This is a genomic window from Pedobacter sp. AK013 (genome assembly GCF_014205835.1).
GTDB lineage: Bacteria > Bacteroidota > Bacteroidia > Sphingobacteriales > Sphingobacteriaceae > Pedobacter.
The window spans coordinates 1-57,671 of the sequence record NZ_JACHCQ010000007.1 but is presented as its reverse complement, the minus strand read 5'-3'; the positions used below and the strand labels follow the sequence as shown (position 1 = coordinate 57,671).

44 protein-coding genes and 1 tRNA gene are annotated in these 57,671 nt (G+C 38.2%); 32 read left to right on the top strand and 13 right to left on the bottom strand.

Annotation, left to right across the window (positions count from 1 at the left end):
• Positions 1-341: 341 nt before the first annotated feature.
• Entirely contained in the window at positions 342-536 is a 195-nt protein-coding gene (locus HDC90_RS06810) for a hypothetical protein (RefSeq protein ID WP_167292886.1), read from the bottom strand.
• Positions 537-624: 88 nt separating this feature from the next.
• Positions 625-1,209: an RNA polymerase sigma factor gene (locus tag HDC90_RS06805; RefSeq protein WP_184465176.1), complete on the bottom strand. Its 585-nt coding sequence runs from the start codon at positions 1,207-1,209 to the stop codon at positions 625-627.
• A 260-nt stretch (positions 1,210-1,469) separates the two neighbouring features.
• Here HDC90_RS06805 and uvrA point away from each other — a divergent pair, with 260 nt between their 5' ends.
• From uvrA to HDC90_RS06780, 5 genes are all read left to right on the top strand, one after another.
• Complete coding sequence (uvrA, locus tag HDC90_RS06800) at positions 1,470-4,283, top strand: excinuclease ABC subunit UvrA (RefSeq protein ID WP_184465174.1); 2,814 nt, start codon at positions 1,470-1,472, stop codon at positions 4,281-4,283.
• 8 nt (positions 4,284-4,291) lie between these two features.
• Positions 4,292-4,945, top strand: coding sequence for a LysE family transporter (locus HDC90_RS06795; RefSeq protein WP_184465172.1), 654 nt, complete (start codon positions 4,292-4,294; stop codon positions 4,943-4,945).
• A 234-nt stretch (positions 4,946-5,179) separates the two neighbouring features.
• The gene (locus HDC90_RS06790; protein WP_184465170.1) at positions 5,180-6,022 is read left to right on the top strand and encodes a metallophosphoesterase; all 843 of its coding nucleotides are present in this window, start codon (positions 5,180-5,182) and stop codon (positions 6,020-6,022) included.
• A 13-nt stretch (positions 6,023-6,035) separates the two neighbouring features.
• The gene (locus HDC90_RS06785) at positions 6,036-6,875 is read left to right on the top strand and encodes a hypothetical protein (RefSeq protein ID WP_184465168.1); all 840 of its coding nucleotides are present in this window, start codon (positions 6,036-6,038) and stop codon (positions 6,873-6,875) included.
• 22 nt (positions 6,876-6,897) lie between these two features.
• The gene (locus HDC90_RS06780; protein WP_184465166.1) at positions 6,898-9,339 is read left to right on the top strand and encodes a bifunctional YncE family protein/alkaline phosphatase family protein; all 2,442 of its coding nucleotides are present in this window, start codon (positions 6,898-6,900) and stop codon (positions 9,337-9,339) included.
• Between the two features lie 314 nt (positions 9,340-9,653).
• Here the strand turns inward: HDC90_RS06780 and msrA are convergent, their stop codons facing one another.
• Complete coding sequence (msrA, locus tag HDC90_RS06775) at positions 9,654-10,142, bottom strand: peptide-methionine (S)-S-oxide reductase MsrA (protein ID WP_184465164.1); 489 nt, start codon at positions 10,140-10,142, stop codon at positions 9,654-9,656.
• Positions 10,143-10,551: 409 nt separating this feature from the next.
• Positions 10,552-11,199 (bottom strand): XRE family transcriptional regulator, encoded by a 648-nt coding sequence (locus HDC90_RS06770; RefSeq protein WP_184465162.1) that lies wholly within the window; start codon positions 11,197-11,199, stop codon positions 10,552-10,554.
• Positions 11,200-11,298: 99 nt separating this feature from the next.
• On the opposite strand from HDC90_RS06770, the gene HDC90_RS06765 reads away from it, so the two are divergent.
• Both HDC90_RS06765 and HDC90_RS06760 read left to right on the top strand, forming a co-directional pair.
• Positions 11,299-12,465: a hypothetical protein gene (locus HDC90_RS06765; RefSeq protein WP_184465160.1), complete on the top strand. Its 1,167-nt coding sequence runs from the start codon at positions 11,299-11,301 to the stop codon at positions 12,463-12,465.
• Entirely contained in the window at positions 12,440-13,300 is an 861-nt protein-coding gene (locus HDC90_RS06760) for a HEPN domain-containing protein (protein WP_184465159.1), read from the top strand. The genes HDC90_RS06765 and HDC90_RS06760 overlap by 26 nt, the downstream gene beginning before the upstream one ends.
• Positions 13,301-13,856: 556 nt before the next feature.
• Here HDC90_RS06760 and HDC90_RS06755 read toward each other — a convergent pair.
• Positions 13,857-17,891, bottom strand: coding sequence for a two-component regulator propeller domain-containing protein (locus tag HDC90_RS06755; RefSeq protein WP_184465309.1), 4,035 nt, complete (start codon positions 17,889-17,891; stop codon positions 13,857-13,859).
• A 356-nt stretch (positions 17,892-18,247) separates the two neighbouring features.
• Between HDC90_RS06755 and HDC90_RS06750 the strand changes: the two genes are divergently transcribed.
• From HDC90_RS06750 to HDC90_RS06715, 8 genes are all read left to right on the top strand, one after another.
• Complete coding sequence (locus tag HDC90_RS06750) at positions 18,248-21,565, top strand: TonB-dependent receptor (RefSeq protein ID WP_184465157.1); 3,318 nt, start codon at positions 18,248-18,250, stop codon at positions 21,563-21,565.
• Between the two features lie 10 nt (positions 21,566-21,575).
• A complete protein-coding gene (locus tag HDC90_RS06745; RefSeq protein WP_184465155.1) occupies positions 21,576-23,336 on the top strand; it encodes a RagB/SusD family nutrient uptake outer membrane protein in 1,761 nt (586 codons plus the stop codon).
• 198 nt (positions 23,337-23,534) lie between these two features.
• Complete coding sequence (locus HDC90_RS06740; protein WP_184465153.1) at positions 23,535-25,829, top strand: glycoside hydrolase family 95-like protein; 2,295 nt, start codon at positions 23,535-23,537, stop codon at positions 25,827-25,829.
• A gap of 2 nt (positions 25,830-25,831) precedes the next feature.
• Positions 25,832-27,949, top strand: coding sequence for a polysaccharide lyase 8 family protein (locus HDC90_RS06735; RefSeq protein ID WP_184465151.1), 2,118 nt, complete (start codon positions 25,832-25,834; stop codon positions 27,947-27,949).
• A gap of 20 nt (positions 27,950-27,969) precedes the next feature.
• The gene (locus HDC90_RS06730) at positions 27,970-29,154 is read left to right on the top strand and encodes a glycoside hydrolase family 88 protein (protein ID WP_221451805.1); all 1,185 of its coding nucleotides are present in this window, start codon (positions 27,970-27,972) and stop codon (positions 29,152-29,154) included.
• A gap of 401 nt (positions 29,155-29,555) precedes the next feature.
• A complete protein-coding gene (locus HDC90_RS06725) occupies positions 29,556-30,779 on the top strand; it encodes a DUF2264 domain-containing protein (protein WP_184465150.1) in 1,224 nt (407 codons plus the stop codon).
• A gap of 86 nt (positions 30,780-30,865) precedes the next feature.
• A complete protein-coding gene (kduI, locus tag HDC90_RS06720; RefSeq protein WP_184465147.1) occupies positions 30,866-31,705 on the top strand; it encodes a 5-dehydro-4-deoxy-D-glucuronate isomerase in 840 nt (279 codons plus the stop codon).
• 83 nt (positions 31,706-31,788) lie between these two features.
• Positions 31,789-32,553 carry an SDR family NAD(P)-dependent oxidoreductase gene (locus HDC90_RS06715; RefSeq protein WP_184465145.1) on the top strand — a complete coding sequence of 255 codons (765 nt, stop codon included), beginning with the start codon at positions 31,789-31,791 and terminating at the stop codon, positions 32,551-32,553.
• An 87-nt stretch (positions 32,554-32,640) separates the two neighbouring features.
• On the opposite strand, the gene HDC90_RS06710 is transcribed toward HDC90_RS06715, so the two are convergent.
• The 3 genes from HDC90_RS06710 to HDC90_RS06700 form a co-directional block, all read right to left on the bottom strand.
• Positions 32,641-33,267 carry a carbonic anhydrase gene (locus tag HDC90_RS06710; RefSeq protein ID WP_184465143.1) on the bottom strand — a complete coding sequence of 209 codons (627 nt, stop codon included), beginning with the start codon at positions 33,265-33,267 and terminating at the stop codon, positions 32,641-32,643.
• A 487-nt stretch (positions 33,268-33,754) separates the two neighbouring features.
• Positions 33,755-34,366 carry a hypothetical protein gene (locus HDC90_RS06705; RefSeq protein WP_184465141.1) on the bottom strand — a complete coding sequence of 204 codons (612 nt, stop codon included), beginning with the start codon at positions 34,364-34,366 and terminating at the stop codon, positions 33,755-33,757.
• Positions 34,367-34,695: 329 nt separating this feature from the next.
• Entirely contained in the window at positions 34,696-35,337 is a 642-nt protein-coding gene (locus HDC90_RS06700; RefSeq protein ID WP_184465138.1) for a Crp/Fnr family transcriptional regulator, read from the bottom strand.
• A 78-nt stretch (positions 35,338-35,415) separates the two neighbouring features.
• Here HDC90_RS06700 and HDC90_RS06695 point away from each other — a divergent pair, with 78 nt between their 5' ends.
• The 5 genes from HDC90_RS06695 (at position 35,416) to HDC90_RS06675 (ending at position 38,626) form a co-directional block, all read left to right on the top strand.
• Complete coding sequence (locus tag HDC90_RS06695; RefSeq protein WP_184465136.1) at positions 35,416-36,111, top strand: HAD family hydrolase; 696 nt, start codon at positions 35,416-35,418, stop codon at positions 36,109-36,111.
• Positions 36,108-36,752, top strand: a complete 645-nt coding sequence (locus tag HDC90_RS06690) for a chloramphenicol acetyltransferase (RefSeq protein WP_184465134.1) — start codon at positions 36,108-36,110, stop codon at positions 36,750-36,752. The genes HDC90_RS06695 and HDC90_RS06690 overlap by 4 nt, the downstream gene beginning before the upstream one ends.
• A 71-nt stretch (positions 36,753-36,823) precedes the next feature.
• Complete coding sequence (locus tag HDC90_RS06685) at positions 36,824-37,030, top strand: hypothetical protein (protein ID WP_184465132.1); 207 nt, start codon at positions 36,824-36,826, stop codon at positions 37,028-37,030.
• A 119-nt stretch (positions 37,031-37,149) separates the two neighbouring features.
• Positions 37,150-37,223: transfer RNA gene (locus HDC90_RS06680), tRNA-Ala, on the top strand.
• Positions 37,224-37,429: 206 nt separating this feature from the next.
• Positions 37,430-38,626, top strand: a complete 1,197-nt coding sequence (locus HDC90_RS06675) for a site-specific integrase (RefSeq protein WP_184465130.1) — start codon at positions 37,430-37,432, stop codon at positions 38,624-38,626.
• Here the strand turns inward: HDC90_RS06675 and HDC90_RS06670 are convergent.
• Positions 38,623-38,973 carry a hypothetical protein gene (locus HDC90_RS06670; RefSeq protein ID WP_184465128.1) on the bottom strand — a complete coding sequence of 117 codons (351 nt, stop codon included), beginning with the start codon at positions 38,971-38,973 and terminating at the stop codon, positions 38,623-38,625. The two genes, HDC90_RS06675 and HDC90_RS06670, sit on opposite strands and share 4 nt — an antisense overlap.
• 678 nt (positions 38,974-39,651) lie before the next feature.
• Here HDC90_RS06670 and tcmP point away from each other — a divergent pair.
• Both tcmP and HDC90_RS06660 read left to right on the top strand, forming a co-directional pair.
• Positions 39,652-40,776, top strand: a complete 1,125-nt coding sequence (gene tcmP / locus HDC90_RS06665; RefSeq protein WP_184465126.1) for a three-Cys-motif partner protein TcmP — start codon at positions 39,652-39,654, stop codon at positions 40,774-40,776.
• Positions 40,777-41,508, top strand: a complete 732-nt coding sequence (locus HDC90_RS06660; protein WP_184465124.1) for a DUF5131 family protein — start codon at positions 40,777-40,779, stop codon at positions 41,506-41,508. It begins immediately after the preceding gene.
• Between the two features lie 6 nt (positions 41,509-41,514).
• Here HDC90_RS06660 and HDC90_RS06655 read toward each other — a convergent pair whose 3' ends face one another.
• Entirely contained in the window at positions 41,515-42,870 is a 1,356-nt protein-coding gene (locus HDC90_RS06655) for a helix-turn-helix domain-containing protein (protein ID WP_184465122.1), read from the bottom strand.
• 213 nt (positions 42,871-43,083) lie between these two features.
• Between HDC90_RS06655 and HDC90_RS06650 the strand changes: the two genes are divergently transcribed.
• From HDC90_RS06650 to mobC, 4 genes are all read left to right on the top strand, one after another.
• The gene (locus tag HDC90_RS06650; protein ID WP_184465120.1) at positions 43,084-43,248 is read left to right on the top strand and encodes a hypothetical protein; all 165 of its coding nucleotides are present in this window, start codon (positions 43,084-43,086) and stop codon (positions 43,246-43,248) included.
• A gap of 143 nt (positions 43,249-43,391) precedes the next feature.
• Entirely contained in the window at positions 43,392-43,829 is a 438-nt protein-coding gene (locus HDC90_RS06645) for a mobilization protein (protein WP_184465118.1), read from the top strand.
• Positions 43,784-45,031 (top strand): relaxase/mobilization nuclease domain-containing protein, encoded by a 1,248-nt coding sequence (locus HDC90_RS06640; protein ID WP_184465115.1) that lies wholly within the window; start codon positions 43,784-43,786, stop codon positions 45,029-45,031. Before HDC90_RS06645 ends, HDC90_RS06640 begins: the two co-directional genes overlap by 46 nt.
• Before the next feature lie 3 nt (positions 45,032-45,034).
• Complete coding sequence (mobC, locus tag HDC90_RS06635; protein ID WP_184465113.1) at positions 45,035-47,122, top strand: conjugal transfer protein MobC; 2,088 nt, start codon at positions 45,035-45,037, stop codon at positions 47,120-47,122.
• A 209-nt stretch (positions 47,123-47,331) separates the two neighbouring features.
• Here mobC and HDC90_RS06630 read toward each other — a convergent pair whose 3' ends face one another.
• Both HDC90_RS06630 and HDC90_RS06625 read right to left on the bottom strand, forming a co-directional pair.
• Positions 47,332-48,582, bottom strand: a complete 1,251-nt coding sequence (locus tag HDC90_RS06630; protein WP_184465111.1) for a hypothetical protein — start codon at positions 48,580-48,582, stop codon at positions 47,332-47,334.
• Positions 48,569-49,591: a nucleoid-associated protein gene (locus HDC90_RS06625; protein WP_184465108.1), complete on the bottom strand. Its 1,023-nt coding sequence runs from the start codon at positions 49,589-49,591 to the stop codon at positions 48,569-48,571. The genes HDC90_RS06630 and HDC90_RS06625 overlap by 14 nt, the downstream gene beginning before the upstream one ends.
• Before the next feature lie 712 nt (positions 49,592-50,303).
• Between HDC90_RS06625 and HDC90_RS06620 the strand changes: the two genes are divergently transcribed.
• From HDC90_RS06620 to HDC90_RS06595, 6 genes are all read left to right on the top strand, one after another.
• Positions 50,304-52,529, top strand: a complete 2,226-nt coding sequence (locus HDC90_RS06620) for a S41 family peptidase (RefSeq protein WP_184465106.1) — start codon at positions 50,304-50,306, stop codon at positions 52,527-52,529.
• Between the two features lie 110 nt (positions 52,530-52,639).
• Positions 52,640-53,599, top strand: coding sequence for a DKNYY domain-containing protein (locus HDC90_RS06615; RefSeq protein WP_184465104.1), 960 nt, complete (start codon positions 52,640-52,642; stop codon positions 53,597-53,599).
• Positions 53,600-53,693: 94 nt separating this feature from the next.
• Positions 53,694-54,494 (top strand): lipid II flippase Amj family protein, encoded by an 801-nt coding sequence (locus tag HDC90_RS06610; protein ID WP_184465102.1) that lies wholly within the window; start codon positions 53,694-53,696, stop codon positions 54,492-54,494.
• Positions 54,495-54,665: 171 nt separating this feature from the next.
• A complete protein-coding gene (locus HDC90_RS06605) occupies positions 54,666-55,688 on the top strand; it encodes a hypothetical protein (protein ID WP_184465100.1) in 1,023 nt (340 codons plus the stop codon).
• A gap of 65 nt (positions 55,689-55,753) precedes the next feature.
• On the top strand, positions 55,754-56,470 hold the full coding sequence (locus HDC90_RS06600) for a hypothetical protein (RefSeq protein WP_184465098.1): 717 nt from the start codon (positions 55,754-55,756) through the stop codon (positions 56,468-56,470).
• A gap of 138 nt (positions 56,471-56,608) precedes the next feature.
• Complete coding sequence (locus HDC90_RS06595) at positions 56,609-57,175, top strand: GNAT family N-acetyltransferase (RefSeq protein WP_184465096.1); 567 nt, start codon at positions 56,609-56,611, stop codon at positions 57,173-57,175.
• A gap of 111 nt (positions 57,176-57,286) precedes the next feature.
• Here HDC90_RS06595 and HDC90_RS06590 read toward each other — a convergent pair whose 3' ends face one another.
• Complete coding sequence (locus tag HDC90_RS06590) at positions 57,287-57,520, bottom strand: hypothetical protein (protein ID WP_184465094.1); 234 nt, start codon at positions 57,518-57,520, stop codon at positions 57,287-57,289.
• Between the last annotated feature and the right edge of the window lie 151 nt (positions 57,521-57,671).

Here is a 57,671-nt window from a genome sequence, read left to right as displayed (position 1 = left end):
AAGTGAAAGCGGGGCTGCACACTGCCAAGGACCACAGATCGCTCATTTCCTGATCACCAAAATCCGATTGTTTATGTGTTATAGGCCAGCCGAAAGAGACTGCTTAGTGGTTCCTCCCCGCGATGACGAAATACAATTAAACACTATAAAAGAAAATGAAAAATTATTTCATTTACTTTTAATTATTTGATTCAGGTAGATCGTAAAATGGTTGATAGTTTAGGTGTTAAGTGAAGCAAGATCCCCAAAGTCTCTAGATACTCCATTTCACCGCTTTCATTTTCTAAAAAAAAAGCTTGTCCCACCCTGTGGAACAAGCTTTTTGGCTCATGTAAGATTTACTACTTTGTTCGGCTGTAAGCTAAAATCTTGTTGATGGTTTCATCTTGAGGATTTTTAGCCAGTCTATCTAACTTACCTTTTATTTGATCATAAAATAAGTCGATTTCTGCGTCCGATTCAATATCAGTTTTAGGCTGAAACATGTTGGGTGTAGATAAATTTACATTGTTTTTTGATGTAGAGGTTTTCGTCATAAGCAACTAAATGTGATAAGTTTTATTAACTTAACGGTAGTTCAGATGCTTTATTTCAAACCCTAAAAAAAAATATGTAACATTTCTGCTACCCTTTGTAGGTCATCTCTTTTGTTTTAAGCATTTTACGCAAATTACTGAGGGCATAACGCATACGGCCCAATGCTGTATTAATGCTTACATCAGTTAAATCTGCTATTTCTTTGAAGCTTAAATCGGCGTAATGACGCATGAGGAGCACTTCTTTCTGCTCATCGGGCAATAAATGAATCATTGCTTTTAAATCTTTATGGGTTTGATCGCGAAGCATTTTATCTTCTGCGCTCTCATCATAAAAGTGTAGCATATTGAATACATCCATACCATCAGAGCTGGTAATGATGGGTGTTCTCTTTTCTTTTCTGAAATAATCGATAACCAGGTTATGCGCAATACGCATTACCCAAGGCAAAAATTTGCCTTCTTCGTTATATCTTCCTGATCGCAGGGTATTAATTACTTTTATAAAAGCATCCTGAAAAATATCCTCCGCCAGATATTGGTCTTTCACCAATAAGTAGATAGAGGTATAAATTTTACTTTTATGTCTTCTTAAAAGTTCCTGCAATCCATTCTCGTTCCCGGTAATATATACCTTTACCAGGTCCTGATCATTATATGATTGTAAATTCATAGGTTTACCTACACTAAATCCCGTACTATTTGCTAAAAATTAATTTGTAGATGTTTAATTTCTATAGCTGCTCTCCTATGTTTTTTGATATGTGTTAGTTTGGTTTTGAGGTTGTTAATGTTCAAAGAAAGTTATTTTTTTATCAAAAAACAAAAAATAAAATGTTAAAAAATAAATTAACCGTCTCAGTACCCTATTTTTGTATGTTCTTAAAACCCTAGCAACATTGTAGGGTTATATATTTATATTCGTTACTATACATGAGCAAAAAAGAGGCCGAAAAAGATCCACATAAAAATATTATCATAAAAGGTGCCCGTGTGCACAACCTAAAAAACATCGATGTTGCCATTCCAAAAAATAAACTTGTGGTGGTAACAGGTATGTCTGGTTCGGGGAAATCTTCACTTGCATTTGATACTTTATATGCAGAAGGGCAACGCCGATATGTAGAAAGTTTATCTTCGTACGCCCGTCAGTTTATGGGCAGGATGAATAAACCCGATGTTGATTATATTAAAGGTATTGCTCCGGCAATTGCCATCGAACAAAAGGTTATTACTTCCAACCCACGTTCTACCGTTGGTACCTCGACTGAAATTTACGATTATCTGAAACTGCTTTTCTCGCGTATAGGGAAAACCATTTCGCCAGTTTCGGGCAAAGAAGTGAGAAAGGATTCGGTAAGCTCGGTGGTAGATTATGTAAATGCCATGCCTGAGGATACAACGGTAACGATTTTTTGCCCGTTATATCCGCATAACAACCGTACGATTAAAGAAGAACTGGCTATTTTATTACAGAAAGGATTTTTACGCGTTCTGATCAATGATAAAATAGAAAAGATAGAAGCTGTTTTAGACGATGCTGATTTTAAAGATGCAGCACTTACAGATGATAAGACCGTTCAGATCCTGATTGATCGTATTGTAACCAACCAGGAAGAAGAAACATTAAGTAGACTGGCCGATTCTGCACAGACTGCTTTTTTTGAAGGTAAGGGCGACTGTTATGTAGAGGCTCAGGGTAAAACGAAACATTTTAGCGACCGTTTTGAACTGGATGGAATAAAATTCGAAACACCTACACCAAATTTTTTCTCTTTTAACAATCCTTATGGCGCCTGTAAACGCTGCGAAGGTTATGGAAACGTAATCGGTATTGATGAAGATCTGGTTATTCCTGATAAGAGCAAAAGTATTTACGATAATGCTATTGCCCCTTGGCGCGGCGAAAAAATGAATGTATGGTTGCAGAATTTTATTAAAGCTGCCCCGAAATTCGAATTCCCGATCCACAGGCCTTATAGCGCCTTAACAGAAACGGAACAGCAGTTACTTTGGACCGGAAATAAATACTTTGCCGGTTTAGATGCTTTTTTTAAAGAGCTGGAAGAGCAGACCTATAAAATACAGTACCGGGTAATGCTATCGCGCTACCGGGGCAAAACTACTTGTCCTGATTGTAAAGGTTCGCGTTTACGTAAAGATGCCTCTTATGTAAAGATTGCTGAAAAATCGATTATTGATGTGGTGCTGATGCCTTTGGCCAAAGCCCTGGTTTTCTTTAAAGAGCTGAAATTAAATACCAACGATGCCAAAATTGCCAAACGTTTGCTGGCTGAGATTGATAACCGTTTTCTATATTTAAACAATGTAGGTTTAGGTTACCTTACCTTAAACCGTTTATCGAATACTTTATCGGGGGGAGAATCGCAAAGGATTAACCTCGCAACTTCTTTGGGAAGTAGTTTGGTGGGCTCTATTTATGTTTTGGATGAGCCAAGTATCGGATTACACCCGCGCGATACGAACAAGCTGATTGAAGTGTTGATTTCGCTCCGTAATGTAGGCAATACCGTTTTGGTGGTAGAGCACGAAGAGGAAATGATGCGTGCAGCCGATTACATTATCGATATTGGTCCGGAGGCCGGTACCCATGGTGGTAATTTGGTTTTTAGTGGTCATTACGAGGAGATTTTAAAAGATAAAAATAGTTTAACAGGCAGGTACCTATCTGGAATAGAAAAAATTGTCATTCCGGAGAAACGACGGAAATGGAAAGACCATATTCTGATTAAAGGAGCTAGGGAAAACAACCTGCAAAATATAGATGTTAAATTTCCGCTAGGGGTATTTACCGCAGTAAGTGGAGTTTCGGGCTCTGGAAAAACCAGTTTGGTTAAAAAGATTTTATATCCGGCTTTACAAAAAGCAATAGGAAACTATGCCGGCGAACAAACTGGTGCTTATGATGGCATTTTTGGCAACTACGATCTGGTAAGTGCTGTAGAAATGGTTGATCAGAACCCGATTGGCCGTTCGAGCCGCTCTAATCCGGTTACCTATGTTAAAGCCTGGGATGATATCCGGGTGCTGTTTTCGGGTCTGGCATCAGCAAAAGCTGCGGGCTTAAAACCAGCTGCTTTCTCTTTCAATGTAGAGGGTGGCCGTTGCGATGTTTGCCAGGGTGAGGGTGAAGTAAAGATCGAAATGCAGTTTATGGCCGATATTTACCTGCCTTGCGAAGCCTGTAATGGTAAACGTTTTAAACAACAGGTTTTAGATGTAACTTACAAGGAGAAAAACGTATCTGAAATTTTGGATATGACCATTGAAGAGGCGGTTGAGTTTTTTAAGGATGAGCAGAAGATACTCCATAAATTAAATCCATTGGTTGATGTTGGTTTGGGCTATGTACATTTAGGCCAATCTTCTAATACCTTATCGGGCGGCGAGGCGCAACGTATTAAATTAGCTTCGTTTTTAATTAAAGGTAATAATGCCAATAAAACGCTGTTTATCTTCGATGAGCCAACTACCGGCCTGCATTTTCATGATATTAAAAAGCTCTTGAAAGCATTAAATACACTTATTGAACAGGGCAATACCATTTTGGTGATTGAACACAATATGGATATGATTAAATGTGCCGATTGGGTGATCGATATTGGTCCTGAAGGTGGTGATGGTGGCGGTAATGTAGTGTTTGAAGGTATACCCGAAGAGCTGGTTAAAGTAGAAAATTCGTACACCGGAAAATATTTGGCTGCGCATTTAAATTTAAATCCATAATTTCGGCAATGCTTTTTCTAACGTTTTTCATCGGCATCATTCTCAATGCCATGGGCTATATTCCCCCGGGTAATATTAACCTTACCGTTGCACAGCTCGCTATTAATAAAGGCATGCGGCAGGTTTGGTATTTTATTTTATCTTTCTCCTGCGTAGAAGTGTTTTTTACTTTCGGTATGATGCGTTTTGCTCGCTGGGCCATGAGTGATATTAATCCGAATGAGGCCGTAAGTGAAGTTCGCTTAAGCACTTTGGTGGATTGTTTTATGATTGTGATGTTTTTGGTGATGGGAACCATTACCTGGAAAAACCGCAAAAAAGTGCCTAAAACCAGTAATGCAAAAGAGGATAAACGTAGCGGAAGTGTTTTGTATGGATTAATTTTAGGGGTGTTAAACCCGGTTCAGATTCCTTTCTGGTTGTTTTTTGGTAACTATGTTATTTTACACCAATGGATTGAAACGGATTATTTATCGCTGGTGATTTTTAGTTTAGGCTCTGGAGTAGGATCTTCTCTGGCACTTTATCTGTATGCACATTTTGCCACTTATATTCAGGAAAAATTTGCCTTGAGCAGCCTGATTATCAATAAATCAATTGCGATATTTTTATTTGCACTAGCGGCTTATCTGGTCGTAAAACAGGCTATTGTTATTCTTTAACCTTATCCAAGGTCTGTACCTTCACAGGCCTTTTATTTCGATCTGTGACAACGCAGATCAATAAATATCATCAGCGGAATTTGCGTGATCAGCGGGAAACGCGCTAGGCCATCTCTCTGTTATAAAATTGATACATAGATATGCTTCAGTTAACCTAATCATAACATTAAATTTATGTTTAAGAAGCCTGATCAAGCTAATATTGGGCTTTGATACAAAACATATCTTATCCTTATGTCTAACAGACGGTTTTTTCTGAAAAATAGTTTGGCTGCTGCTGTAGTGGCCAGTATTTCTCCGGTTCTTTCTTCATTTGCTGAAGAACACACTGCACTTGCCAGATCGGGCAAAGCACCTAAATTGCGTTTCGCCATTGCTTCCGATGGACATTATGGGCAACCCGGAACGGAGTATAAGCTTCACCACGACAATATTGTAAAATGGCTTAACCAGGCACATGATCAAAATCCGTTGAATTTTGTAATTATCAATGGCGATCTGGTACATGACAGACCTGAATTACTGAAAGAAGTAAAAAAAGATTATTACGACCGTTTAAAAGTTCCTTTTTATGCAGTGCCCGGCAACCACGACCATGCAGATACCCCGCTCTGGAAATCGGTTTTCGGCTATGAGGATAATTTTTCTTTCGAAAAAAATGGAGTAGGTTTTGTTTTGGCCAACACTTCGGATACCAAAGGCGCCTATCTGTGCCCGAACAACGATTTTTTAAAGCAGGAACTAGATAAGTTCAAAGATTTAAAAACGGTGTTTGTAGTATTGCATATCCCCCCTCATTTTTGGGTGCCCGAAAGCCCTTTTGTAGAATGTCCGGATACGATTAAGCTGCTACATCGCTATCCAAATGTAAAAGCAGTATTCCATGGGCACGACCACAGTCTTGATGCTGTTTTTTATACAGATAAACTCCCTCATTTTTTCGATGCGCACATAGGTGGAAACTGGGGCACAGCTTATAAAGGCTACCGGATAGTAGAGGTAGATGAAAATGATAAGATCCAAACTTACCAGGTAAATGCAAGTGGATCGCCATTGTTAAATGAAACGAAATTTTAATGATAGTTTAGAAATGAAAAAGACATTTTTGATGCTCGTTTTTGCTGGTGCCGTTTTAAACTGTGCAGCACAGAAAATAAGTGAGATCACATCTGAAATCAAAACGGGAACTGATGCTGCTCAGCCCTTTATGTTTTCGCTGAACACCTTAACCGCAGAAAATCCCCGTTGGAATATTCATTATTCAGGAAGTTATGGTGAAAGAACCAATGGGCAATTCGGTTATGATGGCTTAGGACAACAGTTTGGTGTTAAAGGATATTTAGGTAGCAGATTAACCTTGTATGCCACAGCAGCAATTGGTTTTGCAAATTCAGGTGGTGTAACCTCTGCGCAACAGGCTGAAGTGATCAGGGATTTAGTGGGCGGTAAAGGCATAACTGGTTTTAGGTTAGGCGCAGGTTTAGGTTTAAGCAGAGATTGGTCGAGTGTTGGTTCGGCGATTAGCCGTATTACCGCTTCATTTGATCAGACTAACTGGAGAATGGCGGGTAACCTTCGTTTCGAAAAAGCTTTTAATAAAACCAGGGATAAGCTCGATTTTATTAGCAGTTTTGGTTATCAGCATCGTGTTACTAACGTTTTATATCTTGGCTTCGAGGCCTTAGGACAAGATTTAGAAGGCTTTTGGGAAAAGGATGAAGCAGAAGGTGGCGCAAAGGTAATGATCGGGCCATCAATCAATCTGGAACCAAACCATTCGAAACTTTCGTTCTCTATTTCCGGAGGGCCGGTGTTTTACGCTACGCGGAGCCAGGTTACTTCTCCTGCAGCGATACGCGAAATCGGTTCTGTCGCCTCAGGTAATGGCTATACTATCAGGGCTCTTGTTAATTTTAATCTTCACCGCTAAAGCTGCTCTTTGATTTAAGAAAATGAAAAAATCATACCTATTTATATTATTCGGCTTCCTGTTCATCCAAAAAGGATTTGCACAATGGCCTGGCAAAAACGAAAGCACCCAGCAAATTTTATTGCCCAATGGTTGGAAATTAAGTCCGGCGGGGCATTCCCTGCAATTGGGCGATCTGCCTTTAAATATGCAGTTAAGTGTTTCGGGCAAGTACCTTGCTATAACCAATAACGGTCAGAGTACACAGTCGCTGCAGCTTATCGATCCTAGAACCGAACGGATTATAGACGAAAAGGTGCTAGCCAAATCGTGGTACGGAATTGCTTTTAGTAAAGATGAAAAACACCTTTATGCATCAGGTGGTAACGACAACTGGATTTTAGATTTTAATATCCAGAATGATAAGTTTGTAAAAAGCGACACCATTAAACTTGGTCCGGTTTGGCCAAAAGGAAAAATAAGTCCGGCAGGGATTGTGGTCAATAAAAATAACAGTAAATTATATACTGTAACTAAAGAAGACAGCAGTTTGTATATTATTAATCCGGTTGAAAGGCAGATCATTAAAAAAATACAGCTTCCTGCCATTGCCTACAGCTGTGTTTTATCTGCAGATGAAAGCAAACTTTATATTTCGCTCTGGGGTGGTAAATCTATAGCTGTTGTTGATCTGGCGTCAGAAAGCCTTTTGCAGCGCATTCCAGTTGGCGATCATCCAAATGAGCTTCTGCTTAATAAAAAAGGAAATATTTTATTTGTAGCCAATGCCAACGATAATACGGTTTCGGTAATCAATACTGTAAACAATAAGGTAATCGAAACCATTGCCACCACGCTTTATGCCACGCAGTTAACAGGTTCTACCACCAATGGACTGGCATTAAGTGCCAACGAGAAAACTTTGTACATTGCCAATGCCGATAACAATTGTTTGGCTGTTTTTGATGTAAGTAAACCAGGGGTAAGCCAGAGTCAGGGTTTTATTCCGGTAGGCTGGTACCCAACAAGTGTTAAGGTAGTTGGCAATAAAATTTTGGTTACCAATGGCAAAGGCAATACTTCTATGGCCAACCCAAAGGGGCCACAACCCATCTCGAAGGTAGATAACAGTGGTTACCAAATGGGAAGTACAGCCAACAGCAGGCTACAATATATTGCAGGCTTGTTTAAAGGCACTTTATCCTTTATTGATGTACCAAAACCTGAGCAGTTAAAATTATATACCAAACAGGTTTATGCCAATACACCTTTTACGGATAAGCGGGCAATAACTGCCGATGGTGAAGCTGGAAATCCTATTCCACGCAAACAGAACGAAAAATCGCCCATTAAACATGTTTTTTATATTATTAAAGAAAACAGAACCTACGATCAGGTGCTTGGCGATATACCAAAAGGAAACGGCGATTCTACATTAACATTGTTTGGCAGGAAAATTACACCTAACCAGCATGCTTTTGCTGAAAATTATGTACTGCTCGATAATTTCTATGTTGATGCAGAGGTAAGTGCCGATGGGCACAACTGGAGCATGGCCGCTTATGCTACAGATGTAGTGGAGAAAACCTGGCCAACCAGCTATGGCGCACGTGGCGGAAGCACCACCTTTGAGGGGGGGCGCCCGGTTACTTATCCCAAAAATGGTTTTATATGGGATTATTGCCAGCGGGCAGGCGTAAGCTACCGCAGTTATGGCGAATTTGGAGATTATGGCAAGGCCAATATAAAATCGTTGCAGGGCCATATGTGCGCTGCATCACCAGGGTTTGATCTAGACATTAAAGACCAGGTAAGGGTTGATGCCTGGCAGCACGATTTCGATTCGTTATTAGTTGCGGGGGGTGTGCCCCAATTTAATACTTTAAGAATATCTAACGATCATACCAGTGGGCAAAAAAAAGGTAAATACTCGCCACAGGCTGCAGTTGCCGATAACGACTTGGCTGTTGGTCGTATTCTGGAGCATTTGTCGCACAGCCCAATCTGGAAAGAATCTGTTGTTTTTATTTTGGAAGACGATGCACAGAATGGCCCCGATCATGTTGATGCACACCGTTCGCCAGCTTATGTAATTGGCCCTTATGTAAAGCGGAATACAGCTGTTCATACCATGTATTCTACTTCGGGTTTTTTAAGAACAATGGAACTCATTTTAGGCCTGCCACCAATGAGCCAGTATGATGCTGCCGCTAAGCCTTTATACGAATGTTTTACGGCTACACCAGATTTTACACCTTACAATGTAATTCAGCCGCTTATTGATTTAGATACCAGGAATGTGGCTGTTAACGAAAGCAGCAAACGTTCTGAGCTCTTTAATTTTGCCAAAGAAGATTCTGCACCGGATTTAGACCTGAACGAAGTGATATGGAAATCGGTTAAAGGTGAGCAATCGGTAATGCCAGCGCCTAAGCGGAGTGCTTTTGTGATTCTCGAGAAGAAGAAAAAAGACGATGATGATTAGTTGGTTATTATTACCCTACAATGAAGAGGATGTATTGATATAAGAACTGTCATCCTGGGCCTGTCGAAGGACTTGCAATAATGCTGTCTAAGGCGTTTCGACAGGCTCAACGTGACAAAATCTGTTCCATGGTCTGTGTCCTCACAGACCATTTTGTTTTTATACATTACATCGAGGATTTCTCCACAATTGAAATGAAGATGAATCTATATCGTCATTTCCTGAAGTGCAACGAAATGGATAAATCTTTTCTAAGAATCCAGGTGGTCTGTGCGGACGCGGATCAGGGGGATTAGTCGAAATAACGATCTTATTTATAATTTCCAGTCTGGTCTTTCAAAGTGGCAGGTATAACCGTAGGGGTTTTTCTGCAAATAATCCTGGTGTTCTTCCTCAGCGTTCCAAAAATCGGTTTTGGGCACAACCTCGGTTACAATTTTGCCTGGCCATTTACCAGAAGCATCTAGTTCGGCAATTAATGTTTCAGCGGTTTCTTTCTGATTTTCACCGTTATAAAAAATAGCCGATCGGTAAGATGTACCTACGTCATTTCCCTGCCTGTTGCGTGTGCTTGGATCGTGGATCTGGAAAAAATATTCCAATAATTTACGGTAGGTTAAAATAGTCGGATCAAAGATAACTTCAATGGCTTCGGCATGTGTGCCATGGTTCCGGTAGGTGGCATTGGGAACATCGCCACCAGTGTATCCAACAACTGTTGAGATCACGCCAGGGTAATGACGGAGCAGTTCTTCTACTCCCCAAAAGCAGCCGCCTGCAAGAATGGCTTTTTCAGTATTCATATATCTTTCCTCTTTTTTTGATTATATAAAGATACGGTGAAGATGTGTAAAGGGAAAGTAAAGAAGGGGGATTAGTTTTCAGTTGGCAGTTTCCAGTTGGCAGTTTCCAAAGCAAATAAATCAGAAAATAATCACTCTAAGTTAGATCCTGAAACAAGTTCAGGAGGACGTATGGGCTGAAATAACATCAATAATTAAATCTGCGCTTAAATCTGTGTGCTCTGCGGGGAAAATTCTTTAATATTTTCTCCCGCTGATTTAAGATGATGAACGCGGAATCTAGTTTGCAGTAGGTCGTTTTCAGTTGGCAGTTTGCGACTAACAATTTAGCAATCCTACAATTAAAAAACCAGTAAACATTTTGCATATACAGTTGACTGGTTTAAACAATTAACCAATTAACCCATCTTTAAATAATATTCCTGGTAATTTTTCCTTTAATAATATAAAGTGCCTGGATGCTTTTTTTACGGATGACGGTATCACCTTTAAAATTTGGATTTGAAGAACGGAGGATGAGTTTGCTATTATCAGCATGTTGAAAAATTAATTTTATAGTACGTAAACTGTTACTGTCTTCGTCTGTCATCACCACATAAGCTTCTCCCCACTGTAAAATTTCGTAATTGGTAATTTCTTTTATCGCAATGATTTCGCCTGCGGCATATTTGGGGTACATGCTATCGCCATAAACCGGTAAGTAGGCCGTGCAATCGTTAAAAGGGAGGTAATTTACCAGGTATTCTGCCCGTTGCTCTTCTACGATGAGCTCTTTCGCATCAGATAAACTCATATCGAAGTAAGGTACGCCCTCCTTGCTTTCGCCAACGGCTGGTTTCTTTTTGAAAAACGGTTCGCCGGTTCCATCTTCAAGCCAGGTTAAATTGACGTCGAATTTCATCTCTAGCTTATCTTTAATAGCGTTAGATACATTAACCCTTTCTCTTAAAATATCTGATAAAGAACCCTGTTGAATATTCAATGCAGCAGCAAAATCCTTTTGAGTCTTAAAATGCAGTAACTCCATTAATCTTTTTAAGCGCTGATTTTCATTCATAAGTAAATTTGTTAATAAGTTTTATGTATAAAATATAGTTTAACTTATTTTATTTTGCTAAATTCGTTAGCTAATATAATCATTTAAAAAATATACGCTATGGAAGAAAACCTGAATTTTAAAAAAGAAACGATGGCATTTATTGGTGCGATTGAAAGCTTTTTTTCAACAAATGGTGTAAGCTATCATTTAAATTTTTTAAAAAACTGGTTAAACCCACCACAGAACGAATTCGATTTTTCGCCACAAAAGCACCCGGCACAGCTGTTGGTTTTTTACGAAAAATTGGTGCCGCTTTTCGATTATTCGGATTTAATTTTTAACCAAACCGAAGCAGATACAGCATTTGTAAAAGCAATTGCAGTTGACGAATGTAGTGTGGAGCGCGAAACGGTGTTACTTGATTACTGTCCGAAGTTACTAAGCATCGGAGAAATGCAAAATCCAAATCTTACCTTTTTTGATATTTTCTTATTTTTTCAATCAGATACCTATAAAGTGATGTATAAAGAATGGTTATTAGCTGCGTTGGAAAATAACCTTGTTCTGGATTGGGACGAGTATATTTTTATGTTTTACGATAACACCAAAAAAATGCTGGAGGCCTGCTGGCTCATCCACGAAAGGATAATTACCAGAAATAGCTTTAAAAGTATCGATCGTTACTATCATATGGCCATATTCGAAAGTACATCACCTTTGGCTTTTGAACCGGAATTACTTGATAATCCGTTTAAGGTAATTGAATTTTTCTTTAGTTTAGATAACCTTGGTGGGCATAAAGCCTATTTAAACAACTGGTATAAAGCTGCCTTGGCAGAAGAGTATTGTGTGAGTAATGTAGCCGATTATTTTTTTCTCTATAACCAGTTTACAAAATTGCTTAACGCGGGTTATTTAATTACGGCCAAAAATTTAACTTACCAGGGTGCTCCTTTTAAAGGTTTGCCAGCTACTACAGATCAATTTATAAACGGCGATAGCAAAGAACTGTGTGGGGTAAATACCTTGGCTGCAGCACATATAGAAAATCCTTATCTGTTTGTTACAACTTTTTTTATTCCCGAAAAAATTAAACAACTGCGTTTAGGGCTTTTAGAGTGGTTGTATGCTGCCTTTAGTACTAAAAGTAGCATTAAGCTGATGGATAAGGCATTTTTGTTTGAGCAGTATGAAGCCATGATGATGATGATGGAAGCTTTTTTTGTGATGATTAGTAAGCCTACATTTAGTGAAAGTGATGAAAGGGACTATTATGCGGAGTAAATCTTTAAACCTGGGCCATGCCGCCCTAAAAGATGCAAGGGTAATGCGTTTGTTAAAGGGCATTACTGCTGCGGTACCTGTTCAATATATTTATCTCCATAACAACTTTTTGGTTGATAAGGCAACACAAGAAATGCTGATTATGGTTCCGTTTAAACAGGTGCGTATTTTAAATGAATTAACGCCAGTATTAAATATTGTATTTAATGGGCATATGGAATTGGGTTATCGCGTTTTCCATGTGCACGAGGTGGAGCAGGCTTTGTTGGAAGGGAGTTTGTTTTTTTACTATGCTACTGCCGCTCAAAATTGTTTATTCAGTAAATCTGCAGCTTTTCTAAATGGGTGCTCACCTCGGCTTATTGCAGATCAAGTGAGTATCAATTACCGGCACGCAATTGATAAGGCCAATAAATTTTTAGTGGGCGCAACCTTCTATTTTAAGCGGCAAAATTTCGAATACTGCGCTTTTATGCTGCATCAGGTTTTCGATCTGATGTACCGGGCCATTGAAGTGCTGATAATGGGAAGGGATAAAAAAACACACCGTATTAAAGTGCATCAAATGTATATTAAAACTTATGTAAAGCCGCTTTCCGAGCTATTTAATCACGATGAGGAAGAGGTTAACCTGTTGCATTTGCTTGATGAAGCCTATCTGGCTGTTCGGTACGAAAACAACTATAAGATCGGTGAAACAGCGCTAGTATGCCTGTTTGAGAAAGTAGATTTGTTGTATGTGCTAGCAGAACAGGTTTATCAGGGGATGATGAACAATCATTTCGATCAGCAGGTGAGCGGAATATTTTTAAACTCAAATTCGGCCTCTCCATAATAGCCATTTGAAGATTGATGATCATTGGCGAGATTAAAGAATATAAAAATTAACATAAATGGATTTTTAGCTTTTGAGATTTGGAAATGAATGTTTGTATTTAATAGGATGCGATAGTTCAGTTATTCGTTCATCTTTTTGGCGTTTTGCAAGCTTGCTTTAATAAACCATAGGCTTTACCGAAGAACGCAGTCAATCCCGAGGGCCGGAGAAATCAAAAAAACAGTTGCATTTAAGGCAAATTGGCACTAACAAACCTTAAACGCAGTGGTTTTGTGTTCATGAGAATTAATTTAACTTTTATAGATATTGAACACCAAACAAAGTGCCGCTGTTTTTTTGATGAGCGTGGGATTGTGTAAAAGGCCCCTGGCTGGATTGACAAAGCGCTTTGGGTACTTTGGCGCTCCAAAGTACCATGCCTCCGTGGCAAAGAGCAGGAAAAATCAGGAGTGTTCAAATATTGGTTTTTTACGGGACTTGATGTTAAAAGCATGAAAGATGCTGAAATAAATTCAGCATGACGATTACCTTACCTTCGCGGACCGTTTGCAGATTAATCATTGTTCATAAACTCACTCGGTGTTTTGCCGAAATGCTTCTTAAACTCCGAACTAAAATATTTCCGGTCGCTAAAACCTACCGAGTAGGCAATTTCTGAGATATTACCAACACCTTGTTTTAATAGCTGTGCAGCGCGTTTTATACGTATCGATTTAATAAAATCGTTAACCGAAAGATCGGTTAATGCCCTTATTTTTTTGTACAGTACTGGTTGGCTCATCCCAATTTCAGCTGCAAGGGTGGGCACATCAAACGCTGTATCGGCCATCCGGTCTTCAATAATCTGAATAATTTTATTTAAAAAGTTTTGCTCTGTGGTATTAATTACCATGTTTCTTGGTTCGAGCGTAACTACCTGCGCAAATTTTTGTTTAATGGTTTCGCGTGCATTTAATAGGTTCTGAATGTTCAGTTCCAGTATTTTGAGGTTAAAAGGTTTCATAATATAGGCATCGGCACCATTTTCGAAACCATTTACTTGATGTACATAGGCAGAACGCGCAGTGAGCAATATTACTGGGATATGGCTGGTTCTTTCGTCGGTTTTAAGTTTACGGCACAGTTCGAGGCCATCCATAATGGGCATCATTACATCGCTGATAATGAGATCGGGGATGACTTCCAATGCCATTTCCAAACCTTTGGCTCCGTTCGCGCTTTCATAAATGATGTAAATATTACCCAGTGCATTTTTAATAAATGCCCTTACGTCTTCATTATCCTCTACCAGTAAAATACTGTATTTTTTAGCTGCAAGGGATACAACAGCTTCCGTTTCTGGAGCCTGCTGAAGTTCAGTGGCAGTTGGGAGTTCGTAATTAGTAGCGTCATCATAATACACGTAGTCTTTTACAAAATCGGCAGGTTTAAAATGTGTTTTTCCGGTTTTTAAACTCAGGGTAAAGCAGGTGGCGCCATGTTGGTTTTCGCTTTGGGGAGTACTTTCGAAAGTAATCTCACCATGGTGCAGCGCTACAATGCTTTTAGATAAGGATAAACCTAAACCTGTACCAATGGTTGTGTTGGTATTAGCCTGGTAAAAATTGGTGAATAAATTGGCCTGATTCTCCAATGCAATGCCCTTGCCGTTATCGCGGACCTTAATATTAACCAACTGTTTTTCCACTTCTATTTTCAAGCTGATTTTTCCGTTTACAGGGGTAAACTTAAAGGCATTTGAGAGGAGATTAAACATCACTTTTTCCATTTGAACCTTATCAAAATAAAGTTCAATTTCTGCCTGTCCGGTTTCAAACTGATAATCGATGTTTTTAGAAATGGCCATGTTCTGAAAAGCCAAAAATATTTCTCTGCAAAACCTCACTACATCACCAGGGCTGATGTGCAAAGCCATTTTCCCGCTTTCGGCCTTTCTAAAATCGAGCAGTTCGGTAACCAGGTTCATCAGGCGGTCGGCATTGTTTTTAATCGGTTGCAGTTCGCGGTTTAAAGCAGGATCGTCTTTGGCATTTTCGATCAATTTATCAAGCGGACCTACAATTAACGTTAAAGGCGTGCGGATTTCGTGTGAGATATTGGTGAAAAACTCGAGTTTATGCTCGTTGATTTCTTTTTCTTTTTTAAATACAGCTTTTATCAACAGGTAACGTATAAATAAAAATGAAATGGCTGCAAAAGCACAAAAGTAGAAGAGATAGGCCCACCAGGTTTTATAAAATGGAGGTAAAATATTAATATTTAATGTGCTGGTTTTGTTGGTCCAAAGGCCATCATTATTACTTCCCTTCACCATTAGGGTATAGTTTCCGGGCGAGAGGTTGGTATAACTGGCTGATGGATTATCAACATAATTCCAGTTTTTTTCAAAACCTTCTAGTTTGTAGGCATAATGGTTTTTATCAGATTTTATAAAGTTAAGTAGTGTAAAATCTATTGAAAATACATTCTGGTCTGCCTCGAAGGTAATTGATTTAACGGTGCTGATGTTCTGTTTGAGTAAACCATCTTCGGTATTCAGTGCTATCGGTTTATTAAACAGTTTTAAACCGGTAAAAATAACAGGCGGGGTGTTTTTGTTTTCTTTAATCTCGCTGGGGAAAAAGCTAACCATTCCACTTAATCCACCAAAGAAAAACTCACCTTTGCTATCTTTCAAAAATGATTTGTAATTAAATTCATTGCCAGGCAGACCATCTTTAATGTTGTAGGTTTTAAAAGTTTTCTGTCTGGGGTTGTATTTACATAAACCTTTGTCGGTAGTAATCCACAGGTTATTAAAATCATCTTCAAGTATACCCATGATGGTGTTACTGGGTAAGCCATCAAAAGTGGTAATTCTGGTATAGCTATGGCGATCGGGATTAAGCCTAAATAAGCCATTACGTGAGGTACCCATGAGCAAATACCCTTCTTTATCGGCAGTTAAACAAGAGATTTCATTATATTTTAAAATTTCTGGATTGGCGGCAACACGCCTAACAAACCGTTGACTGTCTTTTTTCAACTGGTAAAGGCCTGAGTTGATCGCTACCCACAGGTTTTGTTTGGCATCTTCAAAAATATAAATTACGGCGTCGGTTGAGCCGTTTACCCGGTTGCGGATAAATTTACCAGTAGTGCTATTAAAGCTATTTAAGCCACTGTTGGTACCTACCCAAAAGCGACCGTAACTATCTTCGAAAACAGCTGTAATTTCATCGCTGCTAATAGATGAGGTATCGTTTTTGTGTTTGGTATATCTGACAAAAGTTTTGGTTTCTGGTTGAAAAAGGTTAAGCCCTCCATAATGTGTTCCAACCCAAATTCTGTTTTTTTTATCTCTTATAACCGATTTTACCAGATTGGCGCTTAAGCTTTTGGGATCGTTCGGGTTGTTTTTATAACGGGTAAAGGTATCGTTTTTTCTGTCGTAGTAATTTAATCCTTCGCCTTCTGTACCAATCCAAAGGTTTTGGTGCTGATCTTCCATGATCGAGCTGACTACGTTACTGCTTAAGCCATTTGGTGCAGTAGTGCTTCTATAAAGCTTAAAGGGCGTATAGTTGGGATAAACCATGTTTATGGCCCCGTAATAAGTGCCGACCCATATGATGCCCTGCCGATCCCGATAAATATCGTAAACAGAGTTTTGGCTCAGGCTAGTTGGATCTTCGGGGATATTGTGGAGCGAACTGAAATTCTTGGTGGCAGGATTATAGATGTTAATACCATGCAGTGTTCCAATCCATAATTTACCTTCCTCATCCATCATGATTTTACGCACATTGTTGCTGCTAATGCCCGTTGTGTTGAGGCTGGAGTACTGGTAGGCAGTAATGGTTTCAGTACTGAGGTTTAACTTGCTTACACCTGTTTGTTTGGTCCCGATCCATAAATTATTTTCACGGTCTTCAACCATCGAAGTAATGTGATTGTCTATCGCCTTGCTAAGTTCTTCGCTAAAGTCTTTAAAATACCTGAAGTGTATTTTTCCTTCTTTAAAGCTCATGTTTATTAAACCATAAGTTGTACTTAGCCATAATGTTCCATTATGGTCTTCTGTAATAGCATAAATTTGCTGGGGTTGCTTTTGTTCATACAAAAAGTGTTTAAATTTTCCATTAGTGCTGAGTAGGTTTAAACCATTTGTTGTACCTATCCAAACGCGATTCTTTTTGTCCTGAAAAATGCAATTTATTACAGAATTACTAAGGCTGTTCGGATCTTTGTTATTGTGCGTATAATGGTCGAAGTTATCATCTCCTTCATTATATTTATTTAGCCCTTGTGATGTGCCAATTAACAATGTTCCATCTTTTAACGCTAAAATAGACGAGAGAAAGGAAGCATTACTTAAGCTTTTCTTATTATTATCTTCGTGATAATATACTTTGAAAGATTTAGAATCATATTTGTTTAATCCAAGCCGGGTACCAAACCACATAAAACCTCTGGCATCTTGAGCGATAGACAATACCGAACTCTGAGAAAGGCCACTTTCTACATTGAGATGTTTAAAAGCATATTTGTTTTGCGCTTTGCCTGCTATAGCGAAAAGTGCAAATATAAAGATGAGCAGGGCTTTCATGTTCACAAAAATGCGGGGTGGTTAGCTTAATGGTATTAAATGTACAACTCTATTTTTATTATTAAAATCAAATTGACTTAGCGCTGGCAATTTTAACACTTTATCTGCTTACCTGCCTTATTTAATGCTATTTTCTGCCTTTATTTAAGAATTTTATACCTATTTGTTTAGAATTTTATCCCCTCGGTTTGCCTCCAAAGCAACAATTTTGAATAGCCAAATATTAAAGCAAAACCAAACCGTTTAAGCCGATATCCTTTTCATAGTAGCCAGAAGTGCTAGCTGGTGGTAGCCGCAGGTTATGCCCATAATTTTTTGCGATTAAGAAAAAACAATGTTAATCAACTAAACAAAAAATGGATAAACTTTACAAACATCTCAAAATTGGAGAAGCAAAACTGAGCCGTTTTTACTACCCGGTAAAACTATTCTCACTAATTATGCTTTTGAGTTTTACGGCATTTACGGCCTTTGCTCAATCTATAAAAATTTCAGGAACAGTAAAAGATACCCAAGGCGGGGTATTACCTGGGGTAAGTGTAACTGTAAAAGGTACTTCTATAACAGCGGTAACCGGAGGCGATGGTAAATACACAATTGCTGTGCCATCGGCCCAAAACACATTAGTATTTAGCTATATTGGTTACGATACTAAAGAAGTATTGGCTGGTAAGGCTACAAACTTAAATGTTACGTTGCAAGAGCAAAACAACAGCTTAAATGATGTAGTTGTAGTAGCTTACGGTGTGCAGAAAAAAGTTAATGTAATTGGTTCTGTATCTAGCATTAGTGCTAAATCTATTGAAAATAGACCTGTTACCAACTTATCGTCATCTCTTGGTGGCTTAAGCTCGGGTGTATTTGTTCGTCAATCGTCTGGCAAGCCGGGCTCGGATGGTGCCACCCTCAGAATCCGTGGTACAGGAACAATAAATAACAATAACCCATTGGTGGTGATAGACGGGGTTATTGGCAGTATAGACGCCGTTAATCCAAACGATGTTGAAAGTGTTTCAGTTTTAAAAGATGCAGCCGCTTCATCTATCTATGGTTCACTTGCTGCAAATGGGGTTATCTTAATTACTACAAAAAGAGGAAATAGCGGAAAAACGATAATAAGTTATGCGGGTTTAGCATCAATTGCAAAACCAGCAAACCTGCCAACTTTTGTAACCGATTATATTACCCACATGAATTTGGTTAATGAAGGTTACCGTAATTTAGGCCAAAATCCTATTTATACCGATGCTACCATTGCGCAGTGGGCAGCAGCAAATGCCAACCCTGACGGATTAACCCCACAAGGTGTACCAAATTATATTGCTTATCCGAATACAGATTGGGGCAAAGCTATATTTGAAAATAATGTTGTGCAACAACATAACATTTCCTTAAATGGTGGATCTGAAAATACAAAATTCTTATTATCAGCAATGTACCTTAACAACCCGGGTACCATGGCAAATACAGGTTCTGATAAATACAATTTGCGTATAAACCTGGAATCGAAAGTAGCTAAATTTTTAACATTAGGTACGCAAACTTTTGCTTCTTATCAAACCTATGGTTTAGCCAATACCGATAATGCATTTAACTTTTTGCGTCAAACTACACCGGGTGTATATCCGGTTTGGAATGGTAAATACGGTTTTCCGTCTGCTGCTGAAGAATCTTCTACTGCAAATAACATTGTCCAATACCTGTATGGTACTGGTGGTGCTGATAATGAGACCCGGATCAACACAACTGTTTTTGCAAGATTTGATATTTTAAAAGGTTTAGATTTCGAAACCCGTTTTAACTATCAGACCCGCCAGGAAGAATTTAATAACCATGCCATTACTTTCGAAAAATGGAACTTTGCAACCAATACTTTAAAAGTACCTAAAACTACAGCCGACCAGTTAACCACAAGTTATGGTTTTAATAAAAACTATGGAATAACCGTAGATAATATTTTAAAATATAATACCACCATTGCTAAAAGCCATGATATTAGTGTATTAGCAGGTTATAACCAAAACTACTACAACTATTATAATATCGGCGCATCGTCAAAAGGATTATATGATGAATCGATTACCACATTAGGTTCTGCTACTGCAGTAACATCGGCAACGGGTGGCGAGTACGATTATGCTATACGTTCGGTGTATGGACGTTTAAATTATGCTTACAAAAGCAAATATCTTTTTGAAGGCGTGTTCAGGTATGATGGTTCTTCAAAATTTGCTCCAGATTATCGCTGGGGATTCTTCCCGGCTTTCTCAGCCGGATGGCGAATTTCTCAGGAATCATTTATGAATGGATTGAACGATTACGTTGGCAACTTAAAACTTCGTGCATCATGGGGTAAAACCGGTAACAACGTAATGAACACAGATCCTTCGAAAGGTAACTATGATTATCAGGCACTTTATAACGGTACCAACTATTCATTTAATGGTGCCCAAGCCAGTGGATTAATAGCAGGTAAGTTTGCCAATCCGTTTTTGGTTTGGGAAGCCACCACAACCAGTAATATTGGTTTAGATGGTAATTTGTTGCATGGTAAAATGAATTTTGAGATAGACTTGTATAGTAAACAAACATCCAAAATTTTATTTATACCAACTATTCCGTTAACATCAGGAACTGCTACTGCGGCAACTAAAAATATCGCAGAAATGTCTAACAAAGGGTTAGAGATTACTTTAGGATATAATGATAAAATCGGCGATTTTAAATATGGTGTATCGGGTAACTTTGCCTATAACTTTAACCGGATTAAAACTTACTTAGGCCCATTACAAGCAGGCTACACAACAGATGCATTAGGTAATAGCGTATATACTTCAAACATCGGTAAAATTTCCAGCGGTGGAATTAACCGTGTTTTAGATGGTCATGAATTTAATGAATACTACTTGCAAACCGTTTATAAAGGGAATGGAAATTATTTTACTGATGGTAAGGTAAATGTAAACGGCGGGCCCAAAGACGGTATGATCCGTACACCAGCTGATATGGATTGGTTAAATGCAATGATTGCTGCCGGATATTCTTTCCAGCCAACCGGTGGCGTAAGTAAAACCAAAATTTATTATGGCGATTTAATCTATGCCGATAATAATGGCGATGGAATTTACGGTAATAGCTTTGATAATCAGTTTATGAATAAATCTTCTACGCCAAGGTTTAATTACGGCTTTAGCATGAATTTATCATATAAAAACATCGATCTTTCTATGCTATGGTCGGGTAGTGCAGGTATGTGGTATTACTGGAATGCTACAGGATATAACAACTCTGTTGTATCTCTTGGTAATGCCGTAAGTACCTTAATTGCAAACGATCATTATTATTACAATGACGCAAATCCGAACGATCCGGCTAATAATATTAATGCGAAATATCCAAGACTTAAAAATACTACCGATGCTCAAAATGCAGCGGTAGCTAGCGATTTTTACTTATATAATGCTTCTTATCTAAAATTGAAAAACTTACAGATTGGTTATACGCTACCGGAAAAAATTTCTAAAAAAGCAGCCATGAGCAGGGCAAGATTTTTCCTATCTGGAGAAAACCTATTTACCATTACCAATTATCCGGGCTTAGATCCTGAAATCGGTGCAGGAGTATCTTATCCAACTATGCGCCAGTATTCTTTAGGCTTAAATGTTACTTTTTAACGGAAACAAAATGAAAAAGATTTTAACCATATTATTTACAATTGCAGTAGTTACGGGTTGTAAAAAAGATTTATTAACCACTACACCTCCTTCGCAAGTTGCATCAGAAATGATGTGGACAACTGATAACCTAACCGACCAGGGAATGACCGGTGTTTATGCCACTTTAAGATACGGCATGGTATCAGGCGGTGCCTCGGGTTTAGAATTGTATCAAATGGATTGTTTAGGTTTTACCGGACAAACTTCAGGTGCAGAGTCCTTATTGGCAGGAACAATTACCCCGAGTAATGGTTATTTCAGCGGACACTGGCAAAACCTTTACGAAGGTATTCAGCGGGCAAATGATGCATTAAAAAACATTGCAATAAAATCGCCTTCTTCTCCTGAAAAAAAAGCAAGGTACATTGCTGAGGCAAAATTTTTAAGGGCTTATTTTTATTTAAGGTTAAATCAGTTGTATAAAGGCGTACCCATTTATTTAGAGCCTTATCTTCCTGAAGAAGCATTTAAGCCACGTTCTACAGAAGCAGAAGTTTGGGCGCAGGTAATCAGTGATTTAACTGCTGCAATTGCAGAACCAAACCTGCCCGATAGATATGCCAGTGGTAATGGAAATTATGGTCATGTTACGAAGGGCGCAGCTTATGCCTTACGCGGCAAAGCCTATATGTATACGCAAAAGTGGGATTTGGCCGCCGCAGATTTTCAAAAAGTTAAAGATGCCGGTTATGGTTTGTTCGCAAATTATAGCGCTTTGTTTAAAACTGCCAATGAACAATCTAATGAAATGATTTTCTCTATTCAGAATATTGGAGTTACCGGTTTTGGTTCAACCACACAATTTTATTGCGGTACCCGTTCTTCTTTTGGCTCTTGCTGGAATACCTATCATGTTTCTCCAAACCTGGTAGATTTATATGAAAATGCTGATGGCTCTAAATTTAACTGGGATGCTGTTATACCTGGATATTCAGCACTTTCTGTAGCAGAGCGAGAGGTTTACTTTTTAAGAAACAACCTAACGGCGGCTGAAATTACAGCTGCTACTACAAGAGGTGCAAAAATGAGTCTGTATTTACCAACAGGCAACGAAGCACGTATTATGCAGGCTTATGCTAACCGCGATCCTCGATTGGCTGCAAACGTAATTACACCATACTCAACTTATTTGGGGGTATTTGGCGGAGCAAATGCAGTAGTAACCTCAAGATGGCCTTATCGTGCTGAAGGAGCTACGAATGGTGATTTGCGTACAGATACACAAAGCCTATTCTATTATTTATACCGCAAATATGTTTACGAAGGTGCAACAGAAACACCTGGTAGGGATTATGGACCAACAGATTTTGTATTGATTAGATACGCAGATGTGCTGTTAATGTGGGCAGAAGCGCTGAATGAACAAGGTTTAACTTCTGAGGCAATCGCTAAAGTAAATGAAGTAAGAACCCGTGCTGGCGTAGCTTTACTTCAAAATACCAATGCGGTATTGCCAACATTTGTATCTGGTCAAACAGATTTAAGAGAAAGAATCCGCAATGAAAGAAGAGTAGAGTTTCCTAATGAAGGTATTAACTTCTTTGATGAAATGAGATGGAAGAGTTGGAAAGACAAAGTTTTTTATGCAGGTAATGGTGTAAAACAGATCTGGGGAAAGGTTGTATATGCCTACTCATTTAAGGGTGATTATCTTTATAATTGGGCAATTCCAGCTGTAGAGATAGAAAGAAACCCCAGCCTGACTCAAAATGCAGGTTGGATAAATTAGATTTTTGGCATGATTAGTTTTAGGCCGCTATTATGATAGCGGCCAGTTAATCATGAATTTCTATATCTCCAAACCAATAAAAGATAAAGAAACATCAGTTCGATCTGAAAAAAATGGTTAGTATTGTTAGTTTGAGCCACCTTGCCTGGCTTGGTGGCTTTTTAACTCCCTTATTACCAATTAAAAATAATTGAAAATATGCAGCGTCATAGCTCGTTAAGGTATCGCAGAATAATCGTTAATTACAGCCTATTACTCCTGTTTTTGTTTTTGCCGCGTTGGTGTACTGCTCAAATACCAGCTGGCGAAGTAAACTGGCCTGTTTTTATGGCCAGACAAAATTTAAAGTGGGATAATCTTGGCAAAGATTATTACAGCGGTATTATCTTGGGTAACGGGCTGCTCGGTACCAATATTTACAAAGAAAACGACAGTTTAATCCGTTTCGATATCGGTAGGAGCGATGTGGTGGACCATCGGGAGAAACTAATGCCCCAAGCCGGTAAACTATACACCCAATCGCGTTTGCCAATTGGGTATTTTACACTTAAAACCGAGGGTAAAATAACAGGTGCCAAAATAGAGCTCGATATTTACAATGCCGAAGCGAAAGGCAGTATATTTACTACACAGGGAACAATCTCCTTTACTGCCTTTGTTGCAGCCAATCAAAATGTAATTAGTATTTCGTTTAATACAACGCAGCAAGAAAAAGTTTTAGCCTGGAAATGGAACCCTGGTAAAAGTATCAGTCCGAGGTACCTTCAGACCTATCCGACAGATAAACCTGCAAACTATCAGGAAAATCCTCCTGTAAAAATGACTACAGAAAGTGGCTATACTGTTTGTCATCAACCCTTATTTAACAACGGCGGTTATAGCACAGTTTATCAAATTAATGGCAATGCCAGTTCTGGCAAACTGCGCGTAAGTGTGGGGTATGATGGATATAATCATCTTGATGAAACCAAAGAAGCCTTAAATAGCCTTAAAAATTTTAAGTCAGACGAGGAAAGTATTGCAGCACACCGCAATTGGTGGCACCGCTATTATCAGCAGAGCTTTGTTGCCCTGCCCGATAAACGCATGGAGAATTTTTATTGGATACAACTTTATAAACTCGCCTCTGTTACCCGGGCAGATAAACCTATTGCCGACTTAATGGGGCCTTGGACGGCGGCTACCCCATGGCCAGCCATCTGGTGGAATTTAAATGCCCAGCTTACCTATTCTCCAATTTTTACGGCCAACCATTTAGAACTCGGCGAATCGCTGTTTAAGTCTTTAAATGCTCACCAACAAAATTTAATCAATAATGTCCCTGTACAATGGCGTAATGATGCTGCTGCTATAGGAAGGAGCTCTTCTTACGATCTGGTAAGTCCGATAACCGAAGCAGAGATACAAAAGGGGACTTTTGAACCTGCAAACCTTACCTGGATGTTATATTATTATTATCAATATTATAGCTATACCAAAGATGAACAGACCCTCGGTACTAAAATTTATCCTTTACTGAAAAGATCTGCAAATTTTTTAATCCATCAGCTTAAGCAAGATGAGAAGGGGATTTATCATTTTCCAATGTCTTATTCACCAGAATACAAAAATGCAGAAGATGCAAATTATACTTTATCTAGTTTAAGCTGGGCCCTTCAAACCTTAATTAAAGTAAATAAAACGCAACAATTGAAAGATGCAGATGCCAGTAAATGGAGCCTGATATTGAAAAACCTGGCACCTTTTCCGGTTGGAGATACTGGTTTTTTAATTGGCAAAGATGTGCCATTAAATAGCTCGCACAGGCATTATTCACACTTGCTGATGATTTATCCTTATAACCTCATTAACTGGGACCAGCCTGAAAACAGGCCGCTCATTAGCCAATCGTTAAAAAACTGGCTATCCTACAAAAGTGCATTGGCAGGTTTTTCTTTTACAGGAGCGGCTTCCATTTATGCTGGTACGGGCAATGGCGATATGGCCTACCAGTGGCTAAACGAATTGCTGGATCGTTTTATACAGGTAAATACCCTGTACCGCGAATCAGGGCCAGTAATCGAAACACCCTTGGCAGCAGCAACTTCAATACAAGAAATGCTGATCCAAAGCTGGGGAGACAAAATCAGGATTTTTCCTGCCATTCCATCCAACTGGAAAAACGTATCGTTTAAACAACTTAGGGCAGAAGGTGCTTTTTTGGTCAGTGCTGATATGCAAAACGGGCAGACAAAAAGTATTAAAATAAAGAGTTTAAAGGGTGGAGACTTCATACTAGTAAGCAAGCTCGATAAATTTTCCATCAGATCGGATAAGCGGGACAAAATAGATTATGAACAGTATAAAGAAGGCGAAAAAATCAAAATTGAAATTAAAAACACCATAATTGGAGAAACCATACAGTTAGTTTCTCCTGGCTTTGAAGAAAAAAAAGCGCCAGGCTTCCCTTATAGTGAATATCAGAGCTGGTTTTGGGGCTTAAATAAAAAATAAAGATGTTTGCTATAAATAAAAAAACAAACAACAAAATAAAGGTTAACCGAAAAATCAGATTTGGATTCCTGTTGGGTGGCCTAATGCTGATGAGCATAGCAGTGAAAGCCCAAAAAGAACCCTTTAATACCATTTTGCAGCGTATTAATAACGATTTGCAGACTTTTGTTAAAGATAAAGCATTGGCTGAAGAAGTTGGCAATCATCTTAAAAACTTAAATGCCGACGGAAGCTGGGCTGATATTAATTACGCTGATGCGCAGTACGATCCATTAAAAAGGATCGAAAATATGGCTACCGCTTACATCCGCCAATCGAATAGGCTTTATCAGAATGCTGAGCTCTATGGAGCGATTGTTAAATCTTTGCAGAACTGGCTGGATAAAAACCCGAAAAACAAAAACTGGTGGTACAATGATATTTTTTATCCACAGGCCATTGGGCAAACCTTAATTTTGATGCGGAATGCCAAAACACAGCTTCCTGCCGAGTTGGAAAATGCATTGATCAAAAGAATGATCAGACGTTTAAAAACGGGTGATGGTGCGAATACCTCAGATGAAGCTTTACATTATCTCTATAGGGCCTGTTTAACACAGAACAAAACAACTTTAGATTCAGCGGCTAAATACCTGTTCGAACCCATAGCCATTGCCGATGGAAAAGAAGGCGTTCAGATAGATGGGAGTTATTACCAGCATGGAAAACAACAGGCCATTGCCAGTTATGGAAGGGTGTTTGCAGGAAATTCGGTTAATGCGGCTTTCTATTTACGCGGAACCGAATACGCCTTGCCCAAAGATCAGCTGGCCATTTTGGTTAATTATCTTAAAAATACTTTTCTGAAAACGGTGAGAGGATCATTTTATGATTTCAATGTGCGCGGCCGTGGAATTAGCCGTAAAGATTCCTTAAGTAGCGGTATGGGAGGTATGGTAAGCAAAATTAAACTATTCGACCCTGAAAATGCCGCCTGTTGGGATGCTTCGCTATTGAGAACATCAGGCAAAAAAGCGGCTGATTATGGTATTACTGCTTCCCACAGCCAATATTGGAAAAGTGGGTATACCCTTCACCTGCGTAAGGCTTATACTTTTAGTGTGCAGACCGCATCTACCAGGACTTTGCGAACCGAGCGAGGCAACAACGAAAATATATTGGGGAAATTTCTTCCAGATGGGGCAACCAATATTCAACGCAGCGGATCAGAATACGCCAACCTGATGCCGGTTTGGGAATGGGATAAAATTCCAGGAACAACCACTAGGGATTATCCGGATGATAATGGTGCAACTATTAAAAGTGATTGGGGAATCCCTGGTACAACCCAATTTGTGGGGGGCGTTAGCGATGGTATTTATGGTGTTTCATGTTATGATCTAAATTACGACAGCGTTCAGGCAAAAAAGGCCTGGTTCTTTTTCGATAAGGAAGTGGTGTGTCTGGGTGCTGGAATTAAGAGCAGCACAAATGAGAATATTACCACAACAATTAATCAGACCTGGTTAAGGGGCCGCGTATTTTCTTCAAAGGGAGCACAGAAAAATGATAAAGACGAGATTTGGGCAATCCACGATAGTATTGGATATATTTTTCCCCAAGGCGGAGATTTAGAAATCAACAACAAAGTACAAACCGGAAACTGGTACCGCATTAATCATTTTCAAAGTAAAACCGAACTGAAACATGATGTATTTAAAATTTGGTTAAATCATGGTGTAAATCCCCAAAATGCCTGTTATCAATATATTGTTGTGCCTGGCGTTGATGCTGCAGGCTTAAAAAAATACAACCGATCGATGATACAGATATTAAAAAATACGGAAGAACTGCAGGCTGTAAAACATACCGGGCTGAACATATTACAGGCTGTATTTTATAAAGCGGGAACATTGACGGCCGATGGGCTTTCGCTTCAGGTAGATCAGCCGTGTACAGTTTACATTAAAGATTTAAGCAGTAAAAGTCCTATACTGTATATTTCAGATCCAGCGCAGACAAATACAAACATCAAGGTACTTTTAAAGTTGCCGGCCATGTCTAAAACCCAAAACATAAATTGTAACCTACCTGTTGGAGCACTTTCGGGAGCAACGGCAAACTTTAAAATCAAAGAATAATATACACGTACTATTACATTATGAAAAAAACCAACCTCGCTGTCGCATTACTGATATTAGGCAGTTCAATTTCATTTGCCCAAACCACCAGGAAACCAATGGGGCAGTTAATTAACGATGAATTTAAATTCGCGGCCGAGCAATATAAAATACTTGCTAAAAATATACCTGAGGGCAAAACACCTCAAAGTTTCGAAAAAGGTAAATCTATCAACTACGATATTAAGTGGTGGTGCAGTGGTTTTTATTCGGGCAGTTTGTGGTACATATACGAACAAACTAAAGATCAGAATATTAAAAAAGAGGCAGAGGCAGCCTTAAAAGTAATAGAACCAAACCAAAGCTATACCGGAAACCACGATTTAGGTTTTATGATGTACTGCAGTTTTGGGAATGCTTACCGTTTAACAGGCAAAGCCGAATATAAAGCAGTTATTCAACGTTCGGCAGAATCTTTAGCAACCCGCTATCGCCCGGTTGTAAAATCAATCCAATCGTGGAACAAAAGCAAAATGTGGGAGTGCCCGGTAATTATTGATAATATGATGAATCTTGAAATGATGAACTGGGCAAGCGATAATGGAGGAGATAAAAAATATAAAGAAATTGCTGTTACACACGCCAATACTACTTTAAAAAACCATTTCCGTCCCGATTTTAGTTCTTTTCATGTGGTAGATTATAATCCGCAGACCGGCGAGGTAATTAAAAAAGCTACCTGGCAGGGGGCTGCAAACTGTTCTGCATGGGCACGCGGACAAGGCTGGGCTTTGTATGGTTATACCATGATGTACCGTTTTACCAAAGATGAAAACTATTTAAAACAGGCCAAAGGTATCGCAAACTTTATATTGAACCATCCAAATCTGCCGGCCGATAAAATACCATTCTGGGATTTTGATGCCCAGGGGATTCCATTTGCAAAACGCGATGCTTCTGCAGGTGCACTGATAGCTTCGGCATTATTAGAACTAAGCCAGTACACATCTGGAAGTGAAAAAACAACATTTAAGTCAGCGGCCGAAACGATCATCTATTCACTTTCGGGCAGTGCCTATCATGCGAAATTAGGTGAAAACGGAGGGTTTTTATTGATGCACAGCACAGGTGCTTACCCACTAAACAGCGAAATTGATGTGCCACTTATTTATGCCGATTACTATTATCTAGAAGCACTGGCCAGATATAAAAAATGGTATTTATAGCCATTTATTGAACTTGAGTTTTGGGTGCTATATACCGAGATTAACTCAAAACTTAAGTTAAATTTATTTTTTATCAGGAAATGAAGGCTCAGCATTTCTTCGGCAACAGCAGTCCCGTTATCCGCTATAGTCCCGGCCTGGAGTCGGGAGCTGCCGCTACTACCGGGTTTATGAACAAAGGTTTGTGCAAAGACTGCCAAAAATTAATGTTAATTGGCTAAGCAATTAACCAATAATAGTAATGCCTGCAGTGCCAGCTAGACTCGATTGGAATGGACATCCCGATCCTTCATCGGGATAAAATGGAAAGCGGGAAGAAACCTGAATAATTGAACAGAAATCTGCTCTCCAAATAATTGAAAAAAAATGCATTAGCTATTAAACCCAAATATTTAACAAAAATGAAATATAAACTGATTATTTCTGCGCTGCTGATCTGCTCGCAATTTGCAAATGCACAAAAAAAGACAACAACCGGTACCGAAGACCGTGCTTTTTGGGTGAAGACACTTAACCGGATTGCTTACCCCGTAATCCATAACCTGGCCAACGAAACCCTAAAAAAGAACATGCCACTAGAAAAAGCGCCTGGTTATGGTTTAAATGTAGCTAAAGTTACCTATCTCGAAGCATTGGGACGTACCATTGCAGGTGTTGCACCCTGGTTGGCTTTGCCAGATGACGGGACAGCAGAAGGGAAGCTTAGAAAAAACATGCGTACCGAACTTTTAAAAGCTTTAGCCAATTCAGTAAACCCCGAGAGTCCGGATTATATTAGTTACCGCTCAGAAAGCCAGCCCATTGTTGATGCCGCTTATGTTGCCCATGCTTTTCTTCGGGCACCAAAAGCATTATGGGAACCGCTTGATGAAGTAACGAAAAAAAGGTTTATTGAAGAATTTAAATCGCTGCGTACCCGTAGTGGTGCTTATAATAACTGGCTTTTATTTTCTGGTTTAACCGAAGGTTTTCTGTTAAGCATAGGCGAACAGTATGATCCTGCCCGTGTTCAGTTCGCAATTAATAAAATGAAAGAATGGTACGTAGGCGATAGCTGGTATAGTGATGGCGAAAAATTTAGCATGGATTATTATAACTCTTACGTAATTCACCCCATGTTGGTTGATCTTTTAAAAGTATTAGTTGATCAGAAAAGAGCATCACAGGCTGATTATGACATCGCATTAAAAAGAATGGTCCGCTATTCTGAATATTTGGAAAGGATCATTTCACCGGAGGGTACTTACCCTGCCTATGGGCGTTCTATCACTTACCGTACTGCCGCCTTTCAAGCCTTGGCCCAAACGGCTTTAATGGAAAAACTACCAGAATATGTAAAACCAGCGCAGGTTCGTGGCGGCTTAACCGCTGTAATGCATAAACTGTACGATGGAAACCAGAATTTTGATAATAATGGATGGTTAGTGCTGGGCTTTAATGGCCACCAGCCCGAAGTGGCTGATACTTATACATCTACCGGAAGTTTATACATGGCTACGCTTGGCTTTTTAACCTTAGGCTTGCCTGCTGATCATAAATTTTGGGCAGATGCACCAGCACCATGGACCAGTTTAAAGGCCTGGAGTGGAGAAGCCATAAAAAAGGATTATAAAGTTGAGTATTAATACAAATAATAAGTATCGTATAAATATATTTGCGGATAAGATCTGGTATCAGTTCAGATCTTATCGCAAAACTCAATTTTTAACCAATGAACAAATTCGAAAGCCGTTACGCTCAAAGCCCTAAAGAAGTTAAACACATGGATACCGCAGCTTTGCGGGATAATTTCTTGATCGAAAACGTATTTGAGGCAAACCAGGTAAACCTAACCTTATCTCATTTTGACAGATATATTGTTGGGGGTGCAATGCCTGTTGATCAGAAAATAGCACTTCCTAACCCTGATGACTTAAAAGCAACCTACTTTTTAGAACGGAGAGAACTGGGCATTATTAATGTTGGCGGAAAAGCTATTGTTACTGCTGATGGTGAAAAATACGAGCTGGATTATAAAGAAGCTTTGTATATTGGTAAAGGTACTAAAGAAGTATTTTTTGAATCTGCAAGCCCTGGCGAAGCCGCAAAATTGTATATCAATTCTGCTCCAGCACACCATAGCTATCCAAACAAGAAAGTAAGTAAGGCCGAAGCTGAAATAGTGGAACTGGGTACGCCTGAAACTGCTAATCATAGGATAATCAATAAACTACTGGTGAATAGTGTTTTACCAACCTGCCAGTTGCAGATGGGGATGACCGAGTTAAAATCTGGCAGTGTTTGGAATACTATGCCTGCACATACACACGATAGAAGGATGGAAGCTTATTTCTATTTCGAAGTTCCGAAAGGACAGAGTGTTTGCCATTTTATGGGCCAACCACAAGAAACCCGTCATATTTGGATGCAGAACGATCAGGCGGTAATTTCTCCAAACTGGTCTATCCATTCTGGAGCAGGTACAAGCAATTATACTTTTATTTGGGGTATGGCCGGCGAAAACTTAGATTATGGCGATATGGATCACTGTGCCATTAACGAACTGAAATAAATTTACGCTCGTTATCTCTACTGGAGCACAGTCCCGAACTTTCGGGAGAGAGCTCTTTTTTAAATGATCAATTGAATAAAAACATGTCTAACATATTTAATTTAGCAGGTAAAACGGCATTAGTTACTGGCTGTAAAAGAGGAATAGGAAAAGCTATGGCTTTAGCTTTGGCCGAAGCAGGTGCCGATATTATCGGCGTTTCTGCAAGTCTCGAACTTCAGGACAGTACGGTAGAAAAAGAAGTTTTAGCACTGGGCAGAAAGTTTTATGCTTACCAGTGTGATTTTGGTAAACGCGAAAATACCCTGGCTTTTGCTGCTCAGGTAAAAGCCGATCATCCGGTTATAGATATTTTGGTAAATAACGCAGGAACGATTTTACGTCAGCCAATTGCAGAGCACTCTGATGAATATTGGGATGAAGTAATTGCGGTAAACCAAACGGCACCGTTTATTTTAACGCGTGAAATTGGTAGAGAAATGATTGCAAGAGGAAGCGGAAAAGTAATTTTCACTGCATCATTACTATCATTCCAAGGTGGTATTACCGTTCCTGGTTATGCAGCGAGTAAAGGAGCAATTGCATCTTTAACAAAAGCTTTTGCCAACGAGTGGGCATCAAAAGGTGTAAATGTGAATGCAATTGCACCTGGTTATATCGCAACCGATAATACTTCTGCTTTACGCGAAGACCAGGATAGAAGTACATCTATATTATCACGTATCCCTGCCGGAAGATGGGGAACGCCAGAAGATTTTAAGGGGCCAACCATATTCCTGGCCTCAACAGCCAGTGATTATGTTCATGGAACAATATTAACCGTTGATGGCGGTTGGATGGGAAGGTAAGTTCGTCCTTAGTCAAACCTCACAGGTTTTTAAAACCTGTGAGGTTTATTTCATTAGGACTAAAGGCTTTGTACTTATGACTGTGAACTAATAAAGATTATAAATCTCCTTAATATCCTTCAAAATCTTTTCGAAATCGATTTTTAGGTCGATTAACCTGCCTGTATGGATGTCAAATACCCAACCATGAACGGTTAAACCTCGTTCTGAAATTGCCTCTTGTACTGCTGCGGTTTTTAAGAGGTTAACACATTGCTCCTGAACATTCAGTTCTACCAGTCTGTTGTAGCGTGTGCTTTCATCTTCAATGGCATTTAACTCATCTTTGTGGATGCGGTAAACATCGCGGATATTTCTTAACCAAGGATTTAATATGCCTAAATCTGCAGGCTGCATGGCTGCTTTAACGCCGCCACAATTATAGTGGCCGCAAACCACAATATGGTTTACTTTTAAGTGGCGTACGGCATAATTTAAAACGGTCATTACGTTTAAATCCACATTGTTTACCAGATTGGCTACATTCCGGTGTACAAAAGCCTGACCTGGTTGTATGCCCATTAAATCTTCTGCAGTAACGCGGCTATCAGAACACCCGATGTACAAAAACTCAGGACTTTGGCCTTTCGATAATTCAGTGAAATAATCAGGATTAATGGCCAATTTCTCGGCAATCCATTTTTCGTTGTTCTTAAAAACTTCTGCTACATTCATGCTTTTGCTTTAAATAGAATTTTAGGATATATAATTATAATGAGCACTAAACAAGGTATTCACACCGTAGTAAAACTAAAAAAAGATTTCCTGATTTTGGCAAGTTATTCGTGTTTCCTCTTGTTTATTTAACTAACAAGTTTTGCCCTTAAATGTTTAGTGATTTGACAGATATTGAGGAAGAAAACTCGATTTGGGAATTGTTAATAGGTGTTGTGTAGATTTTAATATTAGAGCTGTCACTCTGGATTTATTTGAGGGCCTATATTGTAGGAAAGATGTTGACCGCACTATAGCTGCAAGCCAATTGAAAATACTAATTTTACTTGTAAAATAAATTCAGCATGAAGGTTGTGTTAAGACAAAACTAAAAATCTATAAAGAATAAATATTAGTGCCCTGAGCTGTTAAAGTAATGATTACCAAAAATAAAGCCAATATCAATTACCCTATGTTTAGTAGGTTTTGATATTGGCTTTATTAATTTTTAGCTCGCAACCGCAACCGCATTTTTGTTAATGTGGTTTGGCAATTCTTCAAGTGTGTATAAGTTAACCAACGATTCTCTTAATGCGTTTTTTGCATCGTACCAAACGTTTTCTTGAGTGAAATGACAAACGCCATTGGTCAGCTCGGTAATAATTGCACCAATTAAGGTTGCAAAATGATTTTCGAAAACATCTCCAGAATGGTACTTTAAAGAAAATACTTTGCTGTAGTTTTGAAGCTGAGCCTCAACTTCTGCGCTTAATTTTATAGGTTTTGCAACCTTCTTTCTTTTTTTCTTTTTGAATAAACCCAATATCTTTTGGACAAAACTCTGTTTGATGATTTTTTCTTTAAAAAGTTTTTTCTTGTATTCTTTCAGATCGAAGGATTTAAGCGACACGCTAAAATTTAGTTTTAGGTTATTCTCATTAAATATTTCCAAGCTGGGTTTGTCCCATTTAAAAACAATTGGTAGGTTTCCGTTCGGGTTCCTAAATGAAAAAGACGAATTAATATCCAGAACATTTTCATGTTCATTTAAACGTTTTAAAATTGTTGGGATAAGATCGTCTGTTAAGGAATTGGTGTAAATGTTTATATAAGCACTCATGTTTAATTAAGATTAGCTGAAATCAATTATTGCAAATGGGCAACTGCCATAAGCTTTATTAAATGATAATTAAGGATATCATTACATTGCAGAGTGATCCATTCTAAATAGATACCACTCCTTAATATCGATTAACTTGGAAATCTTAGGGTGAATTGGTGGTTGTAGTTTTTCATTTGTATGTGTGTTTGTGTGTGTAATATTGATTTTGAGAGAAAGACATAGATTAATTAATTTCTTTTTTTAACCTAAACGGACCAAATAGCAGAAACGTTACAGTTAATTTCAAAATACTTTGTGAGCAATAATTATACCATAAACAGGTGCGATTATTTTAATCGTTCCAATAGTTTTTTCATGTTGCTTAGCTGTAAGATGTTTTTAAATTCAGGAGTGTCAAAACCCTCTTTATTTACAACTTGCTTTAAGCTTCTGTTAAAGCTTCTTACAGAAATACCCAGATAGGCAGCCATGTCTTCTTTTGATATCGAAATGTGCTCATCGGCCTGCAGTTTGAGCAATTTTAAAAGTGCATATTCTAAAGTGTATAGCTGTTGAAAAGACGCACGTGTACTAGTTTGTATAATTCTGGTAGATAATTCCTGGAGTAAGATTGTAGTAAATTCGCTACTCTTGCTTATCAAAGAAAGGAAAAGATGGTCAGGAATAACATAGGTGGTAACATCACTTATCGCGGCTACATTGCACAAACAATCAATCTTTTTTAAAGCTTCTAATTCGCCAACCACTTCGCCCTTACCTAAAAACTCGATAATAAAATCTTTGCCATTTTCTTCAGAAATAAAACATTTGCTGATCCCATCTTTAATGATGTAGATGTTTCTGATTTTTTCGCCCTGTTCAATAAATTTATACCCTGCTTTAAAGTTTTTAATTGTAATGGCTTCTCCTTCATTTTCGGTACAAAAACGTTCAATAAAAGATAAGAAAGTAAGGTTGGTACGTAGCATATTTAATTAGTCGAGACAAATGTCCTTTTTTAAAGGAAGTTGTTGCTTTACTTTTGTGGCACTAAAGTAAGCATAACCATGAAAAATCAAATTACTGTAATTGCTTTTGATGCTGACGATACCCTTTGGGTAAACGAGCCCTACTTCCGTGAAACCGAAGAGCATTTTGCAGGTCTTTTAGAAGATTTTATGCCCCGACACAGTATTTTGGCTGAGCTTTATAAAACTGAAATGGTCAATTTGCCACTTTATGGTTATGGAATTAAAGGTTTTATGCTGAGCATGACGGAAACTGCCATGAAAATTTCTTTAGGGAAAATTGACCCAATAATTGTAGAGAAAATACTCGAACTGGGAAAAGAAATGCTCAATAAACCAGTTGTATTACTTGATGGGGTAGAAGAGGTATTAAAAACCTTAATTGGAAAATATAAACTTGTTGTAGCTACCAAAGGCGATTTACTAGATCAGCAAAGGAAATTGACGAAATCAGGACTGGATCATTATTTTCACCACATCGAAATTATGAGCGATAAACAGGAAAAGGATTATCAAAAATTGATTAAACACCTGGATTGTAAACCCGAGGAGTTTTTAATGTTGGGCAATTCCTTAAAATCGGACGTTTTACCTGTATTGAATATTGGCGGACATGCCGTTCACATCCCTTTCCATATTACATGGGTGCATGAGAGTATCGACCATACTATTGAACATGCAAATTTTTATCAGATGGAAAGTCTATCTGATGTTTTACCAAAATTAATTGAATGAAAGAAAAAATAGATATAAACACCTGGATCAGAAAAGATCATTTTAAATTTTTTAGCGCTTTTGAAGAACCTTTCTTCGGCGTAACCGTAGAGGTAGATTGTACCGCCACCTACGAAGAAGCAAAAGAACATCACGTTTCTTTTTTCCTGCTTTATCTGCACAAATCGCTGGTAGCTGCCAATCAGATAGAACCTTTTAGATACCGCATTATTGATGGCGAAGTTTGGAAGTACAGTAGCGTGAATGCCGCCGCTACCATTAACAGGCCAAATGGTACCTTTGGATTTGGATACATGGATTTCTATAATGACTTTAAAGATTTTAGAACTGCAGCCAATAAGGAGATTGAAAAAGTACAGACCAGCACAGGCTTAATCCCTTCCTCGTCAGGCGAAAATGTGATCCACTATTCGGCACTGCCCTGGTTAAATTTCACTTCCTTATCGCATGCGCGCAATTTTTCTTATCAGGACAGCTGCCCTAAAATATCTTTTGGCAAGCTTAGAGATGAAAACGAAAGAAAAGTAATGTCGGTTTCCATACATGTAAACCATGCTTTGATGGATGGGTTTAATGTTGCCCAGTTTGTAGATTGCTATCAAGAGCTATTAAGCAACAAGGAAGTTAACGCGTATGTTTAACCTAAACCTTTTAGGAATTAAACCTAAAGGATATTTAATGTTCGGTTAATATTAGGAATTTATTTTCGGTGATGTTTATAGCTGCCGTTATTATTCCTTTTTACCTTTTGGCTGTTGTAGCCATGTGTTATATGGACACTGCTTTTAAGGCTATGATGTTTTTTGTATTGTTACTTATTGCCACATTTATACTTTTTCTGTTCATCAATTATCCCATGCAATCGGTTTTTGCGGTAACCAGTTTAATGGCCATGTTTGCTTTTAAACCTAAAGATTAATTAAAAATTGAATTATGATTTGCATTCGAGAAAGTATTTGCTATTTTTGCTGCTCAAGCAGGAAGCTTGTTTTCAATTGTTGGTTATTCTTAATTGTTTATTGAACTTTAAAATTTCCTGGGGGATTAGCTCATTTGGCTAGAGCGCTTCGCTGGCAGTGAAGAGGTGATCGGTTCGAATCCGATATTCTCCACAGGTACCCGTAACACTACTGATAGTCAGTGTTTTAATGAGTTAAATGGCGTCTACTCAGCCAAAACTCAGCCACAGAAAAAAGAGAGGTCAAATAATCTGGCATTCTCCACAAAAAACCATCAAATAACTACAGATAAGTTGTTTGATGGTTTTAAAAATCCAATCTCCGATAAAATTCCACTGCGAAATAGGACTTTGAGTTCTATGGAAATTCCGGACTTACCCTACACCATTCCAAGATTATTTAAAGGGAAAAAGATTGAATCTGTTCCTAAAGGTAGCACATGGGCTAAAGAAGAAGCCCTCCAGAGCTGGTATGTCGAATTTTTTTTCCACAACCCACAGACTGGTCAGATGGAAAGGTTCAGGCCGACCAAGAACCTTAACCGGATAAAAGATCCACACGAAAAGCTTAAGCATTTTACACGGTTATGCGAAGCTTATACGGTGGCATTGGAAGGGGGCTGGAATCCGCTTGATGAAAGATCCAATGAGGAACTCAAAAAACAGATCAGTTCGATAAACCTGTTGCAGGCTAAAATACTGTTTGAACAGTATCATATAGCAAAGGGCACCAGGGAGAAATCCCGCAGATCTTACCTTTCCAAGGTTAACCAGTTCATCAGTTACTATGGTGAGGATAAAAAAGTAACCGAAATCACAGATTATGAGATTACAGATTTTCTCAATACAATGGAAAGAAATGAGAAATGGGTTGGTGTGACCTATAACAGTGCCAGAATCATACTCAACAACTATTTCAGGTATTTAAAGGTTAACAAATATATTCCTGTTAATCCGGTTACTGATACGGAGACCAGAACCAAAATCAAGACCGAATCGCACCAGATATTTTCTGATGAGGACTTTAAAAAGATTATGGTCTGGTTAAAAAAACACGATCCGTATTGTCTTTTATTCGTTCGCATGATTTACTATACCTGTATCAGGCCTAAGGAGCTCCGTTACCTGCAATTGAAGTATATCGACCTCAAAAGAAATGTAATTACGGTTCCGGCGTCAGTCGCTAAGAATAAAAAGTCACTGCCCGTACATATTGACCCTAGTCTGTTGAAGGAGCTAAAGCCACTAAAGATCGCGACTTATCCGGATGATTATTATCTACTTGGTTCTACTACTTCGATAGTCGGTCCGGAAAGGATTGGAGAAAATACGCCCTATAATAAATTTCAGAAATGCCTGGAAGAGACAAATCTTTTAAATAAGAACTATACACTTTATTCGTTCAAGCATCTTTCCAATGTCCAGAAATTTAAAGCGGGCTGGACCCTGGCTGAAATTTGTTCGGCCAACAGGCACGGAAGTCTGGCAGAGACGGAGACATACCTCAAAGATCTCTTAAAATTCGTAAAAACAGATAAGGTCATCCCAAAGATCTAATATAGCTTTGATCTTTTGCGTTTTCGTGGGATATCCAATAAGATCTGGGCAAGATATTGGGCCTTTAGGCTGTCTTCTTTTTTCAAAAAAGAATTGCTGGGGAAATGCAGTGCGTGTATTTCTGTTATTTTCCTGGCAATATCTGCTAGGTGGGTGAATTTCGTGCTAAAGCTGTCAAGTTTTTTTTCGAGTTCTACAACCGTTTCAAATAGGCGCATAATAACGAGCTCTGTTGAAATCTCACCTTTTTCTATGCTTTCCAGTAATTTTGGAAGAGTTTGGATGTAGTTTTTCTCTGCGATTTTTTTTGACCCGTTTATTGTGGCATCTAATATTTTTTCTTCCATCTTGTCCATCCCTTTCAAAAATGGAAAATGGCCTAATTCACTTTTCGGAGGTTGGAGAAATAGAATTTATAAATAGATTCACAACGTTAAGTCAGGCGGGCGATAAGGGCCGACTATTTCTATGCAGGAATGGCGGGAGCACTTTATATTAGAAAAAATGTTAACGAAGCCATAGGCTCCGTTACATACTTGTTTATACCAATTGCCCTGGATCCAAAACAGATAATCATCAGGAAAAATGCAGCTCGTCTCATTTATTTATTGTCTTGGCATGACCTTATAATATCTCAGCCATTCATGCGCATTGGCTGAGGGGTAGGCATTCTTTTTTTGGTTATAGGGAGGAAATATACTGTGTAAAGGCCTAAAAAAAAGGATTACTGGCTAGATATCGGGCAGAGAGATTTTTGAGCAATTAGGGATTGCTTTTGGTACAACATTTTAGACAGGAGTGTTTTTTGCCTGGCAGTCTATCGAGGCAGGCTTGGGCTCTTTTCCTGCCAGCGGAATCGGCAGTTCTCCGCTCTGATGTCTACCGGGATTTTTTTGATAGATTGAATAAATTATTCTATAAAGACTGGAAAACGCTGAATTTATTTCTTTCGATTTTATCTACTTCCGAATTGTCTATAGTTTTTCGAGATAAATCAGTATTTTAGTTGATAATTAACGCTCAAGATGGATAATGATTTTTTTAAGGAACAAACTTCCTCTTCATTAATAAAGGCAAAAATTGTTGCTGAATACTTCCCTAAATATGCAAAGATCATACTTAGTCAACCTCAAAAGGAAGTTAGGTACTTAGATCTTTTTGCAGGTCCAGGAAAATATGAAGATGGGAATTATTCAACACCTTTACTGTTAGCTAAGGCCTGTGCTAGTGATCCTTTATTGAAGCAAAAGGTGCATCTGATGTTCAACGATAAAGAATTTGCTGATGAACTGGAACGAAATTTTACGGAGCTTTTTCCTAAAGATTCTTTTTTTTATGCTCCTAAATTTGGAAATAAAACTGTTGGCGAAGATCGGAAAATAGAAGAATATCTTATTAAACTGCATAAAAAAAAGAATCCTTTTCCTACGGTTCTTTTTTTCGATCCTTTTGGTTACAAGACTATTGATACTTTAATGCTTTCGAAATTTCTAGCTAACTGGGGGAACGAAATATTCCTTTTTGTCAATATTAAAAGGATCAATCAGGCGATGGAGGTGGGGAAATTTGATGAGATGATGAATTCATTATTTCCAACATCGATTGAAAGTGTAAGAAAGGATAGAAAATATACTGCCCAGGTTAATGAAAGGTTGGTTTTGATTATGGATAATTTGGCCAACGAATTTAAAAAGGCTGTAAATGGCACACTTTTCAGCAGCGCTTTTAAGTTCAAGGAAGAGGACAGTGTTGGTACAAGTCATTTTATTGTTCATTTCACTAAGCATTCAAAAGGTTATGAGCTTGTAAAACAAATTTTTCATGATTATGACAATATAGGCGCGTCACTTGACAAAGATGGAAATTACACTTTCGATGCCAAACAAATGGGGACAAATCAATTGGATTTTGGAGACCAGAATATTGAAATACTTTCAAAATTATTGATGGAAAGTTATGGTAATCAAAAGCTTACCGCTAAGGAAGTTTTTGATCAACACCATCCTACTACAAAATGGTGCGGATCGCATTATTTAAAAACTTTGAGATACATGGAAAGCGTTGGTAAATTAACAAGTACCTTTACAGATAATTCCTCACACAAGGTAAGTGTGTTAATAAATGAAAATTGCATATTAGAATTTAGTTAAATGTCAAAATCATCAATTGAGTGGACAGAGCAGACTTGGAATCCAACTACAGGGTGTGACAAGCTAACTGCGGGTTGTAAGTTTTGTTATGCAGAAACTATGACTAAGCGTCTTAAGGGAATGGGGCAGGAGAAATACAGTGAGGGGTTTAAGTTTAGAATTCACCCCGCAACATTATTGATTCCATATACCTGGAAAAAGCCACAGGTTGTTTTTGTTAATTCAATGAGCGATTTATTTCATAAGGATATACCTTTGGAGTACATTAAAAGTGTTTTTAAGGTGATGAATGAAACTCCACAGCACACTTATCAAGTGTTGACAAAACGTGGTGAGAATTTGGAAAAACTGGCACCTTATTTAAATTTTACATCAAATATTTGGATTGGAGTTAGTGTTGAAGATGATCGTGTTCTGGATCGGATTGATTCACTTCGATCCGTAAATGCTTATACAAGATTCCTTTCATTAGAGCCTCTAATCGGACCACTTAATAATTTGGATTTGACCGGAATTCATTGGGTGATTGTTGGAGGAGAAAGTGGATTTAAAGCGAGACCAATGGATCCGATATGGGTTGAAGACATAAGAATACAGTGTGAGGCGGCCCAAGTCCCTTTCTTTTTTAAACAGTGGGGGGGAATAAATAAAAAATTGGCTGGCAGGAAACTGAATGATAGGACATACGATGCCATGCCTAATCAAGGTTTAAAGGTTTCAGCCAATTTGTAAAACCTATTAACTGTAGTAAATCTCATCAAGATAGCAAATAGCTTTTTTTAGTACAGTATTTCCTTTTACTCCTGTTGAAGAATTAATTCTGTCTATTAGTTCTAAAAAATAAGTTTTGTTTTCAAGTAAGACTCCTTTATCTATATTAGAAAAGGCTTCTGTCAATAATGTGGTATGCTCTTGGATTAATTTTTCTGCAATTGGTATAAAGTTTATTAAGGTATTATAGATTAATGTCCTCTTGACTTTACTAATTACTGAAATTGGCTTATTATACTTTTGCTGTATTGAATTTAGAAATGTGTTATCCAATTTTCCTTCATCCAAAAATTCTTTGATTTCCAAAAAGATAACTCCTTGTTTACCGTAATTGTAGTTGCCTTTAAGACGCTCTTGGATTTTGGCGCGTGCCTTTGGATTGATAAGTTTTTCGTCGAATGTATTTAAATATTGAATTGCCGTTTCTGCGTTAAAACCAAGTGCTTTAACAAAAAAGTGAATTGGAAAATATGGGCTTAATAAGGATAATTGTTTTTCTAGGACAAGCTTCGGATCTTCGCAACTCCCACTTGTAAAATATTTTATAATGTGTTCTTCATAAATATTTGAAAGCACGGTCTTTTCGATGATTTCAATATTTCCAGTTTCTATCTCACCTTTAATGACGTAGGCGGGTGATCCTTCTTTTTCGACAAATTCACCTAGTTTGATGATGTTGATGTTTTTTAGGATTTTCTCATCAAGAATAAATTTAGGCATATCTTTTCCACCATCAATAATCCCAGATTGCGTATCCAAGATTGCGGCATGCTCACCAACCTGTACAAGTTTAGAAATATTCCCAATCATTTTTTGAAGACCGTTTGCTACTTCTTCAGTTAAGATACGCCTTAAATCTGCTGAGAGTATTCTTGTAGTTTGTGCTGGGTATCGATAGTAAATCTCACCGAGTTTAAATTCGGAGGAATCTACTTTCATAATGATTGGTTTAGTGATAGCCTTCTCTATTTCCAAAAAGCCAACAACCTTGCCTAAAAATGTTTTTGTCGAAAATCTAAATCTAAAGCTCCCGTCAAGCCCATTATTAATAGCAGAACTAAAATACCTGTTGTCTAAATTGTGAAATTCTTCCTTTATCCCTAACACCTCATTATTGTCTGGAGATATACCAAAAATTATCGTTCCTCCCGAATTATTAGCAAAGGCCGATATTGTTTTTAGGTATTGTTTATCGATTGTGTCTGATTTTAAATGGAGGGACTTCTTGAACTCAATTTCTGAACTTTCCTCGAGCGTTGTCATCAGATAAGGTTTGGAAACGTCAAAACTTTTTTCGAAAATTTCTATAATGTTTTCTTGCATGATTGAGAGCTTATGTCGGTAAACATATGACATTTATAAATAAGTTAAAAGCATTTCTAGTAAATACATCTCAGTTTTAACTAAACTCAGGATCTAAATAATCGTTTTTATCTAATGATAATCTTGTTTTCGAAGATTATCTTTTCAATTTTTTCCAAGCTCCGTTACTTCTTTTATCTAATAATGAATCTTTGAATATCAAAAATATTCAAGATGAAAAGTACCAAGATCAAAACCATTAACGGCCATATTTTTCATGGCAAGCCACACCTCAAAATCAAACGGATCAAGGTGAATTCCCGTCACCGGATCAGGCAAGCACTTAGGGCCAGTTTGCCTTTCTTTAAGATCAGATCCCAGGCACAGGAAGAACAATAACCCATCAAAAAATAGGTGCGGGTAAGGTGCTTTTTAGCAAACGCGGGTTCGCAGCAAGATGGATTTTTGTGGGACAAAAATATCTTGCCATCCTAACGGCTGGAGGCTTACTCGGAACTCGTAAGCCCTAAAGCGATCATAAAATGCCAAGACCCAAGATCAAAAAAGAGGAAGAAAAACTCAAGCACTATATCCGCATCAGGGTAGATGAACAGACCCTCAAGCGGCTCAACAAAATGCAAAAAATGAGTGACTGCAAAGGCCTTTCACAACTGGCCAGAAAGATCCTAATGCAGGAACCCGTCCAGATTTTTCACAGGGATATTTCCATGAACGGGCCGATGGAAGAACTGGCCATGATCAGAAAAGAAATCAGGTCCATTGGCATCAACATCAACCAGCAGACCTACCATTTTCACACCAGCCAGAGCAAAGCTGCAAGGATGTTTTATGTGGAGCGGACAAAAGAATTATATGAAAAGATCGAAATCAAAATTGAACGCTTACTGGAGATCACCGATAAACTAGCGCATAAGTGGTTGCAAAAATCGTCAGTGGAAAAAACATCAGGGGGATCCTGATCTATAACGAGAATAAGGTTGAAAAGGGAGAAGCGATACTTTTTATGGCCAGTGCTTTTGCTGGGGATATCGATAAACTTAAGCTGGTGCAAAAAGCAGAGCGTTTTAACAAACGCACGATGCTGAATCCTTCGGTCAAAACCAATGCGCTGCACATTACATTGAATTTCCACCCATCGGACCAATTGGACAGCGAAAAGCTACAGCGCATTGTTTCAGAGTACATGGAGCAGATCGGTTTTGACCAGCAACCCTTCCTGGTGTACCTGCATGAGGATACCCACCATCCGCATGTACATATCGCCACAACCAATATCAGATCAGATGGCAGCAGGATCGACATCCACGGCATCGGTTATAGACGCTCGGAACAGGCAAGGAAGTCCATTGAGCAGAAATATAACCTGACGGTTGCCGGGTGCAGGTCGCTGGATAACTCCCCAAAGATAAAACCAGCGGTTTATGGGGAAGGCCCAACGAAAAAGACCATCAGTAATATCGTTACCGCGGTGATGAAGCAGTATAGGTACAGCTCTTTTCCTGAGTTCAATGCGGCATTAAAGGCTTTTAATATTACCGCGGATAGGGGAGGGGAAGAGTCGGTGATGTACCAGAAACGCGGCCTGATTTATTCCATCCTGGATGATCATGGAAATAAAATTGGCATTCCGTTAAAGGCGAGTGCGATCTATGCTAAACCAACTTTGGACAATCTGGAGAAGCGCTTTGATAAAAATAGAACAGAACGGAAAGTTTTCAGGGAACAGTTAAAGGATAAGATTGATGGGGTATTTAACAGCTATGAGTCCATTACGAAAACAGGATTTGAATTGGCTTTACAAGAGATTGGAGTGACGGCTGATTTTAGAAGAAACCAGCAGGGAAGGATTTATGGGGTCACTTTTATTGATCATGGGACAAAATCGGTGTTCAATGGCAGTGACCTTGGAAAGGCCTATAGTGCTACTGCCCTCACAAGGTCTTTTGGAGATCGTGATATTCCGGTAACACAGCTCGGTAAAACATTGGAGAAAACGACAAGTAAATATTTTACTTCAAATGATAGCACAGGAAAAATCCATTTAGAAACGCCTCAAAAAACAGGTTATCTAGATATGGTACTCTCCAGGTCCGACCAGGGCTTTATGCAGCCGACGGTTAAAAAGAAAAAACGCAGGAAAAAACTACAGCAACATTTATAATCGATGAATACAGGGGAAGATACGCAGGGGCTGCGTAAGATATTGGATATGACCAGACTGATCAGCCTGGTGATCCTTTGCATGCACATTTATATTTATGGGTACCAGGCTTTTCGGGAATGGGGATTGAGCACCCTGATTACAGACCGTTTGTTTTTCAATTTTGCCAAGCTGGAAATGTTCCGGCATCCACTGTTGACCAAGGCTGTGGTATTGTTATTCTTGGGTATTTCATTGATCGGGGCTAAGGGCAAAAAGTCAGAGGAGCTGAAGTTAAAGCCGATCCTTCTACGGATTGCTATTGGGTCAATGGTTTATTTTTCAAGCGGGATCTGCTTCCTGTTCCATTTTTCGCAGGATGTTTTTGTCTGTCTTTATATGGCGTTTCTTGGTGCAGGATACCTGTTGCTTTTAAAAGGTGGTACTGAACTTTCGAGGTTGATCAAAGACAGCTTGCAAAAGGACATATTCAATAGCGAGAACGAAACTTTTCCGCAGGAGGAAAGGCTGCTTGAAAACGAATATTCCTTTAATCTTCCAACGAAATACCACCTGAAGGGAGAGATAAGGGACGGTTGGATCAATTGTGTGAACCCCTTTCGCAGTATTTTGGTGTCGGGATCGGGTGGCGCGGGTAAAACCTATTTTGTGATCCGCCATATCATTGATCAGCAGATCAAAAAGGGCTTCTGTCTGTTTTTATATGATTTTAAATTCGATGACCTGACCAAGATGGCCTATAACAAGTTGCTGAAATACCAGCAGAATTATAAGGTCGTTCCTTCATTTTACATCATCAATTTTGAGGATTTAAACCGTACGCACAGATGTAATCCATTAGATCCTGCCAGCATGGAAGATATTACCGATGCGACAGAGGCCAGCCGGACCATCATGATGGGCCTGAACCGGGACTGGTTGAAAAAGCAGGGGGACTTTTTCGTGGAATCACCGATCAATTTTTTAACGGCGATTATCTGGTATCTGCGTAAATACGAAAACGGAAAGTATTGTACACTGCCCCATGTGATCGAGCTGATGCAGGCGGATTATGATCCGCTGTTTGCCGTATTACAGCAGCAGGAAGAGATCAAGGTGTTGATCAATCCCTTTATTTCGGCTTTACAGAATAATGCCCAGGCGCAGTTGGAAGGGCAGATTGCCTCGGCCAAGATCGGTCTGGCAAGATTGGCTTCTCCGCAATTGTATTATGTGCTGACGGGAAATGATTTTACGCTGGATATCAATAAGCCTGATGAGCCCAAGATCGTGTGCATGGGCAACAATCCGCAGAAGATCGATACCTATGGTGCGGTACTATCGCTTTATGTGAACCGGATGCTGAAGCAGATCAACAAAAAAGAGAAAAGCAAATGCAGCCTGATCTTTGATGAATATCCTACGCTGGTGGCTAATCTGATCACGACGATTTCTACTGGCAGATCGAACCTGATTTCCTGTACGCTGGGGATCCAGAGTATTGAGCAGGTGAAAAAGGAGTATGGTGCGGAACAGGCGGAAATCATCCTGGGGATCTGTGCGAATATCATCAGCGGGCAGGTTTCCGGCGACAGTGCGAAAAAATTCTCGGAAACTTTTGGGAAGATTATGCAGGACAGGCAGAGCATGAACATCAACAGTTCGGATACTTCTATTTCTAAGTCGACACAGATGGATTATGCGGTCCCGGCATCCAAGATTGCTACTTTTTCATCGGGTGAGTTTGCTGGGATCGTGGCTGATAGCCCGAATGAGAAGATTAAGCTGAAAATGTTCCATGGGGAGATCCAGAATGATCATGCGGCTATTGCCAGGGAAGAGGTGGGCTATGTGCCAATCCCGATAGTGGCGAATGTTACAGGAATTGATGTGGAGGAGAATTATAAAAGGGTTAAAAGGGAGGTGGGGGATCTGGTCAGAAGTGAGCTGAAAAAGATAGCGGAAATGAATAGGGAGAGTTTGCAGGAAGAGGATCGACCTGCGGAGGTGGGAAAAAGGCAGCGCGAGAGAAAGGTAAAGGGGAATAGAGCTGCAGTTAAGCGCAAAGGACGAAATGTTAAGGAAGAGCGAATTAAGTCTGTTTCGATGTAGTATTAATATGAAGAATTATTGATACTTGAAGATTGAAAAAATGGCATATCAAGTTCAATATTAATTATTATTTCTCTCTAGAATTGCAATTTACTAAGTAAAAGTCAAATCATTAATTGCAGGTGATCAGAATATAAAGTGTGACATAACTTTAAGAAGGTAAATTGTTCGCTAAATAAATTTAAACGGAACTTGTTTCCCAGAGAATACTAGAGGAACTTGAAATTATATGGTTTTGGGGTAGAAGCAGGGTGGCTGACAACAAAAAGAATATACACCAACAGTATAATCCAATCTAGCAGTATGGTAAGCTTAATTACCCAACTTAGCCAAATTACTGAGCGTACCTTCTTGGTAATATACAGAAAATCTTTCTTGAATATATCATAAACACCAGGATAACGTGTTTGGAAAGTTTCGGTCTCCTCCTTTATTTCTGATGATAATTTTATCAGATCCCGATCGTAAAGATAAAGGTACCAACAGATAAAAAAGATATAAATTCCAACCATAGCCAGAATAAAATAGAAGGTTCTAATGTCAGCCTCCATCTGGAAGAAAGCGTATATGGACGTTCCTATCGATAACGGAACTGCAATCACCTGGGATTTGATCTTATCCTGTGCTTGGTTGAGATCCTCAAAATACTTGCGTTTTTCATCTTTCAGTTCTCTGGATATTTTTTCAAAAGAAAAACCAGACATAAAGATATTGTAATCCCTTGTCGTATTGGCAATAAGGAATGGGAGGTTCAGAAATATTTCAGTAAATGTCCGGTTTTCATCTGCCTGTGAAGAAATGAAGAAAACAACGTTATGTTTAAAACTAGATATCCATTCCTGGTGATTGGGCGTGTTATTATATTCCACCCATTTCTGTAACTCAATAAAATCAAAATCTACTTTCTTTGAAAATACCAGTTGGTCGAAAATCTTATAAGAAATATTGATCAGATTTTTTTCCTTTCCATTCTCGATCATCAACATCTTTCGGAGTATGGCATCATCAAATTCGGTAAGGGATCGATTATTCCTAAACAACTTTAGCAGCGGAAGGTATAATCTATAGTTATGTAGATAAAAGGTTTCGATAATCCTACCTTCGTCGATGACAGTAGCGTCTCCACTACTTTTTTCATAAAAAAAGAAATCGTTTCTAGTAGGATTGAGTACTAGAAGAGAGCGGTCTGGATCGTCGTTTTCATAGAGTTGTTGAAAGAGCATTTCATAACTCCCGTATATGCTAACTCCTGTAGTTTCAGCATCCTTGGAAGCAACCAAAATATTGCCCGATTCTTCCTGAAACAATCCATAACTATTAAGGAAGGTCTTAAGCGCCTCAAATGTATTCCCTTTTTCCTTGAATTGAAAGTCGATTTCCCGAGGGCGAAAATGAATGCTTTTGAAAGTCGTATCGGAGAGAATCGCATATAGCTCTCCCAGAATATTATTCCTCTGCATTTCTTTGGGACTGGATTTGATTGATAATCGATTGGTTCCTGATCAAAAGACCACCTGGTAAAAGATCGACATCATTACCAAATCTTGAGGCTTCTATTGTTACGATAATACCATTAACCTGTGCCTTGATCTGGATTAAAGACTTAAGGGAGCCAATATCTGGCCTTATGTCCGGATCTATATCTCTGTCAAGCTCTTCGGAAATATATTTTCTCAGGAGCGCTGGATCGCCATAAAGATACTCGCTGATTTTGTCGATATTAACTGATCCTTTATTTATTTTTTTGTAATCATAAATATAGTGATAGGCTCTGTTTTGGAATGTTGTCTCATCTTCTTCTGGATCCGGTGACCCGATATTCTTCAATGCACTAACGAGAATTCCTGTCTGGATTCTCCCGTTTACGGGCTCAGATGCGTTAACCCACTTAATAAAATAATCTGACATCTTATCACCCTGATTTGTGACCAAAGCCATGTAATTTCTGTCGTTAGTCGCCCTGTTAGCATATATTCCAGTGTTTAACCTGTAAGCCATTGCGAGCTTATCTGTGTTGATGTTTTTGGTATCCTTAAAATCAAAAGTAGATGCCTGATCGTTGAACTCAATGTTAAATCCATCTTTTTTTCTAGCTAGAATAATCGCTAAGTATCTAGTTTCGTTGAAGGTATAATCCGCAAAAAGATAATAACCTCCAGTTGCGAATACCTCGTTTTCAATTCTACTAGCAAGGTTGTCTAAACTCGCTTTGGTGTAATCCATGAAAACTTCATCACGCTCATCCATTAGGTATTTGTTTGTATTGAGCATGACGGTATTGGTAACCTGCTCGGGGATGAATTTGCAATGCCTAGTTTTGTCAAGTTCGAAGCTTTTATGGATTTCCTCAAACATACGGTCTATGCCTGGATCTAGGATCATAAGGGTGTTTGATGAGTTATAAAGTTTTATACCTCTTGTTCTTGACTCTTTTTCAAGCTGGTGTATGGCGAGCCTTAATACTTTCATGTTTTTGCGTTAATTTGAGATAAGCGTAAAATAGGCCCAATCGGATCTATTCTTTTAATTTTTCTTGTAATTTAATCAATCCTTGCAATATTCAAAATAAGCGGTCTAAAAAATAGAAATGGCACATGGTATTGATCAATGATTAAATTGATGGTTAATTATTTTAGATTATGTTTTACGGTTTCTGTGGTACAAATATAATTAGCCATAATTTGCTGCAATTATGGTTTCCCGTATAATTCCGGTTAAAAACAAGTCTATGGTAAAAGGACTTTTGAAAACAGAGTTGTTGGGGAAGTTATTTACCCATTTCTAATTCAAAAAGCTTATGTTTTGTAAGTATGAAGATTAAAGTCTTTTAAAAGATAAAATAAGCGGTCCAAGTGAGTTATATTGTATTGATGATGAATCTCCTTTACTTTACAATGTATAGTTACCTATTTTTCTCGTGGATCTGAGTTGATAATTGAGATCAACGATCAGAAAGCAACTGTCTCAAAAAACGAACGCACAAAAAGAATTTTACGGCAAGCGAGCTGAAGTGAAAAACTCAATATGAGTTATAAATGTGAACTCACTATATAATTTGTAAGATATAAATATTAGTTTAGAAGAATTTAACTGCTCTGTTTATCTGTGCCAATTTTTATTTTTTGACCAGGAGTAGCAAGAGATCATAAAAACTGCGATGAATAACTTATAACTTCCTAGAATGAACAAACTAACTATTGCCGCACTTCTTGCATTTTCATTTGTACAGAGTGCTTGTTCCCAAGTCAAAGTAACACAAACACTAAACCTCGATTTTGAACAGCACCGAAATGGCTTTCCTTCACAATGGACAGCGTTTGGAGATAAAGAATACAAAGTTTATGTAGACTCGCTTCACAAAAAAAGCGGCAGATTTTCCGCTGTTATTGAAAATACTGGTAGCAAAAAGGAATATAGAGCGCTGTCTATGACCCTTCCCGCGAACTACGAAGGCAAATCCATTCGCCTTTCTGGTTTCATCAAAACAGAAAACGTAACTGAGGGCTATGCCGGTTTGTGGATTCGGATAGATCCACAGATTGGGTTTGACAATATGTCTAACAGAGGTGTTACGGGAACTGCAGATTGGGCCCCTTTTGAAATAACTTTGCCACTTAAACCAAAGGAAACCGAAAAAATAGTTGTAGGCGGCCTGCTGGTAGGTAAAGGAAAAATGTGGCTAGACGATCTAAAGATAACAATCGATGGAATGGAGTTGGGCGATCCAAAAATAAAGACCTTCCAAAAAGAAATATTTGCTGCCCAAGCAGATAAAGCTTTTGATGATGGCTCGAAAATTACCTTTCCTGCGTTGAATCAAGATTTAATTCATAACCTTGAGCTCTTAGGAAAAGTTTGGGGACTCATGAAGTATCATCATCCAGAAATTGCCAAAGGCAAATACAACTGGGACTATGAGCTTTTTAGGTTCCTGCCGCAATATCTTGCAGTAAAAGACAAAAATCAGCGAGATATTGCCCTCATAAACTGGATCAAGAAATATGGCCCGTCATCTGTTTGTCAGACCTGTAAACCCACTCCAATCAACGCCGTCTTAAAACCAGATCTGTTGTGGATCAACAACGCTGATCTATCCGATAACTTACAGCGCCAGCTTACTGAAGTGTATAACAACAGAAACCAAGGCAAAAACTATTATATAGCACTTCAACCTGGTGTAGCAAATCCGAACTTTACTAATGAGAGACCTTATATAGAAATGACTTATCCAGATGCAGGCTTTAGGTTGTTATCTCTTTATCGCTATTGGAACATGATTCATTATTTTTTCCCTTACAGACATCTTACAGATCAAAAATGGGATACCGTATTGGGGGAGTATATTCCAAAATTCATAAATGCCCAAGACAAACTCGCGTATGAACTTACCGCCGCACAGGTGATAGGAGAGGTGAACGACACCCACGCAAACTTATGGGGAGGACGAGAGAAAACTAATGCACTAAGGGGAACCAAATTTGCAGCCTTCAAGGCAGAATTTGTGGAGAACCAGTTGGTGGTCGTTGATTACTTTAATCCTGAGTTTTCAGGATTGGCCAAAGTGAAAATCGGTGATGTGATCACACATGTAAATGGAAAAACAATTACTTCACTGGTTGATAGTTTAAAACCTTATTACCCTGCTTCTAATAGCGCGGCCAGGCTTAGAGATATGTCTATAGACCTCTTACGTAGCCCAAGCAACACGATCTCTTTGAATTACCTGTCTGGAGGTCAGAAACGGCAAGTGAACGTGCCAACCTATGAGCGGAAGAATCTACGCATGTACCATTGGTACAAAGTAGATACCAGCCAAAAATGTTATAAGTTACTGCCTGGAAATATTGGCTATATCACGCTTGCTAATATTAAACAAGAAGACATTGCAGAAATCAAGAAGGCTTTTAAAGAAACAAAAGGTATTATCATCGACATCCGCAATTATCCCAGTACATTCGTTCCATTTTCCCTTGGTTCTTATTTTGTTACCGAACCGACTTCATTTGTAAAGTTTACAAGTGGAAATCCAGACAATCCTGGAGAATTTGTGTTTCGGGAAGGGCCAAAAATTACGAGCGATAATAACAAATATAAGGGTAAGCTGGTTGTACTTGTCAATGAGAATTCGCAAAGTCAAGCGGAATATACGGCTATGGCCTTTCATTCGATAAAAAATTCAACCATAGTAGGGAGTACTACAGCAGGCGCCGATGGTAACGTTTCGTCTATCGTATTACCTGGTGGACTTAGCACCATGATCTCTGGCATTGGTGTATACTATCCGGACGGAAAGGAAACACAACGAGTTGGTATCGTTCCTGAAATCGTGGTAAAGCCAACTATAAAAGGGATTAAAAATGGAAAAGACGAAGTGCTTGAACGGGCAATTAAAGTTATCAACCAATAGACAGCCATGATGATTGCTTTCGTAATCAAAATAGCCGTTGTATGGCTCCCATCCACCTGGTGCGATCGTGATTGAGGTAAATTGGTGGCAATTATAACAGATATACTTCAATGATAATAAGACAAGTAACAATTTTAGTTTTAACAATTTCAACTTTGACGAGTTGCAGACGTGGCTATAAGATTGAAGGCGACAAAGTTTATTATGAATCTTGGAATGAGGGAAGCGGGCAAAATAAGCGAATAATTGAACAAGCAGACGCAAGGACTTTTAAAGAATTAACTTTTGACTGCGATTGTGACTTTGAGTTTGGCAAGGACAAAAATCACTTGTTTATAGACGGAGCACTTATAAAAAATATTGACCCAAACACTTTTGAATTTATTGGAAACTATATTTTTCGTGATAAAGACTCCGCTTATTTTTTTGGTTTTTATAACAACATAAACGATTGTGTAATTAAAGGTATCAATCCCGACAAAATAAAATTGATTAAATATCCTTGGTCAAAGGCGGATAATTTTTTAATTCACGGTGCAGAGGCTATAAATATTGACGATTTAAATGAATTTGTTCCTATTGACGATAATTGGGGAAAGACAAAAAAATACATAATTAATAACAATCAAATTCTATACGGAGCAGACGTAGAAACTTTTAAAATCACAAGTCCTTTTCAAGGTAAAGACAAAAACTACAATTATGAGTTTGGTATTATTAATGAAGATGATTTTAAAAAAACAAGTATCAAGACCTTTGACTTTGACAGAAAAGATTTCTGCGAATATGAACCTACAGCATTTGAAGATGTTTATGACAGTTTGGTATCATATAAAGAAGACCAAAACAAAAGAATTGAAATTGTGGAAAAACTAAAATCGAAAGGTTTTGCAATTCAGAATATTAGATATTCAAATTGGTCAGGCGAATCAAAAATAATCAGTGTTTCTTTGGTAAAAGACAAATGTAATTGCATTGTTGAGAAACTTTACCGTTACGATTATTCAAAACCTTCTGAAACTGAAAATATATTTAAAGTAACCGAAAGAGTACGCTGTGAACCAAAATAGAATAAAAAACAACTGCTACCAGCAATTAAATGCTCTTTGGTTTTCAATTTGCTTAAATATTCGATTAAACGTACCTTAGAATACTATCTAAATTATGCCAGCACAAATATATATTGTTCTTGTTCTCACCTTTGTTATAAATCTCATAACTACTCTTTCGTATTCGGTTAGGATTGTTGGTATTCGGACAAGTAGAGTGGCAATATCTTTTGCTTTGTTTAACATTCTGGTTTTAGTTTCCAGAACTGCGAATGGATTTCAAGCTCCGCTGCTAGCGAAGACTGTTGAAAATGATTTGAAGATTGGGGTAACTAGCAACATTGGAGCTTTTCGTCTTATAATTCTCTCTTGTTCTTTAGCTACAATTGTCGGAGCAGCATTAATTCCAACCTTCCAACGGATTTTATCTAAAGCTGTGATAAATTTCAGTGTTCATAAATCGATGGGAAAGCTATTAATTCATGGTTTCTCAAAAACAGGGATCTTATACTTTAAAGATAGCATTGCATTTCCCAAAAGAGAAAATATCTCAGAGATCAAATTAGACAACGAATTCCCTTGGAGAATTTTTGTTCTTAACATTTTTGCTGTTGCGATTCTGACTGTGGGAGTTTTATCAGCTGTATATGCCTCCTACTTAAACCCTGAATACAGAACTACAGCGAGTAACTTGTCCGCATTCATAAATGGTTTTGCGACGATACTAATGTTTGCTTTTATAGATCCACACCTATCAGTAATGACTGATGACGTTATGCTAGGAAAATGTTCGGAAGCAACTTTCAGAAAATATATTGTTTACATGACATTTGCCCGGCTAATTGGAACTCTAGTGGCGCAAGTCTTATTTTTACCCGTTGCAGAAGTTCTGGCTTGGGCTGCATCTTCTGTATAATGTAAGTTCAAAAGATCAATTGCATCAGGAAGAAAATGACCGTCTAATTAAAGGAACATTATGCAGATATCTTAGATATCAGGGGATAAAAATAGGCGGAAATAAATAAAATCTAAATAATTGATTGATTAAATTCTAACCGAAATCTTATCTAATAAACAAAAAAACTAAATGGGTATAAGTCTTAAAACTCACAAAATGATTTGGGGTCGTTCAGGCAATATGTGTTCTTTCCCTGGTTGTAAAAAAGTACTCGTGATTGACGAAACAGCAACTGATGATCCATCTGTTATAGGTGAGGAAGCTCATATCGTAGCACAAAAAGAAGACGGTCCGCGAGGGAAAAGCTCTTTATCCATTGAACAGCGAGATAAATATGATAATCTAATCTTAATGTGCAGCATTCATCATAAAAATATTGATGATCAGGAGCATGAATATACAGTCGAAAAACTACATGAATTCAAAAAAAAGCATGAAGGCTGGGTGAAAGAAAATCTTATCCTTGATAATAGAAAAATTAAAGATGATGAAATTTATGCAACATATATAGAGAAATTTATTCACTTAACTGATCTAAATAATTGGCACAATTGGACTTCATGGATGCTTGGTACAACCGAAGCTTTCCCTAAAGAACAATTTGACTCTCTAAAGGAGATTCCAAATTATATTATCTCCCGTATATGGCCTAAGAGATATGATTTACTTGAATCTTCCCTTTTAAATTTTAAAAACATAGTTAACGACTTAATGAAAGTTTATTATGTTTATCCAAAAGAAGGTGCAAATGGCTACACGGTAGAAAAATTCTACAAAAATTATTATCGTGAAAATTTTCCTGATGATAAAGATTACAGTTGGGAAGAAGAACAAAAGGCACTGGAGAGATATCAATATCATCTAGCGCTCTTAGAGGATTTGATTATTGAACTAACTCGGGCGGCCAATTATATATGCGATCAGATCAGGGAATTTATCTTTGAAGGGTTCAGACTTGAAGAGGGGGCAATATTAATAAGTAGAGGTGATTTTTTTGGTTATAAGACATATCGGGTCGAATATCGAGGAGATGAAAGAATAATACATCCCTATCCAGGATTAAAAAATTTTATGAGCTTAAGAGCTACTAGAGATTTAACAATTGGAGAAGGTATCGAAGAAGGGTATTTTCAAAAAATGCCTTGGGAATAAATTCTCTAAATATTAAGTTTTATAATTTTATAAAATCAAGTCAAATTCTCAAAAAACGATGATATATGAAATTTATTATTAGTATTATAATAGTTGTTGGTTGTGCATTTTTAAATTCTGTTTTCGGCCAAATACAAATTTTGAAGTTGGAATTTGAGTGGGATGGCACTTCTATCATAGTAGGTGACCCTAAATTTTATTTCAGTAATGAATTTCCAGGGGAACCCGATCTTCGAAAACGTGAGGTATTAGTAATAATGAAATATGAAAAAAAATATGATGATTTGCTAATCGCCAAACATCACGAAATTGATAGCTTATCAGTAGCCTTGGCTCGAGCCAGAGCAAATAATCTTGATACAACTAAGTTGTATCAAGATTTAAATTTGCAAATAGCTGAAAAACATGAAATCGAGATTCTTAAACCAAGCATAATTGACGGTATTAAAACGGAATTTGTTCGAAGGATTACGCTTGAAGAGTCAACCACAGCTGTTTATAGCGAAAAGAATTATAAAGGTAACCGAGTTATATTAACAAAGGACAGCATGGATACTATCGTGCCTTTTTATGTCAAGTCAGTGCGTGTGGCAAAAGGATGCAGAGTAAAACTATATCCATGGAAAAATCTTAGAAAGGAGCCTGGGTATGACGCTTCGGAAGTTAAAAAAAATAGTCCAAACGGTGTAGATGTTAATATTTGGATAACAAGCCGGATCGGTGCGCCGACTTTAATAGGAGAAGTTACAAGGGTACACTCTTGGAGGCTTTTTTGTAATTAATATTTTAATGTTTTTCCAATTATAATTTCATAACCAAAAATCACAGGCTCCGATGACCAAACTCGAAACCAACAATTATTCTCAAAAAACGATTCCTTTTAATATTAGTTCTTAAAACGGTATTTTAACAACAAGACAATGGCTTACGACATAAATTTAATGGCAGACACTGAACTTTTCGAAAAAATCAGATTTATCTCTGTAGGAGAGGACATTATTCTAAAGCCGACAATGATAGAGGTTTTTGACCAAGAAGCCGCAATGTATTTGTTAAATTCAAAGACCGTGGGTGTTAAAAAATATCTTCCATCTGTATACGTTGAGACGATTGAAGAGGCCAAAAAGAAACTTTTAAACTTTTCGGAAAAAATGCTTTTGCGTGGCTCTATTCTTTACGGAATTAGGCAAAGAAAGATGCAGGCCCCAATGGGCTATATTCATCTTAATACACCGTTAATGCAAACTGGATTAAATTCTTGGACTTTAGATTTTTGGCTAGGTGAAAACGCACAGGGGAAAGGTTTAATGACGGCTTCTTTATACTATGTTCTTCAGTATTTGCAAAATTACGGGGTATCTGAAATCAAAGCATTAGTTCATTCTGATAACGAAAAATCAATAAATGTACTTGAACGACTAGGTTTCGGAAAGATTAATCAAGAAAGTGGAGGCGAACAAAGATTTCTGTACGTGATTAACCTATAAATACATAAACGATGTCATAACAAAATGAAGGTATTCATAGATTATATGGCTAAGGCTAATTTCCGACATCATTGCTAGAATATTTCAGCGGTTAGGTTCACCGTTGTCTATTTATTGTGAACCGGCCCAGTGATATTTCACCATCACTGAGAAATGCTTGTCATCACTTTTGGTAAATTCGAGTTTAGCATGATCTCCATAGCTGAGCTTCAACCTTTTTTCAATGTTTTCCAATCCCTTGTGAAAGCCTGCGGCTTTAAATCCTGTTTTAATTTTGTTATGGGTTGAGATCCTAAGCTCAGCATTACTTGGATAAACCGCTTCAAATTGACCCCCCTTCGCCACTTTAAAACGCCCCCCTTTGCCGAGTTAATTTGATAAGGTCCGCCAAAGCAAAAAGCCCCCTTTGCGCCGATCCAAATTGACCCCCTTGAAATCGCAGATTCGTTTGTGCTGAATGGTTTGTAGGAATATGTTTTTGTTTAGCTTTTAGCCG

Bases quoted from the DNA above. Each gene is read 5' to 3' on its own strand.
- HDC90_RS06710 (WP_184465143.1), bottom strand. From the start codon at position 33,267: ATGAATGTAGCAGAAGTTTTTAAGAACAACGAAAAATGGATTGCCGAG.
- HDC90_RS06660 (WP_184465124.1), top strand. From the start codon at position 40,777: ATGTCAAAATCATCAATTGAGTGGACAGAGCAGACTTGGAATCCAACT.
- HDC90_RS06810 (WP_167292886.1), bottom strand. From the start codon at position 536: ATGACGAAAACCTCTACATCAAAAAACAATGTAAATTTATCTACACCC.
- kduI (WP_184465147.1), top strand. From the start codon at position 30,866: ATGAACAAATTCGAAAGCCGTTACGCTCAAAGCCCTAAAGAAGTTAAA.
- HDC90_RS06725 (WP_184465150.1), top strand. From the start codon at position 29,556: ATGAAATATAAACTGATTATTTCTGCGCTGCTGATCTGCTCGCAATTT.
- HDC90_RS06645 (WP_184465118.1), top strand. From the start codon at position 43,392: ATGCCAAGACCCAAGATCAAAAAAGAGGAAGAAAAACTCAAGCACTAT.
- HDC90_RS06715 (WP_184465145.1), top strand. From the start codon at position 31,789: ATGTCTAACATATTTAATTTAGCAGGTAAAACGGCATTAGTTACTGGC.
- HDC90_RS06750 (WP_184465157.1), top strand. From the start codon at position 18,248: ATGGATAAACTTTACAAACATCTCAAAATTGGAGAAGCAAAACTGAGC.
- HDC90_RS06735 (WP_184465151.1), top strand. From the start codon at position 25,832: ATGTTTGCTATAAATAAAAAAACAAACAACAAAATAAAGGTTAACCGA.
- HDC90_RS06630 (WP_184465111.1), bottom strand. From the start codon at position 48,582: ATGCAGAGGAATAATATTCTGGGAGAGCTATATGCGATTCTCTCCGAT.
- HDC90_RS06705 (WP_184465141.1), bottom strand. From the start codon at position 34,366: ATGAGTGCTTATATAAACATTTACACCAATTCCTTAACAGACGATCTT.
- HDC90_RS06760 (WP_184465159.1), top strand. From the start codon at position 12,440: ATGAAAGGGACTATTATGCGGAGTAAATCTTTAAACCTGGGCCATGCC.
- HDC90_RS06685 (WP_184465132.1), top strand. From the start codon at position 36,824: ATGTTTATAGCTGCCGTTATTATTCCTTTTTACCTTTTGGCTGTTGTA.
- HDC90_RS06625 (WP_184465108.1), bottom strand. From the start codon at position 49,591: ATGAAAGTATTAAGGCTCGCCATACACCAGCTTGAAAAAGAGTCAAGA.
- HDC90_RS06610 (WP_184465102.1), top strand. From the start codon at position 53,694: ATGCCAGCACAAATATATATTGTTCTTGTTCTCACCTTTGTTATAAAT.
- HDC90_RS06785 (WP_184465168.1), top strand. From the start codon at position 6,036: ATGAAAAAGACATTTTTGATGCTCGTTTTTGCTGGTGCCGTTTTAAAC.
- HDC90_RS06655 (WP_184465122.1), bottom strand. From the start codon at position 42,870: ATGCAAGAAAACATTATAGAAATTTTCGAAAAAAGTTTTGACGTTTCC.
- uvrA (WP_184465174.1), top strand. From the start codon at position 1,470: ATGAGCAAAAAAGAGGCCGAAAAAGATCCACATAAAAATATTATCATA.
- HDC90_RS06780 (WP_184465166.1), top strand. From the start codon at position 6,898: ATGAAAAAATCATACCTATTTATATTATTCGGCTTCCTGTTCATCCAA.
- HDC90_RS06690 (WP_184465134.1), top strand. From the start codon at position 36,108: ATGAAAGAAAAAATAGATATAAACACCTGGATCAGAAAAGATCATTTT.
- HDC90_RS06765 (WP_184465160.1), top strand. From the start codon at position 11,299: ATGGAAGAAAACCTGAATTTTAAAAAAGAAACGATGGCATTTATTGGT.
- HDC90_RS06700 (WP_184465138.1), bottom strand. From the start codon at position 35,337: ATGCTACGTACCAACCTTACTTTCTTATCTTTTATTGAACGTTTTTGT.
- HDC90_RS06695 (WP_184465136.1), top strand. From the start codon at position 35,416: ATGAAAAATCAAATTACTGTAATTGCTTTTGATGCTGACGATACCCTT.
- HDC90_RS06620 (WP_184465106.1), top strand. From the start codon at position 50,304: ATGAACAAACTAACTATTGCCGCACTTCTTGCATTTTCATTTGTACAG.
- HDC90_RS06595 (WP_184465096.1), top strand. From the start codon at position 56,609: ATGGCTTACGACATAAATTTAATGGCAGACACTGAACTTTTCGAAAAA.
- HDC90_RS06740 (WP_184465153.1), top strand. From the start codon at position 23,535: ATGCAGCGTCATAGCTCGTTAAGGTATCGCAGAATAATCGTTAATTAC.
- HDC90_RS06650 (WP_184465120.1), top strand. From the start codon at position 43,084: ATGAAAAGTACCAAGATCAAAACCATTAACGGCCATATTTTTCATGGC.
- HDC90_RS06600 (WP_184465098.1), top strand. From the start codon at position 55,754: ATGAAATTTATTATTAGTATTATAATAGTTGTTGGTTGTGCATTTTTA.
- HDC90_RS06605 (WP_184465100.1), top strand. From the start codon at position 54,666: ATGGGTATAAGTCTTAAAACTCACAAAATGATTTGGGGTCGTTCAGGC.
- HDC90_RS06615 (WP_184465104.1), top strand. From the start codon at position 52,640: ATGATAATAAGACAAGTAACAATTTTAGTTTTAACAATTTCAACTTTG.
- HDC90_RS06795 (WP_184465172.1), top strand. From the start codon at position 4,292: ATGCTTTTTCTAACGTTTTTCATCGGCATCATTCTCAATGCCATGGGC.
- HDC90_RS06675 (WP_184465130.1), top strand. From the start codon at position 37,430: ATGGAAATTCCGGACTTACCCTACACCATTCCAAGATTATTTAAAGGG.
- HDC90_RS06730 (WP_221451805.1), top strand. From the start codon at position 27,970: ATGAAAAAAACCAACCTCGCTGTCGCATTACTGATATTAGGCAGTTCA.
- HDC90_RS06670 (WP_184465128.1), bottom strand. From the start codon at position 38,973: ATGGAAGAAAAAATATTAGATGCCACAATAAACGGGTCAAAAAAAATC.
- HDC90_RS06770 (WP_184465162.1), bottom strand. From the start codon at position 11,199: ATGAATGAAAATCAGCGCTTAAAAAGATTAATGGAGTTACTGCATTTT.
- mobC (WP_184465113.1), top strand. From the start codon at position 45,035: ATGAATACAGGGGAAGATACGCAGGGGCTGCGTAAGATATTGGATATG.
- HDC90_RS06805 (WP_184465176.1), bottom strand. From the start codon at position 1,209: ATGAATTTACAATCATATAATGATCAGGACCTGGTAAAGGTATATATT.
- HDC90_RS06790 (WP_184465170.1), top strand. From the start codon at position 5,180: ATGTCTAACAGACGGTTTTTTCTGAAAAATAGTTTGGCTGCTGCTGTA.
- HDC90_RS06745 (WP_184465155.1), top strand. From the start codon at position 21,576: ATGAAAAAGATTTTAACCATATTATTTACAATTGCAGTAGTTACGGGT.
- tcmP (WP_184465126.1), top strand. From the start codon at position 39,652: ATGGATAATGATTTTTTTAAGGAACAAACTTCCTCTTCATTAATAAAG.
- HDC90_RS06755 (WP_184465309.1), bottom strand. From the start codon at position 17,891: ATGAAAGCCCTGCTCATCTTTATATTTGCACTTTTCGCTATAGCAGGC.
- msrA (WP_184465164.1), bottom strand. From the start codon at position 10,142: ATGAATACTGAAAAAGCCATTCTTGCAGGCGGCTGCTTTTGGGGAGTA.